General features: G+C 46.4%; 47 protein-coding genes and 1 tRNA gene (2 of these 48 running past the window's edge). 19 read left to right on the forward strand and 29 right to left on the reverse strand.

The window, feature by feature from the left end; translation table 11 throughout:
* Window positions 1–86 carry the end of a hypothetical protein gene (locus tag JT717_RS09315; RefSeq protein ID WP_205509948.1) on the forward strand. The gene continues 463 nt to the left of window position 1, outside the view, so 86 of the gene's 549 nt are visible here — the last part of the coding sequence; the start codon falls outside the window, past its left edge; the stop codon is at window positions 84–86.
* A gap of 85 nt (window positions 87–171) precedes the next feature.
* Window positions 172–1,593: a hypothetical protein gene (locus JT717_RS09320; protein WP_205509949.1), complete on the forward strand. Its 1,422-nt coding sequence runs from the start codon at window positions 172–174 to the stop codon at window positions 1,591–1,593.
* Window positions 1,594–1,618: 25 nt separating this feature from the next.
* Here JT717_RS09320 and JT717_RS09325 read toward each other — a convergent pair whose 3' ends face one another.
* The 3 genes from JT717_RS09325 to JT717_RS09335 are packed head-to-tail and all read right to left on the reverse strand — an operon-like array spanning window position 1,619 to window position 3,344.
* Window positions 1,619–2,374, reverse strand: coding sequence for a transporter (locus tag JT717_RS09325; protein ID WP_205509950.1), 756 nt, complete (start codon window positions 2,372–2,374; stop codon window positions 1,619–1,621).
* A 29-nt stretch (window positions 2,375–2,403) separates the two neighbouring features.
* On the reverse strand, window positions 2,404–2,844 hold the full coding sequence (locus JT717_RS09330; RefSeq protein ID WP_205509951.1) for a DUF421 domain-containing protein: 441 nt from the start codon (window positions 2,842–2,844) through the stop codon (window positions 2,404–2,406).
* Window positions 2,844–3,344 (reverse strand): hypothetical protein, encoded by a 501-nt coding sequence (locus tag JT717_RS09335; RefSeq protein WP_205509952.1) that lies wholly within the window; start codon window positions 3,342–3,344, stop codon window positions 2,844–2,846. The genes JT717_RS09330 and JT717_RS09335 overlap by 1 nt, the downstream gene beginning before the upstream one ends.
* Before the next feature lie 97 nt (window positions 3,345–3,441).
* Here JT717_RS09335 and JT717_RS09340 point away from each other — a divergent pair, with 97 nt between their 5' ends.
* The 4 genes from JT717_RS09340 (at window position 3,442) to JT717_RS09355 (ending at window position 7,137) form a co-directional block, all read left to right on the forward strand.
* Entirely contained in the window at window positions 3,442–4,398 is a 957-nt protein-coding gene (locus JT717_RS09340; RefSeq protein WP_205509953.1) for a manganese catalase family protein, read from the forward strand.
* A 157-nt stretch (window positions 4,399–4,555) separates the two neighbouring features.
* Window positions 4,556–5,764, forward strand: coding sequence for a PQQ-dependent sugar dehydrogenase (locus JT717_RS09345; protein WP_205509954.1), 1,209 nt, complete (start codon window positions 4,556–4,558; stop codon window positions 5,762–5,764).
* A gap of 3 nt (window positions 5,765–5,767) precedes the next feature.
* Window positions 5,768–6,748, forward strand: a complete 981-nt coding sequence (locus JT717_RS09350; RefSeq protein WP_205509955.1) for a hypothetical protein — start codon at window positions 5,768–5,770, stop codon at window positions 6,746–6,748.
* A gap of 182 nt (window positions 6,749–6,930) precedes the next feature.
* On the forward strand, window positions 6,931–7,137 hold the full coding sequence (locus tag JT717_RS09355) for a hypothetical protein (protein ID WP_205509956.1): 207 nt from the start codon (window positions 6,931–6,933) through the stop codon (window positions 7,135–7,137).
* Between the two features lie 13 nt (window positions 7,138–7,150).
* On the opposite strand, the gene JT717_RS09360 is transcribed toward JT717_RS09355, so the two are convergent.
* Genes JT717_RS09360 through JT717_RS09375 form a run of 4 tightly spaced genes read right to left on the reverse strand, consistent with a single transcriptional unit; the run spans window position 7,151 to window position 11,932 of the window.
* Complete coding sequence (locus tag JT717_RS09360; RefSeq protein WP_240347922.1) at window positions 7,151–8,359, reverse strand: family 1 glycosylhydrolase; 1,209 nt, start codon at window positions 8,357–8,359, stop codon at window positions 7,151–7,153.
* 7 nt (window positions 8,360–8,366) lie between these two features.
* Window positions 8,367–9,698 (reverse strand): family 1 glycosylhydrolase, encoded by a 1,332-nt coding sequence (locus JT717_RS09365; protein ID WP_240347923.1) that lies wholly within the window; start codon window positions 9,696–9,698, stop codon window positions 8,367–8,369.
* Entirely contained in the window at window positions 9,652–10,794 is a 1,143-nt protein-coding gene (gene glf / locus JT717_RS09370) for a UDP-galactopyranose mutase (protein WP_205509957.1), read from the reverse strand. The genes JT717_RS09365 and glf overlap by 47 nt, the downstream gene beginning before the upstream one ends.
* A complete protein-coding gene (locus JT717_RS09375; RefSeq protein ID WP_240347924.1) occupies window positions 10,787–11,932 on the reverse strand; it encodes a glycosyltransferase family 1 protein in 1,146 nt (381 codons plus the stop codon). The genes glf and JT717_RS09375 overlap by 8 nt, the downstream gene beginning before the upstream one ends.
* Window positions 11,933–12,697: 765 nt before the next feature.
* Between JT717_RS09375 and JT717_RS09380 the strand changes: the two genes are divergently transcribed.
* Window positions 12,698–14,845 (forward strand): glycoside hydrolase family 31 protein, encoded by a 2,148-nt coding sequence (locus JT717_RS09380; RefSeq protein WP_205509958.1) that lies wholly within the window; start codon window positions 12,698–12,700, stop codon window positions 14,843–14,845.
* 275 nt (window positions 14,846–15,120) lie between these two features.
* Window positions 15,121–15,546 carry a response regulator gene (locus JT717_RS09385; RefSeq protein ID WP_205509959.1) on the forward strand — a complete coding sequence of 142 codons (426 nt, stop codon included), beginning with the start codon at window positions 15,121–15,123 and terminating at the stop codon, window positions 15,544–15,546.
* Window positions 15,547–15,661: 115 nt separating this feature from the next.
* Here JT717_RS09385 and JT717_RS09390 read toward each other — a convergent pair whose 3' ends face one another.
* The gene (locus JT717_RS09390; RefSeq protein WP_205509960.1) at window positions 15,662–15,856 is read right to left on the reverse strand and encodes a hypothetical protein; all 195 of its coding nucleotides are present in this window, start codon (window positions 15,854–15,856) and stop codon (window positions 15,662–15,664) included.
* A 167-nt stretch (window positions 15,857–16,023) separates the two neighbouring features.
* On the opposite strand from JT717_RS09390, the gene JT717_RS09395 reads away from it, so the two are divergent.
* Window positions 16,024–16,224, forward strand: a complete 201-nt coding sequence (locus tag JT717_RS09395) for a hypothetical protein (RefSeq protein ID WP_205509961.1) — start codon at window positions 16,024–16,026, stop codon at window positions 16,222–16,224.
* Between the two features lie 170 nt (window positions 16,225–16,394).
* Here the strand turns inward: JT717_RS09395 and JT717_RS09400 are convergent, their stop codons facing one another.
* A complete protein-coding gene (locus tag JT717_RS09400; protein WP_205509962.1) occupies window positions 16,395–17,534 on the reverse strand; it encodes a chromate transporter in 1,140 nt (379 codons plus the stop codon).
* A gap of 345 nt (window positions 17,535–17,879) precedes the next feature.
* Here JT717_RS09400 and JT717_RS09405 point away from each other — a divergent pair, with 345 nt between their 5' ends.
* Both JT717_RS09405 and JT717_RS09410 read left to right on the forward strand, forming a co-directional pair.
* Entirely contained in the window at window positions 17,880–18,254 is a 375-nt protein-coding gene (locus JT717_RS09405) for a hypothetical protein (RefSeq protein ID WP_205509963.1), read from the forward strand.
* Window positions 18,255–18,376: 122 nt separating this feature from the next.
* On the forward strand, window positions 18,377–18,775 hold the full coding sequence (locus JT717_RS09410; RefSeq protein WP_205509964.1) for a response regulator: 399 nt from the start codon (window positions 18,377–18,379) through the stop codon (window positions 18,773–18,775).
* Here the strand turns inward: JT717_RS09410 and JT717_RS09415 are convergent.
* The 19 genes from JT717_RS09415 to JT717_RS09505 all read right to left on the reverse strand — a co-directional run bounded on the left by JT717_RS09415 (window position 18,759) and on the right by JT717_RS09505 (window position 45,461).
* Window positions 18,759–19,349 (reverse strand): hypothetical protein, encoded by a 591-nt coding sequence (locus tag JT717_RS09415; protein ID WP_205509965.1) that lies wholly within the window; start codon window positions 19,347–19,349, stop codon window positions 18,759–18,761. The genes JT717_RS09410 and JT717_RS09415 overlap by 17 nt on opposite strands.
* A 28-nt stretch (window positions 19,350–19,377) precedes the next feature.
* Window positions 19,378–20,745 (reverse strand): hypothetical protein, encoded by a 1,368-nt coding sequence (locus tag JT717_RS09420; protein ID WP_205509966.1) that lies wholly within the window; start codon window positions 20,743–20,745, stop codon window positions 19,378–19,380.
* Between the two features lie 246 nt (window positions 20,746–20,991).
* A tRNA-Leu gene (locus tag JT717_RS09425) sits at window positions 20,992–21,075 on the reverse strand.
* A gap of 326 nt (window positions 21,076–21,401) precedes the next feature.
* On the reverse strand, window positions 21,402–21,758 hold the full coding sequence (locus JT717_RS09430) for a DUF6717 family protein (protein WP_205509967.1): 357 nt from the start codon (window positions 21,756–21,758) through the stop codon (window positions 21,402–21,404).
* A gap of 170 nt (window positions 21,759–21,928) precedes the next feature.
* Entirely contained in the window at window positions 21,929–22,129 is a 201-nt protein-coding gene (locus tag JT717_RS09435) for a hypothetical protein (RefSeq protein WP_205509968.1), read from the reverse strand.
* Window positions 22,130–22,168: 39 nt separating this feature from the next.
* Window positions 22,169–22,927: an SDR family oxidoreductase gene (locus JT717_RS09440; protein ID WP_205509969.1), complete on the reverse strand. Its 759-nt coding sequence runs from the start codon at window positions 22,925–22,927 to the stop codon at window positions 22,169–22,171.
* 147 nt (window positions 22,928–23,074) lie between these two features.
* On the reverse strand, window positions 23,075–23,299 hold the full coding sequence (locus JT717_RS28380) for a helix-turn-helix domain-containing protein (protein ID WP_240347925.1): 225 nt from the start codon (window positions 23,297–23,299) through the stop codon (window positions 23,075–23,077).
* Entirely contained in the window at window positions 23,223–25,187 is a 1,965-nt protein-coding gene (locus tag JT717_RS09450) for a sigma-54-dependent Fis family transcriptional regulator (RefSeq protein WP_205509971.1), read from the reverse strand. Before JT717_RS09450 ends, JT717_RS28380 begins: the two co-directional genes overlap by 77 nt.
* Window positions 25,188–25,436: 249 nt before the next feature.
* Entirely contained in the window at window positions 25,437–26,897 is a 1,461-nt protein-coding gene (locus JT717_RS09455; RefSeq protein WP_205509972.1) for a TlpA disulfide reductase family protein, read from the reverse strand.
* Between the two features lie 140 nt (window positions 26,898–27,037).
* Window positions 27,038–28,414 carry a RagB/SusD family nutrient uptake outer membrane protein gene (locus JT717_RS09460; RefSeq protein WP_205509973.1) on the reverse strand — a complete coding sequence of 459 codons (1,377 nt, stop codon included), beginning with the start codon at window positions 28,412–28,414 and terminating at the stop codon, window positions 27,038–27,040.
* Between the two features lie 11 nt (window positions 28,415–28,425).
* Window positions 28,426–31,995, reverse strand: coding sequence for a SusC/RagA family TonB-linked outer membrane protein (locus JT717_RS09465; RefSeq protein WP_240347926.1), 3,570 nt, complete (start codon window positions 31,993–31,995; stop codon window positions 28,426–28,428).
* Window positions 31,996–32,171: 176 nt separating this feature from the next.
* Window positions 32,172–33,374: a FecR family protein gene (locus JT717_RS09470; protein ID WP_205509974.1), complete on the reverse strand. Its 1,203-nt coding sequence runs from the start codon at window positions 33,372–33,374 to the stop codon at window positions 32,172–32,174.
* Window positions 33,375–33,446: 72 nt separating this feature from the next.
* Complete coding sequence (locus JT717_RS09475; protein WP_205509975.1) at window positions 33,447–34,025, reverse strand: RNA polymerase sigma-70 factor; 579 nt, start codon at window positions 34,023–34,025, stop codon at window positions 33,447–33,449.
* Window positions 34,026–34,384: 359 nt separating this feature from the next.
* Window positions 34,385–36,997 carry an MGH1-like glycoside hydrolase domain-containing protein gene (locus JT717_RS09480; protein ID WP_205509976.1) on the reverse strand — a complete coding sequence of 871 codons (2,613 nt, stop codon included), beginning with the start codon at window positions 36,995–36,997 and terminating at the stop codon, window positions 34,385–34,387.
* A gap of 54 nt (window positions 36,998–37,051) precedes the next feature.
* Window positions 37,052–40,096: a TonB-dependent receptor gene (locus JT717_RS09485; protein ID WP_240347927.1), complete on the reverse strand. Its 3,045-nt coding sequence runs from the start codon at window positions 40,094–40,096 to the stop codon at window positions 37,052–37,054.
* Window positions 40,097–40,161: 65 nt separating this feature from the next.
* Window positions 40,162–41,163, reverse strand: a complete 1,002-nt coding sequence (locus JT717_RS09490; protein ID WP_205509977.1) for a FecR family protein — start codon at window positions 41,161–41,163, stop codon at window positions 40,162–40,164.
* Window positions 41,164–41,279: 116 nt separating this feature from the next.
* Entirely contained in the window at window positions 41,280–41,831 is a 552-nt protein-coding gene (locus JT717_RS09495; protein WP_240347928.1) for a GNAT family N-acetyltransferase, read from the reverse strand.
* 157 nt (window positions 41,832–41,988) lie between these two features.
* Complete coding sequence (locus JT717_RS09500; protein WP_205509978.1) at window positions 41,989–44,694, reverse strand: TonB-dependent receptor; 2,706 nt, start codon at window positions 44,692–44,694, stop codon at window positions 41,989–41,991.
* 152 nt (window positions 44,695–44,846) lie between these two features.
* Window positions 44,847–45,461 (reverse strand): RNA polymerase sigma factor, encoded by a 615-nt coding sequence (locus tag JT717_RS09505; protein ID WP_205509979.1) that lies wholly within the window; start codon window positions 45,459–45,461, stop codon window positions 44,847–44,849.
* Between the two features lie 435 nt (window positions 45,462–45,896).
* Here JT717_RS09505 and JT717_RS09510 point away from each other — a divergent pair, with 435 nt between their 5' ends.
* The 7 genes from JT717_RS09510 (at window position 45,897) to JT717_RS09540 (ending at window position 56,529) form a co-directional block, all read left to right on the forward strand.
* Window positions 45,897–46,169: a MoaD/ThiS family protein gene (locus JT717_RS09510; RefSeq protein WP_205509980.1), complete on the forward strand. Its 273-nt coding sequence runs from the start codon at window positions 45,897–45,899 to the stop codon at window positions 46,167–46,169.
* Window positions 46,170–46,256: 87 nt separating this feature from the next.
* On the forward strand, window positions 46,257–47,339 hold the full coding sequence (locus tag JT717_RS09515) for a WD40/YVTN/BNR-like repeat-containing protein (RefSeq protein ID WP_205509981.1): 1,083 nt from the start codon (window positions 46,257–46,259) through the stop codon (window positions 47,337–47,339).
* 434 nt (window positions 47,340–47,773) lie between these two features.
* The gene (locus JT717_RS09520) at window positions 47,774–48,967 is read left to right on the forward strand and encodes a FecR family protein (RefSeq protein WP_205509982.1); all 1,194 of its coding nucleotides are present in this window, start codon (window positions 47,774–47,776) and stop codon (window positions 48,965–48,967) included.
* Window positions 48,968–49,437: 470 nt separating this feature from the next.
* Entirely contained in the window at window positions 49,438–52,860 is a 3,423-nt protein-coding gene (locus tag JT717_RS09525) for a SusC/RagA family TonB-linked outer membrane protein (RefSeq protein WP_205509983.1), read from the forward strand.
* A gap of 113 nt (window positions 52,861–52,973) precedes the next feature.
* Window positions 52,974–54,581, forward strand: a complete 1,608-nt coding sequence (locus JT717_RS09530) for a SusD/RagB family nutrient-binding outer membrane lipoprotein (protein WP_205509984.1) — start codon at window positions 52,974–52,976, stop codon at window positions 54,579–54,581.
* Window positions 54,582–55,131: 550 nt separating this feature from the next.
* Window positions 55,132–55,707, forward strand: coding sequence for an RNA polymerase sigma factor (locus tag JT717_RS09535; protein ID WP_205509985.1), 576 nt, complete (start codon window positions 55,132–55,134; stop codon window positions 55,705–55,707).
* Between the two features lie 168 nt (window positions 55,708–55,875).
* Window positions 55,876–56,529: an HD domain-containing protein gene (locus JT717_RS09540; RefSeq protein ID WP_205509986.1), complete on the forward strand. Its 654-nt coding sequence runs from the start codon at window positions 55,876–55,878 to the stop codon at window positions 56,527–56,529.
* A gap of 251 nt (window positions 56,530–56,780) precedes the next feature.
* Here JT717_RS09540 and surE read toward each other — a convergent pair whose 3' ends face one another.
* Window positions 56,781–57,518 carry a 5'/3'-nucleotidase SurE gene (surE, locus tag JT717_RS09545; protein ID WP_205509987.1) on the reverse strand — a complete coding sequence of 246 codons (738 nt, stop codon included), beginning with the start codon at window positions 57,516–57,518 and terminating at the stop codon, window positions 56,781–56,783.
* A 96-nt stretch (window positions 57,519–57,614) separates the two neighbouring features.
* Here surE and JT717_RS09550 point away from each other — a divergent pair, with 96 nt between their 5' ends.
* A protein-coding gene (locus tag JT717_RS09550; protein WP_205509988.1) for a diacylglycerol/lipid kinase family protein crosses the window boundary here: on the forward strand, window positions 57,615–57,671 show its beginning. Its footprint extends 840 nt past the window's final position; the window shows 57 of its 897 coding nt (coding positions 1–57); it begins with the start codon at window positions 57,615–57,617; its stop codon lies beyond the right edge, outside the window.

A 57,671-nucleotide genomic window follows, 5' to 3' on the forward strand; every position in this document is an offset into this window, starting at 1 on the left:
GCCGCACGAACTACAATTATTACTCACCCCTCTATGCTCCGTTTTATTCTCCGGGACCCGAAAATAATAAACGCTTTTACCGGTAACCAGCTTCCAAACCGCACCATTTATTTAATACTTTACTGGCCAGAATGGAATAATTGTTGAGGCTGATGACCCAAAATCTTACCGATGACGAGGTCTTCAACAATATCCTTTTTCACTCTCCTGCTGCTTTTAATGCAGTTAGCAGGCTTCGCCCAGAGAACCGGTAAGCTGAACGGCGTATTTGCCGGCATTGAAGTATCCCAGCCTACGGTGATGGGCCAGGGTATGCAGAGAACCGACCGCGTGATCTACTTCAGGCCCGATGGCACCTTCAACGATAAACTCCAAAAAGCCGACTGGAAAACTGCTGTGGCGGGTAAATATAGCGTGGCAGGCAATCAGGTAAGTTTACAATTCAACGGTGGTGCCAAAGAAACCATGACCCTTGAGGCGGATGGCGACCTCAGGGCAAATGGAGATATAGGCAGTTATGGCATGCTGAAAATGGGAACGGCTGACCGCGTACCGCCGGGTGTATATACCTTCCGTAATGTGAGCAGTAGTGGTGGCGGCGCTTCCGGCCAGGTGTTTGTTGGCAGTGGGGCTACGGTTGGAATATACTTCGACGGCAAAGGTCATTTTACCCGCAACGCCAAAAGCGCCACCATGGTAACGGGCGGCCATGTAGGCGGTGGTGTTTCCAATAAAGATAAAAACACCGGTAATTATAGTATTCGCGATGGTTTTCTGACCCTCACCTACACAGATGGCAAAACGGAAACACATAGTTTCTTTTGCCGTCCCGGCGAAAAGCCCCTGATGGCCGCTATCAATGGAAGGATCTTTTTCATGGAAGAATCGAAGGAAGGCCCTTCAACCAATGACCCGAATATAACTGAACGCACTACCACCAGCACTACCTCAAAAAAGAATGAAGCAGCAGGAACTGCTCCTGCCAGCCCCAGACCTGCCACCGATGCCCATACGCTTTTACACAAAGCCAATGAAGTACAGGGCGGCGAGGCGCTCAACGAGCTGCGCAGCATCAGGGCCCATGCTACTGTTGGCAAGTATACCGTAACGTCGCTGGCAGACCTGGAACAAAAAAGATTGCGGATCGAAATGCGAATGGGTGAAACCCTGATAGCCATTGAGCAGTTCAACGGCAAGGGAGCATGGAAATGGGAGAATGGCAAAAAGAAAGCCTTGCCTGCGGCCAGGCTGGAGGAAATGAAAAGCGCATTTGAATCGGGCATACTTGCCCTGCGCCGTTCGGTGATCAGCCGAATGACCAACCTGGAAATAAAGCATGGTGGCAATGGCAAGTCGATGCTTACCGCTCAACTGGATGGAAAGAAACTTGTATTTTATTTCAATAGCCAGGGCGTACTTATCGGAGACCTGAATACAACTGTTCTCACTGAATACAGCAACCATAAAAAGGTGAATGGCATCCTCTTCCCTTTTACCGAAAAGCAAGAATCAGGCTTCAATAAATTGATGATCCAATATACAGCTTATGATATCAATCCGGTCATCAGCGAATCGGATTGGGCAGAGCGATAGATCTTCTGTCAGCACCGGAAAGCGTTTATTTGGGAATAGCGATGGAAAACCCGATGGTCACAAACCAGTTTTGTTCGTCATGTAAGATGGAAGAAGCCCCGGCCAGGTCAATTTGTATGTTCTCTTTGATCTTATACTGAATGCCTGCATCGATATTATGAAAGGGGGCTTTCTGCGATTGGAACTGGGAAAAATAACCGGCAAATACTTCTGCTTTTTCTACCAGTTTATAATGAACAGAGCCGTTCACCAGCCAGGTCATATCCGGGCCAAAAGCTTCCTGTTGAAAACCGGCATTGTATTCGATCTTCCAGTCTTTACCAACTTCATGTAAAAAAGCAGCCAGCACCGATGCCGATCTTCGCCATCCCTCTTTTGTATACTGGGAAGTATAGGGCAGCTGCAGGTAACCAATAAGGGTGATATCGGGCAGCCATTGATGGTTTTCCAGCAGGGAGGCCTTAATGCGAAGCGCCAGCGGATAGGTGCTCTGAACGGTTTCCTCGATATACCTGTCCCGCTCCCTACCCTGCTCAGCTAACAGGCCTGCCTCAAACTTTTTGCTGATCCCGTAACGGATGCCCGTCCGGCTGATGAGCGCAGTTCGCCCTGTATCGAATTTATTATACAGTAAACCAGTCTCAATTTGCAGCTGCCCTTTATCCACCAGGTGTGTTTCTTCCGTTTGGTCGGGCCGGTCGGTATTCATTTCTTTTTCCTGGCTATATGCGTTTAAAAGACATCCACTCCATACCAATACCAAAATGACAATTCTCATCATGCGTTATTAATAAATATTTCAGGGCTGGACTATTTAGGAATTATAGAAATGGTGCCGTCCAGCTCCAATACAGCATATTTTATCTGGTCTAAACGTTCAAGGCCATGCAGGTTGCGGGCTGCTTCCAAAACGTCTTCTTCGCTTACCCTCGATTTCACGGCCCGGTTCTGCAATAGTTTACCATCGGCCACTACCACCAGCGGAGAGCCTTCGGTAACCTGTTCAAAGCTGCGCGATCTTTGCTTTATAACGGAAACGAGCAGGTCAACGCCTATCAATGTAGTAATAAGAATAAGCGAAGTCGTGATGGAATAATCTTCTCCCACCAGCGCCTGCTGGGTCACTTCACTAATGATAAGAAGCAGTACTAACTCAAACGGGGTGGTTTGCGCCAATGTGCGCTTCCCGCTAAGCCTGAAGACAAGCATCAGGAACAAGTATATGATCAAACCTCTGATTACAGGATTCATTATGGATAAATTTTGTGTGCGATTGTAAAAGGGGTAGCATTCACCTTGATGGTGGCGGATATATTGCCAAACTTTTTGGCCATGAGGTTACAGTGGATATCGGCGGCGCCGCCGGCAGGAAAATAATAGGTAGTTACACCATCTACGGTCCTGTTCCTGTCTGGTAAAGGCGTAATAGATAATACATCGATGTACTCCAGGTATTGTTGCGGTATTTCAAGAGCGATGCTGTCTTTTACGTCTTTCACATGAAAGGTCATTTCTGATTCTCCTTCATATCGCATAAATCGTTCATATTCGACACTGTTGCCGTTTATGACTTGTGTCTTGTAGCTTAACGGCCCTGTACCGAATACACCGATAGCAGCCAGGATGAGGCCCAGGTACAGGATGGTCCAGCCCACTTTCTGAATGACCCAACCCCTTTTATGCTGATCGAGGTTTTCTTCAAGCTGCAGGTCGTGCTGCAGCCTTTCCACCGATTTATTTTTTCCAGCCATATACGGATGTTTCAACATTTGCTTCAATTTGCTTGCCAGCATCCCCTACAACCCCGATGGCATAACATTTACTACTTCTAGCCATAAACAAAAAGCTATGTTTTACCATGTACAATCACTGATCAACCCAATTGTGTTAGACGAACCCGATCCCTCTGCTGCCAATGCGTTGCAGGAAGGTTTGGGCGGACAATTTGGAGAAATGCGCACCATGATGCAATACCTGTTTCAAAGCTTTAACTTTCGTGGTGATGCAGCACCTTATCGCGATCTTATCCAGAGCGTAGGCATTGAAGAGATCAGCCATGTTGAATTGATCTCTAAGACCATATCCCAGTTGCTGGATGGCGCCCCCGGCTATAAGGGCAATAAGTTCGAAACCCCGGGCAAAGGTGGAAAACCCGTTATGGATATGGCCAAGGAGCAAAAAAATGCGCATCACTTTATTGTAGGCGCCCAGGGCTCGCTGCCGGTGGATGCAGCTGGTAATCCCTGGAATGGCTCCTGGGTGCACGACCACGGCAACCTGGTACTAAACTTAATGGATAACCTGGTACTGGAAGCGACGGGTCGTTTACAAAAATGCCGCATATACGAAATGTCGAGCAACAAAACATTACGGGCAACCGTATCCTTCCTCATCGTAAGGGATGAAGCGCACCAGGCTGCTTTTGCGAAAGCGCTGGAAACACTGGGGGTTGACTGGAATAAAGCTCTGCCAATTCCAAAATTCGATGCTACCAAATTTCCGGAAGTAAAACGCCTGCTCGACGCCGGCATCCATCGTGAACAATATACATTCCGCCTCGATGGTTCAGAAATGGAGAAGATCTTCAGCGGCAGTGCGCCGATGAATGATGGTACCGATCTGGTAACGCTGAAGGAACCAAAGGAAGCTTTCCCCATTCCATTAGCGCCGGAACGGCCTGAAGAATTTGCACCAGGCCTTGATCCCGAATTACAGGAACTGGCTGATGCATTATCTGAATTCAAAAAGAACCTGGCAAACCCGAAGAAAGTATCTGTAGTGAAAAAGAAAAGCAGGAAAGTATAGATATAAATAAGTCAGCATCTGAAAGCATAACAAATGATTTCAGATGCTGACCTTCAATGTATCCTGTATTTAAGTAATACTATTATGGTGATATTGTTTCTCAGTTGCTGTAACAACAGCGGGTACAGTAATTGCACCTTTTGATCAAACATTGCTCATGGCCCGGTTGCCCATTGTATTACTCTTATCCTTTCTGCTTTATGTTACTTCACTCAATGCCCAGCGGGGCGCACCTCCCCGGCATGTGAAACGCACCAATCTCGTTGCCAAATGGGCACAGCATCTTGATTTTTTACCGCCCATGGTAAAGCTGCTTAAAGTACCCGAAGGCTGGCAAGTGACTGTTGCTGCTGCGGGTTTAGGCAAAGTGAGAATGATGCAGCCCTTGCCCAATGGAATGTTATATGTAACCCGCCGCGATGGCCTCGATGTGCTGTTGCTGCAGGACGTGAATGGTGATAATAGGTTCGACTCCATTAAAACGGTCGAATACCCATTCAGGGCCGTTCATGGCATTGCAGAAAAAAACGGCTACCTGTATCTATGTAATAGTTACGAGCTCCGGCGCTATCGAATTTTACCCGACGGTATGCTGGCAGAAAAAGAAACGCTGATCACCGGTTTGCCCAGCGGTGGGCAGCATCCTAACAGGACCATCGCATTCGGACCAAATGGCAAGTTATACATTACCGTGGGAACCCTCTGCAATGACTGCAAAGAGACGGATCCGGAAGTAGCTTCCATTCTGGAAGTAGATACTGCTTCGTGGAAGCGGAACATTTATGCAACAGGCTTACGCAATACCATTGGAATCGATTTTCACCCGGAAACCAAAGAACTATGGGGCATCGATAATGGCGGTGATGGTAAAGGAAATAAGTGGCCGCCGGAAGAAGTGAACCATATCAAAAGAGGAGGCAATTACGGGTTTCCCTTTGTATATGGCAAGCGGGAAATAGACCGTACGAAAGATGATCCGCCCGGAGATGTGAAATCGTCCTTTGCATTAAACACAGAACCATCTGTGCTCAACCTCACCGCTCATATGGCGCCCATTGATTTCAAATTTTTCAAAGGCCAGGCCAATATTCCCGCCGACTATACCGGTGACGCATTGGCCGCTTTTCATGGTTCCTGGAACAGAAGAAAGCTGGTAGGTTATAAGGTGATGCGCATTCATTTTGAGAATGGCGTTGCGGTAAAAGCAACAAATTTCCTGACCGGCTTTTTGAAACCGGCCTTTCCCCTCTTTGGACGAAAAGCATATATGGGCCGTCCCGCCGGGCTTGCCATAACCAACGAAGGCGTCATATATGTTTCTGACGACGCAAATGGAGTGATCTATGCAATCAAAAGAAAATCGTAAACAATGAAATCATTTGTATATACTGTTACACTGGTGGCAGCCCTTTATAGTTGTGCCCCTGTAGGTCCTACCCAACGCATAAACTTTATTGCACCCGATGTTTACCCGGAAGGTATAAGCTATGACAGTTCGGCCAATGTGTATTATGTTTCTTCCGCCCGCACCGGCGCGATCGGCCGGGTGACGCCGGAAGGCAACTATACGGTGTTGCATGCTGATACAGGATTGAGATCGACCTACGGCATGAAGATCCATCCCGATGGCAGGCGTTTATATGTTTGCGCCAGCGACGCCAATTACAGCCGCTATACGTCGCCAGACACCCGGTATAAAATGATGCGGTTGATCAGCCTGGATCTGGCCAATGGTAAAAAACTGTCCGACCTTGACCTTTCAAAACTGTACGACGGAAATCATTTTGCCAACGACCTCACTTTTGATGATAAAGGCAATGCATATATCACAGACAGTTATTCCAACGCTATCATTAAAGTGGATGCCGCTCACAAAGCCTCGGTCTTTTGTAAAAGCCCGGTGTTTAAAACAGGAGGCATCGGGTTAAATGGCATCGTGTATCATCCTGACGGCTTTTTGCTGGTCAGCAGTACCGGGAAAGGCGTTATTTTCAAAGTGGATCTTTCTAACCCACAGGATGTTCAGCAGGTAAGATCAAATATGTATTTCATTGGCGCCGACGGTATGTTGCTGAATGACCGCAACACAGTTACACTGCTGGTGAATGGCGGCAATGAAAAATTATTTAAATTAACAACGGAAGATAATTGGGCCTCGGCGACTACAGCTGCCACTACCCTGATGATCGATCGTTTTACTTACCCGTCTACCGCCACCTTCAATGGCGATGACATTTGGGTAATGAACGCAAAATTTCATGACCTCAACGACAGCACCGCCATGCCTTCAAAAATATTTTCCATTCAGAAAGCGGTCTTCAAACCCATACCTAAAAAGTTTCGCGAGTAAAGCATTCACCACTGGCAATGGAGCGGCAACATCAATGGTCTTAGAAAACGGAATGCTGGAAAGGCTTTGAGTAAAAATTACCACAATAGCAGCGGTTTTCCGGAAGGAACCTGTCTTTTCAAAGCCTATGCCCCTGTTATTCGACGCCCCTTAGCTGGCCTGGTTTTTACATAAATAATAACATGATCTACATTAAACTACCAGAACGCCTGAAGAAGGCAGCGCCGCAGGAAAAGAGAAATTTCATTACCAGTGATGAAATTTGGGCTTTTACAGAGGAGCCCAGAACAGAAACGCCGGTAAATGATCAGCGCCAGGTTACTGTTCATGAGCTTTTCAATCTTTTTACGGCTGAAATCATTAAAAAGAACACCAGGTTTACCAGATAGCTGGATTGATCTTTTACCAGTGGTGAAAGATCAATCCAAAGCTTTCTTCAGAAATAATGTCCTTCCATTGTTCTATTAATCTTTTGTAAGCTTCTCCTACGGGCATGATCTTCCTGTCAAGATCATACAATCCCAATTCATTAACGATACCGGCATCATTGCGAAGGGCAGAATCCCAGTCGACCTGGTGCAGCAGACTGTACCAGGTAAATCCGATCACAGGTACGCCATCATGTTTTAATCGGTGAACATTCGCCCACTGTTTTATTAACCATTCGCGGCAGGCAGGCATTTTTATATTGGTCTCGGTATGCATGATCGGCAATTTATACCGGCGGTAATACTGTTGGGTAATTACATAATAACCGAATATTTCACCGGCAGCCTGCGTAGATCCGTCCGGATGTACCAGGTGTTCATTCGTAACATAATAGTCGTTCCCCATCACACAACGCGCTTTCACCTGGTTTTCAATGAACCAGTTGTATTCTTTTTTCGTCATGCCGTTCTGCAGCAGGAATTCATACATCGAAACGTTCAAAGGATAACCATAAGTAAGGTCGAGCGATAAAAACCTTTTCTGGTTCAGAAAACGCGCCAGGGGAGCCGCTGCAGGGTCATTTGCATGAAAATATTCGGAAGATTCACTTTGAATAAAAGTTGCGTTAGGCTGGATCTGTAAAATAGCATGCATTGCCAGCACATTGGCTTTGCACAAATTCTTTAAGGCCGTAACAAAGGCATAATCCGATTGCAGGCATTCGTTCCACCAGCCATATTGCCCCGAAAACATGGCAGCAATAAAGATCTCATTGATGGGCGTATACAACTGCAGGTCGGGGAACCGCACGGCAAATGCCCGCGCATATTCTGCAAAGAAAAAAGGGAACTCCGGGTTTTGAAAATTGCCCAGCCAGTCGGGCACTCCAAAATGGCAGAGATCCACGATCGGCGTAATGCCGAGGATCTTCAACTTGTTAAAGGTAGCATCTGTAAATGCCCAGTCAAATTGACCGGGCGCAGTGTGGGTACTGAAGTAAGGTGGTCCGTACCGTAAAAATTCAATGCCCAACTCTTTCAACAAACCAAAATCTGTTTCCCAGTGTGCGTAGTGACCTGTCTTAGCCATTTCATCAACCCTTTTGGTACTGCCATTTGGCAGGCGGATCGTGGGATAGCTGTTCTCGATGCCGGTTGCAAACATGAATTTATAAGCTGACATATCTTTTCTATTGAATTAGTTCATCAAAGGGATCTGTTGATCTTATTAACCGGCTATTTTTATGCCACCAGCCTTTTTGTAGAAGCAGGGGATGATTGCAATATCCCTGTTTGGCCAGCGAAGTGATAAGGTTTGCCGTTAAGGTAGGCCTTAAAGTGAGGTGACTTACATCGAAGACGCCGCATTCATACACCATTTCGTTCTTTGTTAAAAGGCTGCACCAATCATATGCCCCCAGCAGGGACCACGCTGTTACGGCTCTTAGATCCACGCCCTCCTGCTTTACCAGGCAGCAGGCATCCCAGATCTCCTTGAACCACCGCCCCTGCTCTGCTTCATCACAATGTAAATGCGCCTCTGTTACGGCCATCGGCAGGTGGTACCGCTCCCAGGCTTCCTGCAATAATTTTCTGATGCCCGCAGGTCTCTTAACCCTTACTGCTTCCACGTCTGCATAGATGTGGGTACCGTTTCCACCATGTGTATGCCCCGGATAAGCTTCCAGGTCTTCATCGAGATACCGTTCGGATGTGACATAATAATTAAACCCCATGATCTCAGGAACACAGGTATGTTCTGTAAAAAAGGATAATTGGGATTCTTTGATCCCGAGGTATCGAAAATAATCCCATAACGGGTGCTCCCTTGTAACCCTTCCACATAACAGGTCATACGTTAACCACCGGCGCTCGTTTTCGAAATCGGCCTGATAGCGTAACAATGGAGTGCTATGTATTTTGGTGAGATCTTCGGTTTGCACGAGTTTGGCGGCCGGGTTAATACGCCTGATGGCCTGCATGGCCAGCACGGTTGCCTTCACCTGGTTCAACAACATGACCACAAAGCTGTAAGCATCTTTGTGATGAGGATACCAGTACCCATATAATCCACTGAACCTGGCCGTGGTAAGCGGCTCATTCACGGGCGTATAATACTCCAGCCAGGGAAAACGGCGGGCAACCTGCCCGGCGTATCCCGCTAATCCATCAGCAAAACTGTCACTGCACAAATTCGTATAGGCGGGACCGCTGCCATGGTGCACGAGCCCGGCAATAGGCGTCATATTGTTCTTACAGATCTTTTGCAATTGCTGCTCGGTCCATGTAAAATCAATAAGTTGGTCTTTCACCGGTTGATGCTTTTCCCATAAAACTGGATATCGCAATGCGCGGATACCCAGATCTGCTATCCGTTCAATATCACCGGCCCTGGTATAATGTCCGCAATGATCCAGCTGATCTCTAAAAGTATTTCCTATCCGGTTAAAAGTGCATTCAATACCGCCCCATATCTCAGGAATTGTACGTAGGTAATTTTTGTCCATTAATAGCTCGTTCATTTTTTGTAGTGGAAGTTATTTTCTTGTAAAGCGTCAATGATTGCGCTATTACCTGATCCATGTTATAGTACTTATAGGTAGCCAGCCTTCCTGTGAAATAAACATTTGGCAGGGCATTAGCCAGCAATTGATATTTTTTGTACAATTCAGCATTTTCCGGACGCGGAACGGGATAATAGGGATCTCCCTCCGCCTGGGGATATTCAAAGACAACGGTTGTTTTCGGGTGTCTTTGACCGGTAAGGTATTTGAATTCGGTCACCCGGGTATACGGGTGCTCGTTAGGATAGTTTACAGTACCTGTAGGCTGATACCGGTCTGCTTCGATGGTCTCAAATTTGAAATCGATAGAGCGGTAAGGCAGCTTGCCATAACAATAATCAAAGAAATAATCCACAGGCCCTGTATAGATCATTTTCTTATACGGGATCACCCCTTCAATATCTTTGTAGTCAGTTCCCAGCATCACTTTGATATTAGGATGCGACAACATTTTCTCGAATAAGCGGGTATATCCGTGCAGGGGCATTGCCTGATATGTATCGGTAAAATACCGGTTATCACAATTGTTGCGGGTAGGGATGCGGGCCGCAACCGATGCATCGAGCTCGGAGGGATCGAGCCCCCACTGTTTCCTGGTATACTCCTTAAAGAATTTTTCGTAGAGCTCCCTGCCTACTTTATTGATAACAACATCTTCAGAAGTTACAATGCGGTCTTTTTTTTCTGCTTTGGATGCCAGGAAACCATCCACCTCGGCGGAAGACAAGTGCAATCCATACAATTGATTTATTGTATTGAGGTTTATGGGAATGGGTACCAGCATGCCATCAACGCTTGCAAGCACCCGGTGCTCATAAGGTCTCCAGGCAGTGAACTGGCTCAGGTAATCGTATACGTCTCTCGAGTTGGTGTGAAATATATGCGGGCCATACTTATGTACCAGTATGCCATCGTCGTTATAATAATCATAGGTATTTCCCCCAATATGACGTCTGCTTTCTACTACCAGTACGGTCTTGTTACTACAGGAAGCTAACCGTTCTGCCATTACCGCCCCTGCGAATCCTGCTCCTACTATTAAATAATCAAACATAATTGTGCGCTTTTTTTAATTTCAATCCTTGTTTACTTTCTATAGCGCTACTTATCAGTTCTTCCATTTGATGCCAGGTTTTTTCCCAGGAAATGCCCGACAGAAATGCATCCACTTTTACAAGCCATTCATCATAGCCGGTTTTTGTTAAGATCGCTTCCGCGGCTGCAATAAAGATGGCAGGCGTAGCGGCTATATAGACCAATCCATTTTCTTCATATGGCGTTATTACATCTTTTATCGGTGTGGAGATGACCTGTTTTCCTCCCGCCAGGTATTCGGGTGTTTTGGTAGGGCTGATGAACCTGGTCGATTCATTTAAAGCAAATGGCATCATGGCTATATCCCAACCTGCGAGATAATAGGGCAGCTCTTTGTACTGCTTACTTCCCAGGTAATGAATATTGTTTTCGCGGGGAAGATCAGCGGGATCAATTTTGACTACCGGACCTACCAAAACAAAATGCCAGTCGGGTCGCAAAACAGCCAGCTCTTTCAGCATAATAGTATCCAGCCGTTCATCCAGTACACCGTAATAGCCTATACGCGGATGTGGGATCGATGCCTGATCCGCAGGTTCCTGTAATTCGGAACGCGCTATATTAAAATGCGTTTTATCGATACTGCTGGGGAATGGGTATATATTATTATGCAGATGCTTTTTTGCTTCGTAAAGCGATAACCCACCGGTAAAGACCAAGTCTGCTTTTTGCAATAATTTTTGTTCCTGTTGAACAAGCTGCGGTGGCGCGAATTTAAAAGCAGAAAGCTCATCCATACAATCATAGATCACAAGCTCTGCATCGAGGTGTTCACTCCAGCCTAAAGCAAGAGGTGAGTAATACCACAACAAATATTTTTTTATCTGCATCGAGACCAGCAACCGATCTAACAACATTTTCTGCGCGGCCATAATGTCAGCTTCATCCATGCCGCTCTTTAAATGGGGCACTGCGATCCAAACGTTATTTGTATCATGCGTGGCAATCTCCATATGGTTGTTCGTTGCATCGAATACCGGTTCTTCTATAAAGATCACGCGGCGGTTTCTTGCAAAGCGGCTCAACAAATGCTGCGGTCGCTGAAATACGAAATTCCATCTGAGATGACAAAAACAGATAATATCAATACTAATCATAGCGTTATGTACATGTTATAACATGCCTTTTAAGTAGCCAGACGGCTAATTAGCTAATAGAATATGTATACAGTTTTCTTACTGGAGATCTGGTGGACTAAAAGCTTGACAGGGTTGAATTAAATTAATTGTAAGAAGACCCAAATAAGATATAAATAAGTGTAAAAAAACCATACCACCAGTACATTCAAGGTTATGTTGCGCCAGCGCTTTTACCTAATTCCTTCCACATCATATAGCTATTTATTGCTTTCCATCAATAATTAAATGTTTACAAAAGACTTATATTTTTTTTCAAAGACGATTTCTGGATATTGGGTAATATTTGCCCCGAGATTGGCGTCAGAAGTTTTTTACAAGCGAAAAACAAAAAAGAGGGAGGAAACCGCTTTGCATTATAAACTGTAAAAGATCGAGATGCCGCTATCGCTTAATAAACTTCTTTATTATGCATGTTGCATCGTTGCTCACTTTGATAAAGTGTACACCACCGGGCATATCGCTTTGTGTAAGCACATCTTGTTTAGCTCATATCGCAAAAGATTCCATACGCGGCCAGCTAATCAGCGATTGTTATGGGCAGCATCATGCTTCTATTGAGGGAACAGTTCCTTCAAAGCAGCGTACGCTTTTATGAGCGCTTTATTTGAACATTACGGTCCATGCATACCTGTAAGCATCAGCAGTGTTTTTTTCGTGCATTTTAGCCTTAAATACAGCGGGAAATGGCATATGATTGGCATGGGAACCACAATAATGCCTGTTATGAAAAATCCTGTATTACTCCTGCTCCTGTCGATTGTTTTGCCTGTTAGCATGGCAGTAAGCCAAACCATTGAAAACGTAGCACCCGGCGTGTGGAAGATCGTATTTGGCGTGCCGGAGAAATATCTTCCTACTGATTTCAAAGAAACTCCTTTAAACACAACGAAAACACTGGCGGCTGTTGACAAGCCCCCGTTCAATTTGAAAGATATTCAATTTCGTAAAGCCGCAGGCGGTGTCATAGCAGCTTTACCGGTCGACACATCGGAACAATTTTATGGTTTCGGTTTACAAACCAACAGTTTTCAGCAAAGGGGCAAACGCCGGGAAATACGCATCAGCAGCTGGGTGTCGGGCAATCTTGGTTTTGGCCATGCATCCATGCCTTTCTATATTTCGTCGAAAGGTTATGGCGTATTGGTGAACACGGCACGGAATACCGTTTTTTATATGGCATCCAAAGGAAAACTCGATACAACAAGCGCCCGACCTATAGCAGGCGACAGTCAGCACATTGCCCTTACAACCGTTGATCTGTACGGGAAACAACATAGTTTGTCGAATGAAGTGAGTATTACGGTGAATGGCACCGAAGGCATGGAGTTATATATTTTTGGCGGGCCCGGTATGCTGGCTGTTATGCAACGGTATAACTTTTTCTCAGGCGGCGGGGCCCTTCCGCCCTTATGGGGACTTGGCTTCAAGTACCGCGCGAAGGCGACCTTTAATGAAAAACAAGTGTTGGAAACAGCCAACTACTTTCGGGATAATAAGATCCCATGCGACATGCTGGGCCTTGAGCCGGGTTGGCAAACCCATTCTTATTCCTGTTCTTTTGTTTGGAATAAGAATAATTTTCCCGACCCCGATGCATTTATATCGAAGATCAATGAAAAGGGGTTTAAACTAAATCTATGGGAGCATGCTTATACCCATCCCAGTTCTCCCCTGTTCGACAGCATCGCAAAATATTCATGTGACTATACGGTATGGACAGGCGCCGTACCGGATTTTATTACAGCGGGTGCACAAAGAATATTCGGCAATTACCACGAAACCCAGTTTGTAAAAAAAGGTATCTCAGCATTCAAACTCGACGAATCGGACGCTGCGGATTATCTCGTGGCCGATATGGAATGGAGCTTTCCTGATATCGCCCGCTTTCCATCGGGTATCGATGGAATACAAATGCGGCAATTATTCGGCTCTCTGTATAATAAAACAATGATCGATCTGTACCATAAAAACAATAAACGCACCTGGTTCGATGTACGATCTTCGTATTTGTTTGCAGCGCCCTATCCTGCCGTATTGTATTCCGATATGTACAGTCATGCCGATTTTGTACGAATGACGGTGAACTCCGGCTTTGCCGGTGTGAACTGGTCGCCGGAACTACGCGAAACATCCAATGAAGCGGATCTTATCAGGCGCTTGCAAACAATTACATTGTCGGCCCAAATGGTGGTGAATGGCTGGTATCTCGATCTGCCGCCCTGGCTGCAATATGATGTCAAAAAAAATGAGAAGCGGGAATTGCTGCCCAACCACAAACAACTGGAAGAAAGGGCGCGCAAACTGATCAACCTGCGCATGAGCCTTTTGCCTTACTTATATGCTGCATTCGCGCGGTATTATTTTGAAGGCATCCCACCAGTGCGCGCACTCATACTGGATTATCCGAACGATGCCAATGTAGCTGCGATCGATGACCAATATATGCTGGGTGAAAGCATTTTGTGCGCGCCTTTCATCGACAGCGCATCTACCCGCAGGGTTTATTTGCCAAAAGGGATATGGTATGACTTCAACACCAACAAGAAGTATGAGGGTGGCCGATCATACACGATCAGCATGTCGCTTGACGAGCTGCCGGTGTTTATAAAAGACAATACTATTTTACCGCTGGCAAACCCTGAACAGTTTATTACATCCCAAACGGTTTTGAACCTCACCTGTAATATCTATGGCACACCCACCCAGGCCTTGCAACTGTTTGAAGACGATCATTTCAACAATGATTATAAGCAAGGCGTATATAACTGGGTGCAGCTTTCGTGGAACGGCCGGAAAGGAACAGTTACCCGGAAAGGCAATTACAAAGGCAGGTTATATACCATTAAAAAATGGCAGGTCGTGGGAAGCTGACGCAGCATTAAATGCGGCTTTTTCGTAATATAATTTTTTCCGTTACAGCTTGTTATTAATCAATACTTAATCACATTAGAATAAGTCCTGTACTTAGTCAATGCTGCATTTTGGAATAATTATTGTCCCTACAAGTGAACATGAGCACTGCATACAGGCGCATGAGCTGCCGGTGTTGTATCATCAATGGGTGCCCGTGGCAGTTAGTAACGGTTAAAACAACGAATCACAACAGTTCATAAAAGAGGCGTAAAGGCAAGCCGTTTAAAACCGATATGCTGGAACCAAAAATCATTATGCTGATTGATGATGACCAGGATGACCGCTTTTTGGTTAGCACTGTCATTAATAGTATTGATCCGGCGATGATCATTCGGGAAGCAAAAGACGGACGAAAAGCAATTGAGTTCTTGAACCAGGCAAAAATTTTTGGCGACCTGCCAGCTTTGATCATCCTGGATTTTAATATGCCAACGATGAATGGTTTGGAGACCTATAAAGAAATTAAGAAAGATTTGGAATTATCGGCTATTCCGATCGTTATATTATCTACCCATTTAAATAACAGCGATGCTGATTTCTGGAAAAATGAAAGTATCGCAACTTTTACCAAGCCTGCAAACTTCACTGAATTCGAAAATTGCATTAAAAGCATTTTGGCATATTGTGCCACTCCTCTTGCTGATAAGGCTTTAAAGTAGTTGTCATGAACGCCGGTTATCATTTCAGGAACCCTCGCCCTGGAAATTGAAGCCCTTCACATCATTGCAGGATATCATCGAAGTATTTACCGCTCAGCTTATGATTGCTGTAAGGTCACTGTTGGGCTTTTTTCTGTTTGCGGTTTTCCTTGGCGATCATCGCTGCAAACACTTTACTTGCCTTCTTTAACCTGGCATCAAATTTCTTTCCCGATAAATGAAATCCATCGAGGCTATTGGCAAGCCTGTGCTGAACTATTTGAGAGATCTGCTTTTTTGAAAGATCAGCAGTATTGACTTGCTGTGACATATAATTTATATCCATGGTTATTGATTTTCAAACTGATACTTTTTATAAATAGTGATGCTATACATATATCAAATAATATTCCAGTTTAGCACATTCAATTCGAATACAATAGATGATCAGCCACGCGGGTTGGCACATGATTTTATATTTTAATGTAAAACGTAGTTATGAAAAGAGTATATCTGACAGCAATGACAGCTTTAATAAGCTCATTGCTCCTTGCCCAGGAAAAAGCTGCAGACGTTGATATAAATGTCAATAAGGATAGTGGTGGTTCGTTTTGGGGTTCGCCCGTTTTATGGATTGTTGGAGCCGCCGTTTTCATAATCATTCTGGTAGCGGTTTCACGTAGTGGCAGCCGTCAATAAAGATGATGAGCATCAATTGCCATTTAAGGAAGGAAGAAAAAGGATTGGTTCTTCATAAAGCATTTGGTTGAGAACGGCCACTTCGTAAACGCCGTTTTCAACCAATGCTTTTATTAAAAATTTTTCATTACACTCTTAGCACAAGGTGTAATGCGGCACATTCCGAAGATTTATAATAATGTTTTGAGTAATAGTCCAACCAATGCTGCCACTACTATAATAAGTGGTTCCTGCACTTTTTTGAATGTAATAAGTATGAGGATAGTAGTTACGGCAATAATAACAGCAGTAAGATCCGTTAGCTGGCGTTTGCCCAGCACCAGCACTGCACCGCCGATAGCGCCAATAGCGGCCGCCGTAACCCCATCGACAAACGCTTTGATAGCGGGATGTTTCCCAAATTTCTTGAAATAAGGCGCCGGAATAACAGTAAACAGATAACAGGGCAGAAAAGTGGACAGGGCTGCAATGCAGGCGCCGGGGAAACCAGCCACCAGGTAACCGATAAACCCGACGGTGATCACAACAGGGCCAGGTGTTATCATGGCTACCGCTACGGCATCCAGGAACTGCTGATCATTCAGCCACTGGTATTCTTTCACTACGCCGCCATACAAAAAAGGAACAATCGCCAAACCACTGCCAAATACAAATGCACCGGCTTTGAAAAAGAACCAGCCTATTTGCGTCAGTTTTTCATTGAGGGTAAAGGCAGTTGCAATTTGAAGCAATATCGGAGAAAGGAAGCCTGCTTTCCCCGAGACAAAGCGTGGCGGGGCCCTGTTTAGCCATACGATCACTCCACCCGCCAGGATCAGCCAAAGGATCTCCTGTTCTGTAATGAAGGTAACCACAGCCAGCACAATGGCAATGCCCCATAACAGCCAATCCCTGCCAAGGCTTTTTTTCGACAGTTTGTAACTGCTAATGGCAATGATGCCGATAACGGCAGCACCAATGCCGTAGAAAACAGCCTGCATCCAGGGCAATCCGCCCGCCTGCACATACGCATAACTTATTCCCAGCACCATGACAAAGGAAGGAAGCACAAAGGCAAGTCCAGCCAGCGTTGCACCCAGGATCCTATAATGCACATAGCCCAGGTAAATGGCCAGCTGCGCGGCCAGGGGCCCGGGAGCGAGCTGCGCAAGCGCCAGTCCTTCCTTATAATCTTCATCCGTGATCCATTTGCGTTTTTCAACCAGGTCGCGGTGCATATAGCCCACCAGGGCTACCGGGCCTCCGAAGCCAATGCTTCCCAATTTCAAAAAATACAGCACGAGGTCTTTTAACTTATAGGAAATTTCCATGGTTGTCTTATTTATTCCGGCTATGCACTTCCTGCGTTACCAGCAGGCATTGTAAAAGAAATTAAACCACAATGCTATCATTTAATTGTTAGCCAGAATAGAACAAAAATTACTGCCTTGTATAAATATTACTTTTCTGACGATTCTGCTGAGGCGGCTGATTTCTATTACTTAAAATAATTTGTTTAAATGAAATATGTTTGCTACCTTAAAAATGCATTTCTTTTAACTCCAAACCACAAACTGTGCCCCAGGACAGATCAAGGTACCGCTGAATAAGCACACTCTCCTCGTTTGAGAGGCGTTTTAATGTATACATATTTTTCATCCGACAATACCATCATTATGGAGCGGCTATTTCATGTGTATGATTACACAAACAATCTTTTATTTCTGGATGATTATGTTCTTGATGACAAAAATGATCTGATGAGAGTGACGGGAGAGCACTATACAAAGGTGGTAAAAACAGTATCGTCTCCAGCCATAATCATTGAACTTAATGGTACCTGCCAAATGCGGTATTATTTCCGGGCAATTTGCTGGGATAAGACTTTGTTGATTGGTGCAAAATTGATCAATGGCACCTGGATGATAAATGAGTATTTTGAAAATCCGTCAGGATATTTTGTGCTCACGCTAATGAAGAAAAACCTGCTCGAAGGCAGAATAACCCTTATTCAGCCAGATAAAAACGCGATAATGACCTCTGAATTATGATGCATTTCACATGGAATATCTTTTGCATTTGTCAGGCGAAGTTTTTTATTGAATGGATGAGCGGGACCCTATGTCTATAGGGCCCCCTTTTTTGTGAATTACCATGCACATAATTCCACGGGATGAAAAAGGAAATTAAACATATCTGTTTGGCAGAAGATGACCCTGACGACCATTATTTATTTCTGGATGTTCTCACTGAAATAGACAAAAACATTAAACTTTCCTGGTTCCAGACCTGCGAGGATCTGTTGAAATTCCTGAGATCAACCAGCGATCTGCCATGCTTGATAGTAATGGATATGAATATGCCTAAAATGAGCGGACAAACCTGTTTGACATCCATAAAAAAGGAGGCAAAACTGCAGCATATTCCGGTTATCATATTTTCCACAGCAACAGAATCTTCGATCATCGATATGGCCCAAAAAGCAGGCGCTTATAAATATATTGTTAAACCATTCTCGCTAAATGAATTCCGGGATATTGTGCGGGAAATTCTGGCTACCACATTACCATAAGAGCAGGTACCGGGTATGAGATTTGCTTTTTACGTTGTGAAACGAGGTCGTGCAGTATGGATAAACGCTTAAAGGAATACCTGGAGGAGCTGGAGCGCAGATACATTGATGAAGTGAGGAACTTTCTGGAAGCCTTGCAGAAAGACGCTTCCCCAAAAGAACTCATCACCATCAGGAAAAACGCGAAGCAGATCTTTAATGAAATAAAAAAGAGGTCGCAGGACACACAATCCGGCACATAGGCATGGTCGCCGATCCCAAACGTAGTTCTTGAATCGGGATAAAAATAAAACAGCTTCCGTACCACCTGTCCGTTATTATAACCCATCTCTATAGAATACCCGTTTAATTTATAGGTTCCTGCCGCATTGGAATTCGAATAAGCGGAAGTATTGACGTTGAAATCGGTATTTGAACCTCCACCCGTCTTCTTCATTAAAAACTGCCCGTTTTCATTAAAAGTGATATTGCTCGAATACACGATCATTGTATTCCCTCCCATGGCTGTATTACCGCCGCCGCCAATGGGCTTCTCATACTTTTTTTTAACGGGTTTAACAAATATGGTAACCATTCTACATGAAACGTCGAAAACGAACCGCCTATGGCGCCTTCCAACTATCTGCACTGAGAACCGGATTAAACTCAATGGCGGTTGTGGTTACCACTAGCTTATTCTTTCCATCTGAAGACTCTGTAACCGATGGATAAGTGATACCATGTGATGTATTGAAATTTTTATATACCGACATATTGGGCGCCTCTGTTACCGAATACGCATTGCCCTTCAACGAATAATCGCTGCCGATCAAATACACCAGCTTTCGATCCCCTTTGTAGAAACTGATCATATAATCGCTGCCTGATCTGTCGACAGTTCCCTTCATAAAATAATTATTCAATTTCTTATGTAAGCCCAGAATGCCCTGGTAGACACTTAACTGAAGCTCTTCCCTGTCGCGTTGCAGCAGCGGAGACCTTTTGCCTTTTATCCATTGCCAGCCGGAATCACCTTCCAGTTGTTTGACCATCAGCAATTGACCACCCTGCCTGATCTCTAACCGGATCTTATTGTTCAGGACATCAGTAATGGAAACCGCCTCCATATTCCCTGTAATGGTAGCCGTTTCCTTAAGGGTTGTAATTTTATCGATATGTTCGCCTCCATAGCGTGACCGTAACCTGCTCATTAACTCGGCAGCAGATGGCAGGCCATCATGTTTTCTTTCGGCCGAAGCTGTTTCGGCTACAATCGTTTCGGCTACAGCTGTTTCCGCCGCGGCTGCCTCTGCCCTGAAATAAAACTCGCCGTCGACCAGGATCAGATCTTCTTCATTTGGCGGACTATAAAAGAAACTATGCCTGCTAACACGGCCATCCTTGAAGGTGAAAATGATCTCTCCGTCACCCAACTTGTATTTACCACTTGTTTTTGTTTCGTTTTCATATTTTCCGGCCGCATCATCAGCCCCTACCCCTACGATTCCCGACTTATTGAAAGCAAAATTCCCTTTTCCATCAAAATACAAAGAGCTCGAGGAAAAAGCCCCTACTGTTGGCAGACCGGTACCCATGCCGCCCCGGCTGCTGCCTGATCTCTTTTCATAGGTGGCCGCGGTCAAACTACTTATCTTCTTTACTTTATGTAAGGTATGTTTAATGCCCGCCATACTTAGCAAATTACCGTTAGGGGCTAATTGATAAGTAAGAGGCTCCTGGCCGTTTTTGAATGACAGTTTTACAACATTGTTCTTGATGACGTAAGAACCAGTAACAGCGGTTCTCCAATTTGTGGTGTTCAACTGATCATTAAAACTGCCGTCCTTTCTGAAATAGATGACAATATTATTGACCTGCATACCATCGAAAGGCGTATTATACAATTGCGCCCCCACATAAACGTCATGAAGGGTTTGGGCAGGTGCCATACATGCGGCAGTGATACAATACAGTGTAAGTAACCATTTCATACTTACAAGCTTATAAATTCCCTGCCAAAAACCGGCAATGAGATTAAGTTTTTAAAAAATTTCTTATTGAATTATTAGCGGAAGAAGGACACATGTACAATGAATGGATTAAACTAAACGCGCTATAAAATAAAAAGATCAAGTATAGCAATGTTAGCTATTACATTTGAATATCGTATCGTCAATATCGAAAATTAGTTCAAACTAAAAAGGCTTCAAGTCCAATGACTTAAAGCCTTTTTTTTGTGCCCGGAACAGGAATCGAACCTGCACTCCCTTGCGAGAACCAGATTTTGAGTCTGACGCGTCTACCAGTTCCGCCATCCGGGCTTTTTGCCCTTTTTCGAACTCTAGCTTACTTAAAATCAGTGAATTATCACCTAAAAGAGCTTTTCAAAACGGGAGGCAATATTACGCAATTGAATATTCCTGTCCAAAATACAGGCAGTATTTTTTCCATAATTCGGGAAAAGTAATTGATCGGGGTGCATTTTTCAGTTTGATAGGCGGCCCTCAGTGGAACCGATGCCGATCATCCCTACAACCTGATGCAATTTTACAGCTTCGATCTTATCACTTACAACAGCTCTTTTTCGGCAGTAATACTTTCCTGACGATCCTCCATAACTTTTGCCACATAGCTCGGGATTGGGTTATCATTGATTTTCCTGGCGCACAAAGATACGTTCGGGAAGGCTGCCAAATACAAATTCCGTCACCTGGCACAACCACATGGTTTTATTGATCTCCTGCCCATTATAGGTCCTCATCAAATAATATCCGCCGCCAATCACCGGGTCACATTGCTCCGTTAATACCAGTTCATCCGCGCCCTCGAACGGTTCTTCCGCCAGGGTCACTTCAACAGAAGCTGCTCCTGCAGCCATCATATCAAGCATGGTATCGGCGCCGGCCACCATTTGCAGATCGCCTGCACTCCCACCCTGCTCAATGTATTCCGGCAGATCAATAAACCAGCCACCATCCGTTTTAATAAACCGGTATCTTTTCAAAACAAACGTTTTTAACCGTGTTCTTCAAATATACAAAAGCAATTGCACCAGCCGCGACGGATGCAATTTGCCTGTTTTGCCATCATACATTCACTAATGCACGTTATTATTCTTTGTTGGAACCTGAGCCTATAAGCACGCAGCCGCCTATGACTACTATTCTCATATCCTTAGTTTTCGGGTGATTGCTTGTTGCTTTCAGGCGCGTTTTGCTCCTTTTTTATTTCCTGTACATCTTCCATATGAATAGCATCATCCAGGAACTCACTGCCCTCAGAAAGGTCGTGTATGGGCCCATGCGGATGAACATGCGGATGTTTGTCCGGATGACTCCTGGGATCCTTAGCGGCATGTAAAAAGAAAAGTTTCATGGCGTATGTTTTGGTTATTGTTAAGATGGCAATTCGCTGTTAAGCCTTTTGTGTTTGAGCGGCCAGCCATTTCTCATAACTCAGTGCTCCCAGTTTGGCCTGATTGCCGGCAGGCACCAATGCAGCCGGAGGGATGGTTCCGCCGTAATATTGGTTGAAGTTATTCTCCGCGACGGTGCGTGGGTCATTAGTATCTTTCAGGAAACGGGTAATAAAGGCCGATAAAGTCGAACGCTCAGGGCCGGCTATTTCTATGGTACTATTCGCAGGTGTCATCAGCGCAGCCTCGGCGACAAATGCCGCTACGTTATCTGAAGCGATAGGCTGGAATTGCACATCGGAAACATTCACTACATTTCCTTCCGTAGCCTGATTGGCAAGGCCTGCCAGGAACTCCAGGAACTGTGTGCTTCTGACGATGGTGTAGGGCACGCCAGACCGTTTGATCAGGTCTTCCTGCACTTTCTTAGCGCGCATATAAGCAACGTTCTGCATCTGGTCGACCCCAACAATCGAAAGCGCCACGTGATGTTTTACACCGGCATTGATCTCTGCGCCCAGCAGGTTCCGGCCTGAAGTCTCAAAAAATTCCATAACCGCCTTTTCCTCGAAAGATGGTGAATTCGAAAGATCAACCACTACGTCGGTATTCTTCATCGCTTCCGCCAAACCTTCTCCCGTGATCGTATTGATACCCGTGTTTGGCGAGGCGGCAATAACCTCATGGCCCTGTTGGCGCAGTTGGTTTACGACTTTTGTTCCAATGAGGCCAGTACCTCCGATGACTACGATTTTCATAATTTGATGGTTTTGTGTGTTGCTTCTGAAAGACCATTGGAATGCCAACAAATCAAATTATTGATAGTCAATACGAACAGGATAAACGTTTAAGCGGTTTTCACTGTATTTCGTTAAACCACTTACTCTTTCACTAAATGGAGGGAATCAGCCAAAATAGTCGGCCTTGCTAATGCCTAATTTTTTCATTTTGGAATGTAAGGTATTGCCGGGTATCGCCAGTATTTCGGCAGCACCGCCGGGACCGGAAATTTTTCCGGTGCATCGCTTCAATACTTCGATTATATAAGTACGTTCAAGTTCTTCCAGGGAACGGTTTTGCAGAAACCCCTGTTCGCGTTTTTCGCCTTCCGGATGCCGGGGTAAATACATCGCTCAGTGTGCCGTCGGTGGTGAGCAACACACTGCGTTCTATCAAATGCTCCAGTTCCCGTACATTGCCTGGCCAGCTGTAAGTTTTCAATTGCTGAATAACCGAGGGCTTGATCTTCCTGATCTTTCTGCCCGTATTTTTATTGTATTTGGCCACAAAGAACTGGATCAGGGGCTCAATATCTTCCGGACGTTCCCGCAATGGCGGCAAATGTATCGGAAATACGTTAAGGCGATAATACAGGTCGGCCCGGAAACGGCCAGCCTTTACTTCTTCCTCAAGGTTCCGGTTGGTGGCTGCAATTAACCGTACATCCACCTTAATGGTTTGTTTGCCGCCCAGGCGCTCCAGCTCCCGCTCCTGGATCACCCTTAGTAATTTCGACTGTGCTTCCAGTGGCAATTCGCCAATTTCATCGAGGAAGATCGTACTTTGATTGGCCAGCTCAAATTTTCCGATACGCCGGTCGAAAGCGCCCGTGAACGCCCCGCGTTCATGGCCGAATAATTCACTTTCGATAAGGCTGGCTGGCAGAGCGGCACAATTGACCTTCACCATCAGCTTGTCTTTGCGCGGCGACGCATTGTGAATGGCCCTGGCGATAAGTTCCTTGCCGCTGCCTGTTTCGCCCAGTACCAGCACCGTTGAACCGGAGTCTGCCACCAACGAGATCAACCGGTATACCTGTTGCATCTTTTCACCATTGCCAACGATCTCGGCAAAATTATAAATGGTGCTGATCTGCTCTTTCAGATAATCATTTTCTACTTCCAGTTGTCTTTTATAAGCCAGCAGTTTTTCATTTGCCTGCAAATTGGCGATTGCGATGGAGATCTGTGCACTAATGCCTTTCAGCATGAGTTTAGTCAACCGGTCTGCGAGCAGCCAGATCGTACCAATATTACGATCACCTACCCGCAACGGTAAACTATACATATTTTTCAACCCGGTGGTGCTCCATAATTTTGCATATTCATTGCCGCCTTTTAACTCTTCTTCGACGTTGAACACCAGGCCATCCGTACTGGCCAGCACCTGCGCCGTATACGTTTCGTGAATGGTGATCTTATCGTTTGCCATCTCATCAAAATTCGATCGAACCTTTGCAAACAATGATTTGTCGAACAGGAATGGACTCAGGTGTATGCCATCGTCGTCGATGACCCTGATCATGGCCAGCTTTGTATGCAGCAGATTATCGAGCCCTTTAAAGATAGCAGCCTGCAGGTCGGCTTTTGTTTTCACCTGGGCTATCTCAACGCTGAAGTCGAGGAGAAAGGATTTTTCTTTTTCTTTTTCGAGAAGATCTTCATTCTTGATAATGTTTGTTACTGCGCTGGACAACTGGGGAGCGATGCGGCTCATGATGCTTCTGAACTCATGGGTAAAACTGCCGATCCTGTCCGAATAGATATGTATAAACCCAAGCGTTTTTTCTGCATTCTGCAGCTTTGTCATCAATATTTCCCTGATGCCACCTTCGTAATTCACTTTGAGGAAAACCGGGCTTCCCGGCTGGTCCTTCACTTGGTCGAGAATAAACGATACCGGCCCTGTAGCCGCCAAAGCAGTTCTCATGAAGGAATTATTTATGGAAAAACGGGACTTGAAGAGTTTCAGATAACCCGGATGCGTTTGTATAGGTGAAGTGCCGATATCATATAAAAATGCGCTGATGGTTTCGTTATGATGATCAATTAGCGTAATGATCGCGTGGGTAAAGTTGAAAAGACCTTTCAGGCGTTTTGAAAAAAGTGCAATCAGATCGCTTTTGTCGCGAACCCGGGTGAGATCATTTCCCAGCTCCAGTAAAATTTTCCTTTCCTGTTCAAGCGCTGCCGTGGAAGGAGCAGGCATTCCAGACGAAGGAGAGATTGCCTTTTTCATAAGGCAATTTATGCAAAAAAATAGTGCGCTTTTTGCCGTTCGTTGAAATCGGGTAAGGGCGCTGCAAAAGTATTAAAGGCCGCCGCTGCAGCCTTTAATACCGGGAGAACTGCCTGATCACACTGCTCACTTCCACAAAAGCTGACGCTCGTCACCTCCTATTATGGCTGCGCCGTCATCGCCCACTGAAATGCAGCGGAAGCTTTTACACATGAGCCACATTCATTCCTGCACGCAAACACAATCACTTTATGATTTTTCGATCATATCTATCATAGCACTCAACTCTTCAACGGCCGCTTCATCGGTGCCCGAGAAACCGGTAACCTTGAAACGGATATTGCCATTTTTATCCAAAATGAATTTGGTTGGTATGCCGGAGATACCAAAATCCTCCACTACTTTATTGGAACCACTTCCATCTTTGAGATCCATCAACACGCGGAAAGAAAACTTGTTATCATCTATATACTTCTTTGCAGCAGCAGTGGCATCCCCTGATCCTTTCTCCCAGGTATGAATAAAGAGGAATTGCACATCGGGTTTATCTTTATATTTATTCACAGCCATTTGCATAGCAGGGAAAGATCGCTTACAGGGCCCGCACCAGGTTGCCCAGAAATCGAGCACTACAATTTTTCCTTTCAGGCTTTCTGAACTCACTGTATTGCCATTCACATCTTTCAATACCCATGCCGGTGATGGCTTGTTCATGATGGTATTCTTTAAATTCGCTATGACCTTCCTGGTGACTTCTGCCTGTACTTCTTTCATATACTCTGCATATGACTTACCGCCTGCGTTCAATTTTTCATAGAGGCGTTTATGCATTTCTTTAAATTCGTTATCAGCTTCACCGCCCTTTACGATTTCATCGGCTTTCTCATAGGCTTCTTTATCTTTACCCATGGCTTGCAAAATTTCGACATAAGTTCTATTTACATACGAAACCGGTTTCGGATCCTCAGCATAGGCTTTTTGGATATACACCAACGCACTATCTGTGTTGTTCTTTTTCAACAGGCAACGGGCCACCGACGTGCAATATCCTCTATAACCGGAAGCGGCAAAACGGGCGCCTTCTTCGTTTGTGCGGGTGGTTTTGAAGGCCAGTGACATGGCGGCGGCTTTTTTGTATAAAGCCAGCGATTCATTTATGAAACCGTTCTTTTCCAGGCGTTGCGCCACACTCGCCCAGGCTTCGCCCTTCCAGGCGGGCGTTTGGCCCTGGTCAGAATAAAACAGTGCCTTCTTTAGATTCTTTTCATCTGCAAAGGCAACGGCTACGCTATTGGCGGCATAGTCGTACACGATCTTACTGCCTTCAAACTTTTTAACGGGATACTTCTTTAACCATTTCTGATACGCGGCTTCTTTTTCAGCCGCGGTAGCTGCATCGTAGATGGTTTGCACTTCTTCTCCACGCCAGTACATACCACCGGGGAAACGGGTTTTAATAATCGCCTGAATGGAATCGCTGGTAGCTTTCTTTTTCATCACACTGAATAATTGCATAGATAAGATCCAGTCGCTTTCTTTTTTGCTGTTTAACAGGCTGTAGAGTTTACCGGTCACCAATTCCCTGTCGGCCGCCACTTTTGAAGTAGCTAACCGGTAATAGTATTGACTGGTGGTATCTTTTGATTGTGCCTGGGTCTTTACCACGAACAAGGTTAATATTATTAGATACAGTAATCTTCTCTTTTTCATGTTTATGTTTATTATTATTGCTTAATAGTTACCGGTTATATGTTACAGGTTACAGGCTGCAAGGGTTCAGGGGGCAAAACCCTTAGTATTCATTAGCACATCAGCTAATTAGCACATCAGCACATCAGCACATCAGCACATCATTTATCATATCCCTCATTCTGCGAAAGATTGGTATTGATGAGCCTTTGCGCATCTGGTATGGGATATAATACGGCGGTATTTTTCCAGGTATTCTTTTTCTGCCCGCCAATAACGGCAGCCGCGCGGTTGGTACGTTTCAGATCCAACCAGCGATGGCCCCATTCGCCAAACAGCTCTACCTTTCTCTCCTGTTCTATGGCCAGCAACAGCTCGTCTTTTGACAAAGAGGCAGCCAGTTTGGGCAGTCCGGCTCGGGTGCGAACCGTATCTATATCCTGTCGCGCCGCGGATAGATTATCCTGCTGCGCACGAGCCTCCCCCCTGATCAGGAACAGCTCGGCAAAACGCAAAGCGACCATGTATTCATTACCGGTGGTGCCCGATCTTGTTTTATATTTTGTTACCTGGTGATAAGTGACGCCGCTTGCCGCAGTGTCGGATGTCCAGTTGGTTTTGCGCAGATCACCTGCTTCGAAGGACTTGTACAGGGTATCGTACAAACTATAAGCAGGCAGCACATTGGCAGCTGAATTGTAATTGGCGCCATAGGTACTGATGCCGGTGGTATTGGTTATTTGCCAGATGATCTCGTTGCTGGTATTTATAAAAACACCGGCAGGCGGCACCAGGCTATACATTTTTGAATCGATGACTTTTGCGGCTTCTGTTTCTGCCAACGCCCATTCTTTATTATACAAATAAGCTCTTGCCAGCAGGCTGGTAGCCGCCCATTTATTAATGCGCGCCCGGAAGGAACCTACATAATTTTCGGGCAATAAGGACTGCGCTTCTTTCAGGTCGGCAATGATCTGCGCCCATACCTCCTGCGCAGGGCTCCGGGCCAGAAAAGCGTTCTCGAGGTCGTTATTGCTCAGCGGCATGGGCACATCCCCAAAGAGATTTACCAGCTCGAACAAGACAAATGCCCGCAGGAACCTGGTTTCGCCCAGTAACTGGTTCTTTACTGATGGCGTTAATGCACCGGAGGCCGTTAAGCCGTCAATGGCGTAATTGACGTTCCGCAGCAACTGGTAATTTTGGTACCAGAAATTGGCATTCATGCTGCTGTTGATAGAGATCGTGTTCGCCTCATACGCATCATATTCTGCGCTGGGCGTATTATACTGTACATCATCGGCCGACATGCCGGGGTACATGGTCCAGCCCAGCAGCGGCTGATTGATAACATTACCGGTGTACAAACCCATGACTGCGCTGGAAGCGGAAATATCACTGGTAAAAACAGCCGATGCTTCTACCTGTGTGGGCGGCCCGCCAATATCAGTGAATTTTTTACACGATGATAAGAATGCAGATAAGGCGAAAGCAGTTATTCCGAAATATATTTGAAATGGTCTGGTTTTACGATACATAGTCAGCAGTCTTAAAATGAACAATTAATTCCAAAAACGATCGTACGCAGGGGCGGCATTACGGCGCCGATGGTACCCGTGCCAATGCCGGGAGGCCCGCCCTGCACGGTGGTCTCGGGGTCGAGCAGGTACTTGTTTTTGGTGAACAGGAATAAGTTCTGTCCCTGTACCGACAGGGTACAATCAGCCATTTTCAGGCGTTTGATGAAAGCCTGCGGCACCATGTATGCAATACTGGCCGAACGCAGTTTCGCAAAAGAGGCATCGCCCCAGGTTAGATCAGAGGAAGCGTAATTGAAATCATTGCCCGATGTTCTATACGCGGGATACATGGCTTCGTCGCCCGGTTTCATCCAACGATTGAGCACAGAAATGTTCTGGTTCAACAAGCCGCCTACCGGTACCGGTGAAGGGAAGAGATTGGTTTTTCCCATGCGGTGGTTGAACTGGAATGTAAAATCGAGCTGGAAATCCTTATATGTGATGGTGTTTGACAAACCCCCATAATAAGGCGTGCCTACCGGCATTACATAGCGGTCACCTGCAAATGTGATAGAACCATTCCCATCTTTATCTTCATACTGAGCTATACCGGTAGCAGGATCTATTCCAATAAAATGATATAATTGGGATACATTCACTGGTTTGCCTATGATGTAGGAAGAAGCGTAAAAAGACTGTTCAAGGCCCGGCCATTTAACCAGCTTATTGTTATAAAAGGTAATGTTCAAAGCCGTTTTCCATTCCAGCGATTTTGATTTAATATTCGTTGTTCGCAGATCTATCTCCACACCATTGTTCGCAATGACCGCCGGTATATTCACTGTTCTGGAATTTAATCCCACCTGTGTTGGCAGGGCAATCGATGAGATCTGGTTGCCTGAGCGGGACCGGTAATAGTTTGCCGTAAGCATAATACGGTCTTTGAAAAAGCCCAGGTCAAGCGCTATTTCATATTTCTTGCGCGATTCCCATTTTATGTCGTCATTCGGTAATACAGGCGATGGGTTCAAAGTACCATTGCCAAGCAAAGGCGTACCGGCATTATACAGGTTCAGGTAGAGGTAATTTGAGATCTGATCATTGCCTGAAGTACCCATACTTGCCCGTAATTTTCCGAATGACAGGAAGGAGAGCCGATCCTGCACAAAAGCCGCTTCTGTAAATACCCATGCAGCGCCAACAGAGCCGAAATTGCTGAAGCGGTTAGCGGGTGCAAAACGGGAAGAACCGTCTCTCCGGAAGTTCAGGTTCACAATGTATTTGCCCTTCCAGTCATAGTTCAGGCGGCCGAAACCGGCGGCATATTTATACCGTTGAACATTGTTATATGTGGCCTGCAGCAGTCCGGCAGCCGTCATACTGCCTAACAGGGCCTCATTGCTGAAATTCCTTGCTGTAATAGAAAATCCATCGGCCGTATTACTTTGAAAACTGGCGCCTGCCAATGCAGTCAGTTTGCCGGCGCCGAGCTTTCTCGTGTAATCAACGGTAGGTTCTATGATATAATTGCCGGCTACATTATTGGCAAAATAAGCGTAACTGCCCTGGGTGCTCGTTGGATTATCAGATGAGTAAGGATTGGCTCTTTTCTGATCGAGTTCGGTTCTGGTATAACCCAGACTGGCTTTGAGGTTCAGGCCAGGCAAGAGGCTATATCTGAGCGTTAGGTTGCTGATGAGGTTATTACCATTCCCGCGATACCTTTTTTTCAAATTACCCAGCGGATTGGTAAAACCGGAATACCAGTACAGGGACCCATCTGCATTATACAATGGCAAATTGGGCGGCAGGTTGTAGGCAGATGAAATATCGGCATCTATGAGGTTTGTTATATCGTTGGCATAGTTGGCCATCACGCCGATATTGAACCGGCCGTTCCTCGATGTATGATCGGCATTCAGGCGGAAAGAAAGGCGCTTTGACTCATTGTCGCCTGGAAAAACCGTGCTTTCCCGATGATAAGCGGCATTAAATAAAAAGCGGGTGCCGCCGGTACCACCTGATATCGTTGTTTGCGCATCTGTTGTACGGGCTGTACCGCCGATCAGGAACTTTTGCCAGTCGGTGCTTTTGGTGGTGTCCCATACCAGCAGATCAGGCGCATTGGCCGCATTGGGTGTCAGATTGCTGTTGGCAAAAGCTTCGCGGCGCATGGTCAGGTATTGCTGCAGGTTCAGCATGGGAATAAAACGGTTCACCTTACCAAAACCCTGGTAAAAATTTGCCTGTACGGTAGTCTTGCCGGTTTTTCCTCTTTTGGTGGTGATGAGCACAACGCCATTGGCGCCGCGTGAACCGTAGATAGAAGTAGCATCGGCATCTTTTAAAATGTCGATGCGTTCAATATCATTCGGATTGATCATACTGAACGGGCTTACGCCCCCGTTGGCCCCTGATATACCAAACGCATTCAGGTTATCGGTAGGCGGAAAACCACCATTGAAATTCGTGAATGGAACGCCATCGATAATGTATAAAGGAATTTCGCCCTGGTTTAAAGAACCCTGCCCCCGGATCTGGATCTGGATGCCACTACCGGGCAAACCATTGTTCTGCGCAATAACAGCACCGGATACGCGACCGGGCAGGGCGGCGAGCGGATTGGCCACCGGCTGTTTGCTGATATCTTCAGCGGTGACTGAACTTACCGAACCGGTGCTTTTTCTCAAGGTGGTAGTGCCATAGGCGATTACCACTGTTTCATCGAGCATCGATCGTTTGGGTTTCAACATAACACCCAGGTAGCTGTTATGCTCGCTGCCATTCGCAAAACCTACATAGTTGTTATACGCACTGATAATGCCCCCGGTAATTTTTATTTCTCTTGATTCATATCCTACAAAAGACACTACCAGCCAGTCACCTTCATTTACATTGATGGTGAAAACCCCTTTATTATCGGTGGTGGCGGTCACCTGCGTGTTTTTAACCATAATGGTTGCAGCACTCAGCGGGGAGCCGTCTTCCGCTACTACCCGGCCCCTGATGGGATCGCCGTATTTATTTCTGTTGGAAGATTGAACGACAGGCGGAGCGGGCGGCGCCGGTCTTGGCCGTACAACGATGTATTTGTTTTCTTCGATGGTGTAGGTAATGCGCAGGTTCCGGAAACAAAGATCGAGTGCTTCTGTGAGCGGGGCATTGGATACCTGCAGGTTAACAGGCGCTTCTTTTTCGATCATCGATTTGCCATAGATAAACACAAAGCCGCTTTGTTTTTCAATTTCCCTGAACACCTGCGTGAGGGGCGCATTTTTTACCCTTAGCGTGATAGTTTGCGACAATCCCCGTGCATGTACCTGCATAAACGCAAGGGTCAAGAAAATAAACGTCAGTTTCATTACGCACAATAATTTTTTCCCTGTAGCCTGATGAAATGAACCGGTGCCTTTACCGGCTGCCATCATCGTAAGATCTGTTCTGGTTTTCTTCCGGCGCACTCTGGTGGCCGAGCAGCTTCTCATAACACCGCCTTCACTCAGTTTCCGGCGGGTTTCGGTTCCACCTTCGCAATGGCTACGGCGAACCAAAGGTTCACCTTCGCGAAAGCTCAGGCGACCTAAAGCAGTTTTTTGCATACTTTTGTTTTGGTTTGGGTGAATAAATATCCACTCCCAGCCGATCGCTATCGGGGGAAGGTTATAGTCGTCGCTGACTATCCATGTTATGATGTTACTCAAACCAATTCCGGTTCGCTGCCGGAACAGAGCCAGAGATGTTCGCTGCATCCTGGCTTTTGTTTAAGCAACATTTTTTATGGCAATACCGTTACTTTCTTTCCTTCAATTTTAAAATGCACCAGGGTGGTAAGCTCCAACAGCCTTAGTACTTTTGATACGGGTACATTACGCGGAATAGCACCATTAAAACCTTCCTGCACCGGCTTTCCGGCATAGTGGATCTCCACATCATACCAGCGGCTGATCTGTTTCATTATGTCTTCGATTCGCTGATCCCGGAAGATGAACATCCCGTTTGTCCACGCTACGATCTCTTCTGTATCCACTCCTTTTATGACCCTGGACGTATTATCGTTCATACTTGCCTGCTCGCCTGCGGCAAGCACCACTGATCGCTTGTCGCTGGTCAGTTTCACTTTTCCTTCTAACAATGTGGTAGTAACCGATTCTTCATCACTATAGGCGTTCACATTGAAATGCGTCCCCAGCACTTCTATAAAGCCAGCGCCGGCACTGGCGGGCAAATGCACATAGAAAGGTTTACCCTGATTTTTCGTGATCTCGAAATAAGCCTCCCCGCTTATCTCAACACTTCTCTTATTATCTGCAAATGCAGTTGGATACTTAATAGATGAAGCTGCATTCAACCATACTTTACTGCCATCAGGCAGTATCAATTTATATTGCCCGCCCCTGGGTGTTGCCAGCATATTATAGGTCAATGGATCGCCTTTCTTTAAGCCATCCTGCGTATAGATCAGTTGTCCGTTATCCGACTTTACTATTTGTGCATTGCCCTGTTTTGCCAGCATGCCATTGGCTGCACTGTCGAGCCCGATCTGTTCACCGTTGGCCAGGGTAAGAATGGCTTTATTGCCACCTGGCAAAACATCGTTCTTGGGGCTGTTGGCAGTCGTCCCTGCTTCCGGAGCGCCGGTTCTTTTATTGAGCAGTACATAACCCGCCACCCCCACCGCCAGGATTACAAGTGCAGCAGCTGCCCATTGCCAGCGGCCTTTCATTACAGTAACCGCGGCTGGTTTCATTTCGATGTTTGTTTTATCGGCCGCCAGCACTTTTTGCAGGGAAGCCTGCAGTTGTCCGGCTTCCACTGCCGAAGCATTGACCGATTCGGCTTCGATCATTTCCCGCATGATGGCTACCAACTCTGTTTCATCGTGTTGGTCAAGCAATTGCAATAGCGCCGCCTGCTGTTCAGGGCTCAGCTCGTCATTCATATATTGCCCGATCAAATGCCTGACATTCTCATTTTGCATATAATTGATTTGGCATCATTCCCTGTTTAGATGCAGCAACGGGAACAACGTACTACTCAAATGAAATAATTGTTAAAAAAACATTACCAGAAAATATACAAGGCTGATCGTATGGCCGGCCGCCCCAAGGTGATTACGAATATCCTTCAAAGCGGTCACCAATGCATTTTTTACTGTTGTGACTGATAATGAAAGGGCTTCGGCGATGGCGGCGGGCTTCAATCCCTGTTCGCGGCTCATGCGGTAAATGCGCTGACGTTGAGGCGGCATATTATTGACCGCCTGCGACACCAGCCTGCTGATCTCTGCCAGCTGGGTAAACTCGAAAGGCGTATTGGCTTCCTGTCTGGTCTCTTCCCGGGTTTGTAAACGGGCTAATTTCCTGCGATGATTCAGTTCAGTTCTAATGGCTTGTAAACATTGGCGGGAGGCGATGGTGAAGATCCAGGCGCGCAGGTTCTCCACCTCGGGCAGCTGATCGCGGTTCAGCCATACGCGCATAAAAGTTTCCTGCAGCATTTCTTCCGTCTTGTCTGCAGAACGGGTGAATTTCAAAATAAAAGGACGTAATAAAGGATAATACCGGTTAAAAAGACTGGCGAAAGCCGCTTCGTCACCGTCAGCTATCCGTTTACACAACTCTTTCTCCATTAGATTGACCAAGTGCAGTTAACAATTATTATCTCCTGATAAACAGATATTAACCTGTAACTGGCAGTAACAATATTCATTCGTGGATAAAGGTGCTGGAAGGCTTATGGTGACGCAAATTTACTAATAATGAAGTTACATTAAAAGAATAATGGTCTGGATGACATTCAAAGTTCGCAGTTCACAGTTCGCAGTTGGCGGTTCAGGCGGGCGATTAATTTTCGTAGTTAGCCTCCATACCGACAAACCATGAACTGAGAACGATAAACATTGTCTTTACATTATCACAACTTGTCCCGACTTAGACGGGATTATCGAATTATCGCATTAGCACATCAGCAAATCAGCTAATTAGCTAATTATGCTTTCTGGTTCTTCATAATGATCAAATTTGCAACGAGGCCGGTCCAGCCGGTTTGGTGGGAAGCTCCCAGGCCTCTTCCATTATCGCCGTGAAAATATTCATGGAATAAAATATAATCGCGGAAATGCGGATCGTTCTGCAATTTTTCGTTTGATCCGAACACCGCCCGCCTGCCGTTCCGGTTCCGTTTAAAAATATTCACCAGCCGGCACGCGATCTCAGTGCCTACCTGTTGCAAGGTGATAAAGTTGCCAGATGCGGTTGGATATTCTATTTTGAAATCGTCGCTATAATAAAAATGATACTTGCGCAGGCTTTCAATGATCAGGAAGTTCATGGGCATCCATACCGGTCCGCGCCAGTTGGAGTTGCCGCCATACATATCGCAATCGCTGTCGCCAGGCACATAGGGTACGCTCATCTCTGTGCCGTTGATCTTTATGCAGTAAGGATGTCTGGCATACTCCTTCGATAAAGAACGCACCCCATAATCGCTCAGGAAAGTGGTCTCATCGAGCATATGGCTCAACAATCTTTTCATGCGGTGACCGCCCAGCAGGCCGAGCAGGTGTTTGTTTTCTTTTCCTTCTTCGTACCAGCGCGATACCAGCAAGGCGAGATCGGGCCTGTGCCGCAGGAACCAGTCCATCCGTTCGGCAAACAATGGATTATTGTCCAGGGTTTCCCTGGTGATCACTTCAACGGCGAAGAGTGGTATCAGGCCCACCATGCTTTTTACTTTCAGCTTGATGATCTCGTCATTTTTCAGGCGCATCTGATCGTAAAAGAATTCATCTTCTTCATCCCACAGGCCGGTACTGTTCTTACCCATACTGGCCATAGCGCCGGCGATATACAGGAAGTGCTCGAAAAACTTGGTAGCCATTCCCGTGTATGCTTTATTGTAAGTAGACAGCTCCAGGGAGATATGCAGCATATTCAGGGCATACATGGCCATCCAGCTCGTGGCGTCTGCCTGTTCGGCCACTACGCCTTCGGGAAGCGGCGCGCTGCGGTCAAATACGCCAATATTGTCGAGGCCCAGGAAACCGCCTTCGAATATATTATTACCTTCTTCGTCTTTCCGGTTTACCCACCAGGTGAAATTGATGAGCAGTTTGTGAAAGATCGCTTCCAGCCACTCATAGTCTTTCACCCCTTTCGCTTTTGCATCCATGCGGAAGATCCTGAACACAGCGCCGGCATGAATGGGTGGATTGGCATCACCCAAAGACCATTCATAGGCGGGTAACATGCCTGATGGATGCATGTACCATTCTTCCGTAAGCAACTGCAATTGTTGCTTGGCGAAATCAGGATCGACCAGGCCAATGGTGACACAATGGAAACCCAGATCCCAGGCAGCATACCAGGGAAATTCCCATTTGTCGGGTACAGATATGATGTGCTCATTGTTGAGCTGCTTCCAGTCGTTATTACGGCCCTGCCAGCGCTGGGGCGGTGGCGGCGGTGTAGCCGGATCTCCATCGAGCCACTGCTGCACCTTATAGGAATAGAATTGTTTGTTCCACAACATACCGGCAATGGCCTGGCGGTGGATCCGCTTTTCATCTTCATCGGTGACGATCTGCTGAAGATCTGCATAAAATGTATCGGCCTCCGCCACGCGCTGTTCGAAGATCGCATCGAAGTGCTCAAAGGCATCGATCGAATGTTTGTCGCACAAGCGCAATCGAATGGTGTGCGAACCGCCGGCGGGGATCACCAGCTCATAGTCGATAGCGGCCTTGGTACCGGTCATGGCGGGGTTCACCGTTTTCTTCTCATGGATCAAATGATCGACAATGCCATCTTTCGGATAGGGCTGATCATCGTCATAATGGTACAGGCGGCGGCTATTCGTTTCGTTCTCGCAGAATAACATCCGGCCTTCGCCTTCAAAATAAAGGGTGGATACCGCTAACTTTTCATGCGTGATGGCAATAGCATGTGCACCACTTTTACGTAAAGAAGGTTTGTAATGGTGCCGTCCCCAGCGCCAGGTATTGCGGAACCATAGGGTTGGCAATACATGCAAACTGGCTGCTTCCTTACTGCGGTTATGAATGGTTATTTTTATGAGAATATCATCTGTGCCGGCTTTGGCGTATTCTGTAAATACATCAAAGTACCTGTCTTCATCAAAAATACCGGTATCGATGAGCTCGAACTCGGGTTCATGGCGGCTGCGGCGGGCATTCTCCTGGATCAGCCATTCATACGGAAATTCCTGCTGCGGATACTTATACAGCATTTTCATGTATGAATGCGTAGGTGTGGCATCGAGATAATAATACAGTTCTTTCACATCTTCGCCATGATTTCCCTGCTGATTGTTCAATCCAAACAAACGTTCTTTTACAATGGGATCTCTTTTGTTCCAAAGGGCCAGGGCAAAACACAACAATTGTTTATCGTCGCTGATGCCGGCAATGCCTTCTTCGCCCCAGCGCCAGGCCTTGCTGCGCGCCATATCATGCGTGGTATAATTCCAGGCGTCGCCATTGGCGCTATAGTCTTCCCGTACTGTTCCCCATTGCCTGTCTGACACATAAGAACCCCATCTTTTCCAGGTGGGCTGCTGTAATCGTAGTTGTTCTGCGTTCATTTGTTTACATTGCTGGGCAACAAATGTACAGGAGAAATATTAGAAGTGTATTAACTATAACTTACAATTGAAGGTCAGCAGAAAAGTGGTGCCCGACTGACTGAAATGTGAACCATCGTAGGTAGCGATGCTGTAGCGGCCATTAAAGGTTACGGCATTGAGATTCTTTCTAAGCGCCGCCGGATCGCTTAAAACGGCGCGGCCTTGCTCATTCAATGCCCTGAATACATACCCGGGCAGCGTATTGAAAATATTATTCACGGTGAACGAAGTTCCCAGCCAGGGTTTGAACTGCCATGAGATGTGTGCATCTGTAACTATCTTCGGTTTAAAGACCATTTTCAGGTTCGGGTCAAGCCCCTCGCTACGGAAGGTAGCGGGACCAAACAAAGTATTATTAATATTGACATTACATTTCCCTACACTGAGATCCATTCCCAGAATGGCTTTGTATTTCGGCCGGCTGGTGAGCAAGAGGGCTTCCTGCATATAATCGAAAATGCCCTTGCCCGCATCATCAATTAATTTGGGATTCGCCACTACGCCCAATAATTTATTGGCAATGGTATAGTTGCCGGCCAGGTTAACCGTTAAGCGGCCGCTGTTCAACACACGCATATTTTTTAGTGTAGCTACCAGGTCGAGCCCCTGGGTATTGGTACTGATGCCATTGGTAAAAAAACTAACGCCAATGATCCCATTGGCGCTAAGTACTGAGTCGAGTGTGGTATTTCTATTGGCTGTATGTGCAATATCGGCACTCAGAATGATACGGTCCTTAATATTGATATTGTAATAATCGAGGGTTAGACTGAAATGGCGGGATGGTCGCAATCCTACACCTGCCGTAAAATTCAGCGAGCGTTCGGGTTTCAATGCCGGCACACCCAGCACCTGGGCCTGCCAGCTCCTGTTACTTACAACGCCTTTCGATTGCACGCCCATGCCCGGCGTAAAGATCTGCTGCACGATCTGCAGGTTTACCTGGTGTAAACCCGGGGCCCGGAAACCTGTTGATACCGAAGAGCGGAGCGTAAGCAGATCACCGGCCATTTTTTTACGGCCGCTGAACTTCCATACGAAGGCGCCACCAAAATCATTGTAGTATTCCTGGCGGGCACTGGCATTCAGCAACATGGTTTTCGTAAGATCATAACTTAGATCGAGGTACCCGCCGAAATTGAATCGGTTCGACGTGCTGGCATTAATGTTATCAATACCTGAAAATGAAATAGGCCCCATACCCGTATACGAGGCCCTGTCCCCTGCGATGATGGTAAATATTTCCTTTCTGAACTCCACGCCAAAAGCGATCGCGAGCTGTTCATTCATTTTGTGCGTACAATCGATATTTCCTACATAATGATGAAAAGCATAACCGCCGGGCCTGAAGGTGGTGGGACTATGTGCACCCATCGACGGATTCCAGGTATTGTCTACTGAATAGAGTTGCCGGTTACCGCCAACGGTAGCGCTTACATCGGTTGTCCATGATGCTTTGTCGCGTTTAAAACCCAGGGTGGCATTGTAGTCGTTCAGATCGCCGGCGAAGGTTGGGCCAAAGCCCAGATAGGTGGAAGCCGTGTCATGTAACAGGTTATACGGATCTTTTTTCCAGTAGGAAGTACGGTAGTTGGCATAACTCTGAATGTTCTTGTATACATACGCTGCATTCGCATAAATAGACCCGTTATCATTCACGGGGATGCCCACATTTACCAGGAACCTGGCAGCGGTGATCGCCGGTGTACCATTCACATTCCGGGCATCGGGAAACTCCGCCAGATAGGCTTTTACTTTCTCCAGCCCTTCCGCTGTTCCATCGCCCAGGTCGATATTATCCTGTTCTGCATCTACTTTCCCTGGCCGGTTGGTGCGGTTCTCCTTTTGAAAACTGATGGTATAATTCGCATATCCTTTATCGCCAAAATTAACGCCGCTGTTGATACTGTTCCCGATCGAGAATCCGTCGCCCTTGCCGGTGATACCCGTATTGGTGTTGAAACTGGTATATTCAAAGCGGTCTTTGAGAATGATATTCATGACCCCCGCAATGGCATCCGAACCATACAGGGCCGAGGCGCCATCCCGCAAGATCTCTACCCGTTTAATTGCGTCAATGGGAATGGCAGAAAGATCAGTCTCTGTTTCGCCGCGCCCGGGGGATGTTTGAATATATACAATGGAGCCCGGGTTCTTTCTTTTTCCATTGATCAGGATCAGGGTGCGGCAAGGCCCCATATTCCTGATCTCATACGGATCAGATAAAGAGGTGGCATCGTGCACAGGCATATTCACCGTATTGAAAGAAGGTGCGCGAAATTGTAAAGCTTTGTCGAGCGTGAGCTGCCCTGTAGTGAGCAGGTCGGCGCCATTGATATTGTCAACCGGCAGCGAAGTATTGGTGAAAGTTCGCTGCGCCGCACGGCTGCCTACGGCCACCACTACCCCACTCAGATCGGTAGCCGCATTGTTCAGGGTCACATTCTTTACAGCTTCGGCACGCTGCATTCTGATAGAAGTTACAAAACTACTATACCCCACACTACTGTAATATATTTTATGCGTACCATCGTGCAGGTACAGCTGATAATTGCCCTGCGCATCGGTCACTGTTCCTTTAGGCAGGCCGATGACTATGATAGAAACACCTGGCAGCGGTTCGTTCTTTTCATTGCGCACCGTACCCCTCAGGAGGAATTGTTCCTTCCCTGCTCCTTTTTCTTTTTTACCGGTTGTTGAATAGTATTCAGGTCTTTCTGCGATAAGGATCTGGGTGGGTGAAAGCTTCTTAAAGGTGAGCCCGAAGGGTGTAAGCAGGGAACGCAATGCATCGTCCGGACTGCCGCTGTTGACCGTATCGGGTATAGCGCTTTTATGCAACACGAGTTGTTCGCGATATAAAATACTTACGCGAAATTTTCTTTCCAGGGCTGCAATGGCATCTTTTAAGGGAAGACTGTTCTCTGTTTGAATAGGGAGAAGCGGCGATCTGTCGTCTTTGTCGTTGCGGACAATTCGTTGCCCCTGCACGGCATTTCCCATGCACAGGAGCAAAATACATGCAATAAGCCAATGAGTGTACAGGCTTTTTCTCATAAATCACGTGCAGTTTCCATCCAATGATGGGTACAGACCGGGTGTCCAGGTCTAAGCTTTGGCCTTTATTGAATAACAACCTGATTGCCCTGTTTAGCAACCTTTGCATTGAACAGTTCGCTCAACACCTGCCACATTACCTGTTCGTTCTGTAATTCCAGCGTACCTGAAACTGTTTGTGTGTTCAGTGCATCATTGCGTAAAATGAAATCGTACCCAAAATATGCTTTCAGGGTTTCACATACTTCCTTTATCGTAGCGTTCTCAAACCGGTATTTGTGTTCCATCCATGAAGTGAACATAACCGGATCTGCAGTCCGGGTGCTTATAGTGCCCTGTGCTTTGTTATAAAAGCAATAATCGTTGGGCTGCATGATCTTTTCTGCATCACTGCCAGTTATGCTAAACCTGACTTTACCCGCCCGCAACATCACCGCAGTTGCTTCGTGGGTGCTGCGTACATTGAACTCCGTTCCCAACACTTCTATCTCGGTATTGCCCGCATACACTTTAAAAGCCTGGGCTTTACCGTTTATATCAACATGACGAACTTTAAAAAAGGCCTCGCCTGTTATCAATACTTCCCTGGTGTTGTTTAAACGGTTCTTATTATACCGCACCGACGAGTTGGCATTCAGCACCACTTCTGTACTATCTGGCAACCACACGGTTTTAATAGCTGCATATGGTGTGGAAAAATAAGTATACGAGGGCTTCCGGTTAAAGAACACCCATCCCAATAATATTAAACCGGCTATTGCCGCCGCCGCTTTCAGCCAGGAAAGTTGTATGGTTCTTCTTTTCGCCGGAACCGTTTGCCCCATGGCGATCGTATGATCGATCCGTTGTTTCAGGCCCCCATAAAAATCACCCGCTACCGCTTCCTTTTTAAAATCAAGGGTACGGATTATCTCAATGGCTTTTTGTGCTGCTTCCTTTGTGGCAGGGCCCGAATTCATCCATGTCGTCCACGCCTGGTTGCCTGCCCCTTCCGGATCCAAGACCCAATTGATAAACGATTCATCTTTCAGGAAGTCCTCTGTTTGATATGTTGAATACTTATCCATCTGTTCTATATTCTGGTTAGCGGGTTATTCAGTTATTAGTTATTCAGTTATTGAGTTCCTGAGTTACCGGGTTAAACGAGCCACTTATGAATTTAATAACTTATGAACTGAGTAACTTACCAATTCCACAGAACAACAGCCCATGCCTCCCCATCAGGCGCCACATATTCATGTACGGTTTCAAACCCGATCCGTTTATGGGCATTGATAGAACGCAGGTTCCTGGTGGCAATTTCAGTGATGGCAAAGTCATATTTATGTTTAAAATGATCTTTGTAGGCAGCATAACAGCCGTCGAATACACCTTTCCCCCGGTAATCAGCTGCTACACAAACCTGCCCCACGACCATATAGCGGTAATCAGCAATTTTCCTGTGCCGATAGTTCAGCTGTTCAAACAATTCGAACATCGGCAGCAGCAGCGGAATATCGTACCGCGAACGGGCTGTCATGGCCAGGATATAAGCAACTACCTGATCATTGTCCTTTGCGATCACATGCGATTCTATCTCATTCATTTTTTGCAGGTCCTCATAACGATGCGACACGGTTACAAATCCCTGTGAGGCGATCTGGTCGGCTGACAGACCGGCAACCAGGTTCTGTTGCTGCAAGGCCAGGATCTGCTCAAGGTCGCTGCCGGTTTTTGACGTTGTATATATGATCATAAATACAAGCTTAACGCTGAACGCTTAACTTAACGCTTGTTCCCCTAGCGTTCCCGCTTATCTGCCGTACCTTGGAAAAGCGTTGGAGACAGAAAGCAGGTTGGCCAATGCAAAGCGGTGCGTTCGTCGTTAAGCGTTAAGCGTTTTACATTTAAATCTACAACTTAAAGTTCAGCGTTGCCAAAAAGGTTGTACCTAACTGGCTAAAATGGGACCCATCATAGGTTACCATTGTATACCGCCCGTTAAATGTAATGGCATTGAAATTCCTTCTAAGCTGGGCCGGATCATTTAATATAGCCTCACCTGTACTGTTTAATGCCTTAAACCTGTATTCCGGCGTTATATTGAATATGTTATTTACTGCTATTGACGCATTTACCCGGTTACTGAACGTATACCCGATATTCAGGTCAGTCAATACCTTCGTTTGAAATTCCAGTTTCAGGTTCCTGTCTAACCCGTCATTGCGGAAAGTAGTTGGCCCGAACAGGGTGTTGTTGAGAAAGAAATTCCATTTACTAAGGGTAAGATCACCGCCCAGCACCGCTTTATATTTCGGCCGGCTGCTTAACAACAATGCTTCCTGAATATAATCAAAAGTGCTCTGGCCGGCATCACCGATCAACTTGGGATTGGTAATATCGCCATCCAGTTCATTCGACAAGGTGTAGTTACCGGCCAGGTTGATCGTAAGCTTGCCGGCCCTGCTTACCGGAATGTTTTTATAACTGGCCACCACATCGATGCCTTCTGTTTTTGTTCTGATGCCATTGGTAAAAAAGCTAACGCCAACGATGCCGTTATTCCTCAACACCTCATCCAGTTCGGTATTCCCCGCTGCCGTATTGGTGATATTTGAACTAAGGATAATGCGGTCTTTAATGTCAATTTGATAGTAATCTACTGTAAGGCTGAAGTTCTTTGTTGGGTTGAAACCAAAACCAGCTGTGAAGTTGACCGATTTTTCCGGTTTCAACGCCGGCACGCCAAGCAAGTGTGCCTGCGGGCTCTTATTACTTACAATTCCTTTTGTTTGAATGCCCGAACCGGGTACAAAACTCTGTTGTGCAATCTGCAGGTTGATCTGGTGCAAACTCGGTGCGCGGAAACCGGTTGAGATCGAAGAACGCACGGTTAGCTTATCACCGGCCAGTTTGGCCCGGCCGCTGAGCTTCCAGACAAAAGCACTTCCAAAATCACTGTAATATTCCTCGCGAATGGTACCGTTTACCAGCAATGCTTTAGAGATATCGTAGCTTACATCAAAATAACCGCCAATATTGAACCGGTTCACTTTGATGGCGTTGATTTCGCTAACCCCCGGAAACGAATTGGCGCCCTCTCCTGAATAAGAAGCCGTATCACCGGCAAAGATCTGGTAGTTCTCACTGCGGAATTCGCTGCCAAAACCGATGCTCAATTTATCAGTTACTTCTTTGGTAATATCTATATTTCCTACCACATGATTGAACGCATAACCACCCGGTTTGAACCGGATCGGGCTTTTTGTTCCCAGCGAAGCATTGATGGTATTCTCCACCGTATACAGTTGTTTGTTTCCGCCTGTAGTAAAACTGATGTCATGCACCCAACCGCTTTTAGCCGTTTTAAATCCAACGGTGGCGTTATAGTCGTTCAGGTCGCCTTCAAAGGTAGGGCCATAACCCAGGTATTCAGTACCTGCCGCATGCAACAGACCAAAATCCTGGCGCCAGTAAGGTGCGCGGTAGTTGGCATAACTTTGCACTTTCTTATAAACATAGGCGGCATTGGCATAAAAGTCGGTGTTTTCACTAACAGGGATACCCGCATTTACCAAAAATTTAGTGGCGGTGCTGGTAGGTGTTCCGCTTATATTTTTCGCATCGGGAAAGCGGCTGAGAAATGCCTGCACTTCCTGCAAACTGTTACCGCCGGCAAGGTCATTGTTATCGGCTTCGGCATCTACCTTACCAGAGCGGTTCGTCTTGTTCTCCCGCTGGAAATTAATGGTATAGTTGATAAACCCTTTACTGCCGAAATTGGCGCCGCCATTGAGACTGGTGAGTATGGAAAATCCATCGCCTTTATGGGTAATACCGCTGGCTATTTTAAAATTGGTGTATTCGAAACGGTCTTTCAGGATCACGTTCATGACGCCGGCAATGGCATCAGAACCATATTGGGCAGAAGCGCCGTCACGAAGGATCTCTACGCGTTTGATGGCTTCAGTAGGGATCGCTGCCAGGTCGGCGCCCGTTTCGCCACGGCCGGGTGAAGTTTGAATGTATACCAGTGCACTGGGATTCTTTCTTTTTCCATTGATCAGGATCAGGGTGCGGCTGGGGCCCATATTCCTGATCTCATAAGGATCGAGTAATGAAGTGGCATCATTCACCGGTGTATTTACAGTATTGAAAGACGGTACCCGTAATTGAAGCGCTTTATCAAACGACAATTGTCCGGCGCTTTGCAATTCGGAGGCGTTGATATTATCAACCGGCAAAGGCGTGTTAGTAAAGGTGCGTTGCGACGCACGGCTACCCACGGCCACCACCACTTCACTGAGGTCGGCTACGGCATATTGTAAAACAATATCGCGGGTAAGCGTTGTATTGTCGATCTTAACGGTCAAAGAATATGGGTTGAAGCCTACGCTGGTGACAAATAACTTGTAGGTTCCGGGGGCTAAAGAAAGGCGGTAACTTCCCGTTGTATCGGTAGAAGTTCCGCCTTTATTACCACTTACGACAATAGATGCATTAGGCAGCGGTTCACCGCTTTCGCTCTTTATCGTGCCTTTAATTCCCTGCGCGGTTACGACTGCGTTCATCAGTAGCAGCAATGCCACTCCTAAAATGGCATATGTTAATTTTCTCATGTGACTGATTTAATGATGGATGGTTTACAATGAATAGCAAGCTACTCGCATCAAAAACCTGCGCAGGTTTAGTATATGAGGATGAAACTTCGATTATTACCCCACAGAGATGAAAATATTTTTTTGCCTATAGGTTGAAAAAGGTATTGTAATTACCGGCAATACATCAACAGGATACCAATTGATAATACACCGGGTATACTTTCTTTTAAGGTAGCAATTGCCCTGCCCATGAGTTTGTAACAGGCTTTAACCGAGAGGTTCATATTCCGGGCGATGTCTTCAAAATTCAACCCTTCGTAGTACCGCAGGTAGATCACTTCTTTTTGTTTGGCCGTGAGCTTCTGCAGCACATTTTCAATTTGCTGCCGTAGCTGGCGCTGACTTTCATTTTGTTCGACCAGGGACTCGGGCGTCAACTCCAGTTCAAATCGATATCCCGGTCCGTCATCCGCATTCAACGATTGCAGCCGCTGTTGTTTTTGGAGCAGGTGCAGGATGGTAGTGCGCACCGATTTAAACAGGTAACTTTTAACGGAGCTATGTATTTGCAGCTTATGGCGGTTTGTCCATAACCACACAAATACATCGTGCAGGCAATCTTCCACGGCCGGCAGATCGGGAATGAATTTAAGTCCGTATTGGGTGAGCTGGCGGATATATTTATTATAGAGCAGGGTAAAAGCGGCGTAGTCATCTGATCGTATTTGAATGATCAGCGACCTGTCTTCCTGTGCAGTATGTGAATCAAAGGGTGTCCGGGTCATGAAACGTTCAGTTACCGGTATGTATCAGCCGCTTAACCGTTTAGCGTGTTACATTGCCGCCCTGTAATTTAATAACAAAATGCAGTCTGCTGACATTTGGATAATGTATATATATACACAGTAAGTAATCGGCCGCAAATCCGATAACAAGTTCTTTAATAAAGCGCTATGCGTTTTGATCGTATAAAATCCAGCTTCGGGCAACCGGTTTCCCGCTTGATCAGTTTTTACCTGCAGCCTGCTCGCCCCTTTTGAATTATTCAGTAGCTTAGAGAAGATGAACGCAGATCGCTTTATGCTTTACCCGACGCCTTTTGCCACCCGCCTTCCAAAGTTTCGCCAATGTGCTGTTGGAAGGCGAAGCGCATACGCGGCACCTCGCGTGGAGCATTCAGCGTTACCTATTTCTTACAGGCACCCAGGCAATTTTAACTCATGGCATTAGTAAAATTCACATACGCATTGAAACGATTTTTTCCGAAGCTCACCGATACAGAGGCGGGTGGAAAAACCCTGAAAGCGGTGCTGGATGAAATAGAAGCCAGTTATCCCGGCGTAACCCGCTATGTGCTGGATGACCAGGGCCGCCTGCGGCAGCATGTGAATATTTTTATCGATGGGGTAATGATCAAAGACCGCAATACCCTGAGCGACCCCTTTCAGGAAAACAGCGAGATCTATATTATGCAGGCGCTATCGGGCGGATAAATTAAAACGCAGATCGCCCATACGCAGGATCGCCAGGCAAGTGTGGCAGACCTTCTATCTTTCAATACTTTAAAAAATGATTGCTATATGAAATCTACCTTATTATTGGGAACCCGGAAAGGCTTTATTGCTTATACCTTCCGGAACAACAAATGGATCCTGGAGAACTGTTCATTTGAAGGCGTACCCATTTCCATCGCTTATGCCGATCCCCGTAACGGCACCTGGTGGGCCTGCCAGGATCATGGGCATTGGGGCGTAAAACTGCAACGGTCGAAAGACAGGGGCCAAAGCTGGGAAGAAGTGATCGCGCCGGCTTATCCGGAAGGGGAAGAAGTAAAAGACGGCGTACCGGCTACTACCCGCTACATGTGGTCGATGGCGCATGGCGGTAAAAATCATACATCCCGCTTATGGATCGGGACCGACCCGGGCGGTTTGTTCGTTAGTGAAGATGAAGGCAACAGCTTTCAGCTCGTTGAATCTTTATGGCAGCATCCTACCCGTAAAGAAGGCTGGTTTGGCGGTGGCCGCGACCTGCCGGGTATCCATTCCATCGTCGTTGATCCACGCAATGAAGATCATATCCATATAGGCATCAGCTGCGCTGGTGTTTTTGAAACTACAGATGGCGGAAAGAGCTGGGCCATCTGCAATAAAGGATTGCGGGCTGATTTTCTGCCCGATCCCAACCAGGAAACCGGTCATGACCCACATATCGTAGTGGCAGCACCATCCAACCCAGATGCCCTCTGGCAGCAGAACCATTGCGGCATTTTTCGCAGTACCGATGGGGCCCGCAACTGGCAGGATGTTAGTGAACCAGAAGGTCCCGCGCGTTTTGGTTTTGCTATCGCGGTGGCCGACGACAATCCCGACCAGGCCTGGGTAGCACCCGCCGATAGCGATGTAAACCGCACCGCCATCAAGGGCGCTCTTGTCATTTGCCGGACAGACGATGGTGGCAAAAGCTGGAAACAATTACGCAATGGGCTACCCCAGGAAAACTGTTTCGATATCGTGTATCGCCATGCCCTGGTAAGTAATGGTGATGCTGTCGTTTTCGGCACTACCACCGGCAACTTATTCTTTTCACCGGATAGAGGTGAGAACTGGCAGGTGATCAATAATTATTTACCGATGATCTATTCCATCCAATTTGCCGATTAATAAGTTAAGTTAACAAGTTGACTGATTAACCGGCCAACTTGTTAACTGGTCCAATTTTCAACTACTGACCATACCCTCCCCCGTTCTATCTTTCTGCTTCCTTCTCTGCCAGAGATCAATGCCTAGCCGCTATTGTAGTACTTCCTGCTACACCTTTTGTAGTAGCCCTAGCTCCTGCTCTTTGTTTCAAAATTCTTAATCTGCACTTCTTCATATTTCCTGCTGACCCGTGTTACTATCATACGCTTAACAAAACCAATGCGTGTATAATATCGGGAGATAACGCTAACGGCTTTGATAATTGCTCTTTTATACAATGAACGAATCTGCAAAACATATTAGCAGGTTACCGCTGAAGCAGTTAGCTTTTTTTCATAAAAAGGTTATCCACATCCGTAGGGTGTCGCTATGATCCGGGTACATGTATAAGTAGTATGGACAAGCAATCATTTTTCAGGATATTGGATAAGTACCAGGATGGCACTGCCAGTGCTGCGGAAAAAACATTGATAGAGGAATATTACCGGCGCCTGGAGAAGGCAGGAAATACCGACCTATCCGCCGAAGAAGAAACAGCTCTGAAAGAAGAGATGTATTCACAGATCGCAGCCAGGCTTTGGGATCGCGACAAGAAAATAGTACCTATCGCAAAAATGCGCTACCGCCTTGTTGCAGCAGCGGTAATACTGGTCCTGATCGGTGCAGGCAGTTATTTCCTGTTGATGAACGAACCTGCCCCATCAACCGCGTCAACCAGGCCCACGGAAGCCAAACCGCACGATCTTCCACCGGGACGGGATGCTGCGACCCTTACCCTGGCGGATGGAAGAACGATCGTACTGGATTCTGCCAACGGCACCATTACCAAACAGGGTGGCGCAACCGTAATCAATGTGAATGGTCAGGTGTCGTATGCCAATACCGGTGGCAAAGAAAATCCTGCTGCTGTAGTATATAATAAGGTGTCTACTGCCCGTGGCAACCAATACCAGTTAATACTCGCCGATGGAACGAAAGTATGGTTGAACTCAGCCAGCTCATTGCGCTTTCCCACTTCATTTGCAGGTGACCGGCGGGAAGTGGAACTGGATGGCGAAGGCTACTTCGAGGTAGCAAAAGATGCCCGGAAACCATTCCATGTGAAAACCCGCACGCAGGATATTGAAGTACTGGGTACTCACTTTAATGTGAATGCGTATAGCGATGAAGCAACTGTTAAAACAACACTGCTTGAAGGGTCGGTGAAAGTTGGTGAATGGTCAACGGTCGATGGTGAAATAAAAACCGGTAATAAAGTAATGCTGAAGCCGGGGGAGCAGGCGATACTAAGCGGGCATTCAACGCAGTCCGGCAGGCAGGCCTTCACTATAAACCACTCACCGGATATAGACCAGGTCATGGCCTGGAAGAATGGCTGGTTCGAATTTGATGATACGGATATTAAAACGATCATGCGCCAGATAAGCCGCTGGTATGATGTAGACATCAGGTATGAAACAAAAACAGCCGATGAAAAATACGGAGGCCGTATCAGTCGCAACCTGAACCTCTCGAACATTTTAAAAATGCTGGAAAATTATGGGGTGCATTTCAAACTCGAAGGAAAGACCTTAACGGTAATTCGATAATGTGACAATGTTAATTTGATAATGTGATAATTCGATAATGTGATAATTGAATACAGGAGATTGGAGTGCTTGGTATTGAACTAAAGCAAGACACAATTGGCAATAGGCAGACGGTTGTCAAGAGCATGCCCTGATTCATCGGGGGGTTGCGGGGTTTTAACAATTGAGAACAAGTGCATCATCAACAACAGTCAGCATCTATTAATGCAGCCATCACTACCGGAAGCTTATTTGCCAGTTGTTTTGCGAATGGTCAATGGTCAATGGTCAATGGTGAATATTGAAGACGTTCAATAACTATCGATCATCCAGGTAAGCAAGAAACAAAAACTATATAAATCCCCCCTGCTTTCAGAAGCCGGGGATAAAAAAAAATTGCCGCTTCGTGGCCAGACGAAACGGCGGTGTTCAGTAACAATAAACAAGTCTGTTGAGGAATCATTTATTCAATCACCAAACCAAACAAAGTTATGCAAATAACTGCTATGATCCGTTTGCGTAAATATACGAACGGGTTAATGTCCTGGTTAGCCGACCGGGAAACGCACAAACTGCTTAAGGTCATGAAATTAACCACATTGCTGCTATTCGTCACATGCCTGCATGCAGTTGCCCATACCAGTGGGCAAACTGTAACCCTCTCGCTTAAGAACGTACCGGTACAAAAGGTATTTAAAGCGGTATCCAGGCAAACAGGTGTGTCTATCGTATACTGTGAAGATCTATTCGAAGGCCTTCAAAAAGTATCTATAAATGTGAAGAATGCCCCGCTGAAAGACGTGTTGCAGCAATGCCTTACCGGCGCCCCTTTTGAATACAGTGTGCAGGGCAATACGGTGGTGATCAGGAAACGTTCGGTCATTGAAACACCTGCTTATATCAATACGCCGCCGCCACCGCCCATACCCATTACCGGTAAAATAGTAAATGATAAAGGCGAACCCATCGCAGGCGCCAATGTACAGGTAAAGGGAACCCGCCGGGGAACCAGCACCAACGCCAATGGGGAATTTACCATCGATGCCGACAAAGGCGACATTCTCATTATCACCAATATCGGTTATGCGAGCCAGCAGATCACGGTCAGCAATGACAAGCCAATACAGATCACCTTATCGGTAAACTCCCAGCAACTGGGAGAACTGGTGGTAACGGCGCTGGGCATCCAACGTCGCCAGAAAAGCCTTACCTATAGCACTACAAAGATCAATAACGCCGAACTCACCACGGTTAAGAACATGAACCCGATGAACAGCCTGAATGGCAAGGTTCCGGGTCTGCAGATCAACCCCAGTGCTTCGGGCCTGGGCGGCTCTGTGCGGGTGATCCTGCGTGGACAAAAGTCAACCCGGGAGAACCAGCCCCTGTATGTTATAGATGGTGTTCCGCTGACCAATTTCTCGAGTTCGCAACCCATAAACGTATGGGGTGAAAGCGGTGGCATTAATGCACCGGGCCGCGATGCGGGCGATGTGCTCAGCTCGCTGAACCCGGAAGATATTGAAAGCATGACGGTCTTAAAAGGCGCTTCTGCCGCCGCTTTATATGGCAGCCAGGCCGGTAACGGGGTCATTATGATCACTACGAAAAAAGGCCGTGCAGGTTCTGCCAAAGTAGATTTCTCTTCCAGTTTCACGGTGGAAAAACCCATGTATCACCCCGAGCTGCAGTACAGCTACAATCAAACCGGCGCCGACAATATTTATAGCTGGGGCCCTGCCGGTTCAAACCCCGACCATGTAAAACCTTTCTTTAAAACCGGTAAAACTTTTATCAATACGCTGGCATTTACCGCAGGAAACGACAAGGCGCAAACCTATTTTTCGTATTCCAATACCAATAACAATGGTATTATGCCTACCAGCGAATTCAAACAGCATACGTTCAACTTTCGCCAAACCTCCAAATTCTTCAACGATAAGCTGAATGTGGATGCGAACATTATTTTCAGCACCCAGAAAACACATAACCGGCCATCGACCGGTTTGTATTATAACCCGCTTACAGGATTGTATCTTTTTCCCAGGGGCCTGAACTTCGATCAGTATAAACAGTTTGAATACTGGTCACCTACCCGTATCACCAATTTGCAGAACTGGTGGAATATCAACCACGACAAAAACCTGGTAGGATCCGACAATCAGCAAAACCCCTACTGGATCCTGAACCGCGATATCAACGTTGGCAAAAAAGATAACCTCTTTGCATCCATTACGTTGAAATATCCCATTACGAAATGGCTGAACATCCAGGCGCGCGGCAGTGTAAACCGCAATTACGACAATTACGAATTAAAAGCATACGCTTCCACGCAGATAACCCTGGCTGATTTCAATGGCCGCTATACCTACGACAAATTAACCCGTACCCTGTTATATGGCGATGTGATCGTTTCGGGCAATGTCGATATCACCGATAAGATCGGTTTCAGCTTTAATGCGGGCAGCAGCATCAACGATCAGCAACAGGATCGCGCTTTCTTCGATTCAAAGGGCAGCGACCTGCGTTTTGCCAACATCTTTACGCTGGGCAACCTCAACCTCAATCCGGCCCTGATCGCACAACCTAGCGGTTTGCGCCGCCAGGTTCAATCCATCTTCGCCACCGGTACTTTCGATATCGATGAAAAGGTATTTATCGACCTGACTGCGCGCAACGACTGGTCCTCTACCCTGGCCTTCACGCCCAAAGAAAATAGCGGCTACCCGTATTTTTCGGCCGGTATCAATACCATCGTAAGCGACCTGGTTAAATTGCCTGCGCTTATCAATTATGGTAAGGTTCGTTTTTCTTATGCAAAAGTGGGTAATGATGTAGAAGCATTCTCTACCCTGCCCACGAACACTATTATGTCGGGTAATTATGGGTCTATCCAAACAGGTCCATACCTTGGCTCTTACCTGAAACCGGAAGATGCGCGCTCCTTTGAAGTGGGAACTGAGTGGAAATTCCTGAACAACCGGTTAAGCCTTGACTTCACCTGGTATAAGACCAATACGCGCAATCAATACTTTGATTTTGCCGCACCGCTGGGCAGTGGCCTTTCGAGGTTCTTCGTAAATGCGGGCAATATCGAGAATAAGGGTATTGAAATAGCGCTGGGTTATGATGTGCTTCGCAATAGCACCACCAAATGGAACACCAGCCTGAACATGACGCGCAACCGCAATAAAGTAATTGAGTTGTTACCGGAACTGGGCGGTCAGTACGAGATCACGCAGGCGGGCGTGAACAACTACTCGCTGCGCATCCGAGAAGGCGGTTCCTATGGCGACATTTACGGACAAACCTTCCAGCGGGATACCGATGGTTCCATACTGGTTGATGACAATGGCAAACCACAAACCGGCGGTTTCAAGTTCCTGGGCAATCCCAATCCTGATTTCCTGGCCGGTTGGAACAATACCGTAGAGCTTAAAGACTTCATTATAACAGCGCTCATCGATGGCCGCTTCGGTGGTAAAGTAATGAGCATCACGCAGGCGGTTCTCGACGAATACGGAGTATCGAAAGTAACGGCAGACGCCCGTAATAGCGGTGGGGTTATGATCAACGCCACAAAACTAAGTGGCGGCAAGTGGAACGGCGCTATTCCGGCAGAAACATTCTATTCTACGGTTGGCGGCCGTGCAGGTATCACTGAATATTACATGTACGATGCCACCAACATCAGGTTGCGCGAACTATCAGTAGGTTACAAATTGCCCTCAAAGCTTAAGGTGATAAAAGACATGCGTCTGTCGCTGGTAGCGCGCAACCTCTTCTTCTTCAAAAAAGAAGCGCCGTATGACCCTGAACTGAGCATGAGCACCGGCAATGGGTTGCAGGGCATTGATGTGTTTGCCATGCCGGCTACCCGTAGTATGGGTCTGAGTTTCAGATGTTCGTTTTGATTACGGCATGAACAATGTGGTGATCAGGAAATGAACGGGTTTATGGTTTATAGTTTCTGAGGGAACAACAAACCATACACCTCAAACAACAAACGCCTTCAAAAAAAATGACAATGAACAAATATTCAAAATACATTTTTCATATAACCACAGCCACCACCTTACTGCTAGGCAGTTGCACCAAAAACTTCAGGGATTACAATACCAATCAATATGGTGCTACCAATGAAATGCTGTTACCAGATTATGGGCTGGTAGTGGCGCAATTGCAGGAAGCGCAGAAAACCATTTACTGTTACCAGCCGGCCTGGGTAACGCAACTGCAGCAAAACCTGATGGCCGATATTTTCAGCGGGTACATGATGTCGCCTACCCCCTTCCGTGGCAATAGCAACAATATGACCTATGACCTGGTAGATGGCTGGAACGTTTGGGCGCTGAACCCGGCTTATTCAAGCGCCTCGGGCAGCATTATGAGTCCTATCTCGAATGTTGAAGTAACTACGAAAACTTCCGCACCTGATCTGTATGCCATGGCCAAGATCATCAAGGTAGAAGCCATGCACCGGGTAAGCGATATTTTCGGTCCCATCATGTATTCGAAATATAAAGTGCGTTCGGATGATGGCGGCTATGATTACGACAGCCAGCAGGAAGCGTACAACAACTTTTTTAAAGACCTGGCCGAAGCGATCACCATTCTCACGCCTAAACGCACGGAGAAATCGACACCTACTTTCAAAAATGCCGACCTGGTGTATGGTGGCAGCTATGAGAAATGGTTACAGTTTGCCAATACCCTGCGCCTACGCCTGGCCTTACGGATCGTTAAAGCCGACGCAGTGAAAGCAAAAGCGGAAGGCGAAGCGGCATTGACCCATGCTGCCGGTATTTTACGCAATCCCGGTGACGATTTCAGCATCAATATCGGTGCTACGATTCATCCGTTAAATACCATCAATGAAGCATGGGCCGATATCCGCATGGGCGCTCCCATGGAATCGATCCTGAAAGGATACAATGACCCGCGCCTGGAAAAATATTTTGTTCCAGCTACAGATGCTGCGGTGGCCGGGCAATACAAAGGCATTCGACAGGGCATTAATATCGATGCTAAAAGCCGTTACCAGGGCTATTCTGCGCTGGCAACCCTTCCCAGCAAGATCCAGTTAATGACGGTTGCGGAAGCATTGTTCCTGAAAGCGGAAGCCGCGCTTCGCGGATGGTCAGGCGCCGGTACTGCCCAGGATAGTTATGAGACTGGAATAAAAACATCTTTCGCCCAACATTCCATTACAGATGTGAACACCTATCTGAATGATGATGTAAGCAAACCAGCTGTATACACAGATCCCAAAGCCATCACACCCGGACAGAACGATGTCACAAGCGGTCAGCCCTGGTTAAGCACCATTACCATTAAATGGGAAGATGCCGATGGTTTTGAGCGGAAGCTCGAAAGGATCATTACCCAGAAATGGATAAGCATGTTTCCCGAAGGACAGGAAGCCTGGAGCGAATTCCGCAGGACCGGTTACCCGAAACTGTTCCCTGTAGTGATCAATACGAGCGGCGGCAAGGTGAGCACCACTCAGTTCATTCGCCGGGTGAACTTGCCACCCGATGAATATTTATCGAACCCCAAGGGCGCTCAAAGAGCAGCAGCTACGCTGAATGGCCCTGATAATGGCGGTACCAGGTTGTGGTGGGACAGGCAGTAAAAGCCACTGGTAAGTGGCGAGCAGCGAATGGCGGGTAGGGAATACAGAGAGAGTATGATAATTGATAATGGGTGCGAAGCATTGAAATAAAGCGCCTGCTGGCCATTTACTACTAACTATTGGCTATTTAGCTAAAACGCCAATTGCAGTGTCAATTGGTTTACGATAGCAGTACTCCGGCGGCGGGCATTTTGCAACCTGCCTGCCGTTTGGGGTCATGCGAGCAAAAAGGGCTTAAAGGGGAGTTCTCTTTTGCTCATCTGCAGATTTCTATTGAACATCCCGCTTCGGCGGGGAACTTCAGTGAGCCGGGTGCAACTGAATAAAAGGGTTTGAAGAAGGTCTCTCTTATTCGATGCTGATTTCTATCCCCGGCTTTCCTGAAGCAAAGAGTTTAAGGAGTGAAAGAGTTAGAAGAAGGTCTCTTTTGCTCCTTATCTCTTTTATGTCACACTTATTCAATTTATTTAATATCAACGAACTTTCTTGCAGTTTTCTGCCTTCAACATTACCGGGAAGGTTAAATTTGTTTTAACTTTCGGGTAACAACGTGCAAAGCTATCCTATTCATACCGATCATGAGTTACTGAGAAAACTTCACCAGGGAGATGAAATGGCTTTTGCCGAGATCTACAACCGCTATTGGAAATGTCTCTATACATCTGCACACAATATACTACAGGTTAAAGAAGTGGCACAGGATGCGGTACAGGAAGTGTTTGTATCATTATGGAAACGCCGGCAAGCCCTACAGGTAGATGTGTTGCAATCCTATTTACACCAGGCAGTACGCTTCCAGGTATTTAAGGCCATCAGGGCTGAAAAAACCGATCAGCAATTCTTCAACCGGCTGGCCCTGGTCTCAAAGGATATTTTGTTCGAAGACCCTGTGCTGTTCAAGGAACTGGAACATTTATACCAGCAATTGATCCAATCTTTACCGCCCGATGAAAAAGAGATCTTTCTCCTGCATCGCGACGGCGGACTTACCTACAAACAGATCGCTGAACAAAAGAACATTTCCGTAAAAACAGTGGAAAAGAAAATGAGCCACGCGCTACGGGAAATACGATTTGGGCTGGATGATGCAATGGCGGTCATGATAGCAGCCTATTTGATGCAATAAGATACTGATTTCTGATTTCTGATTTTGGGATTCCGGGATTTCCTGATTTCATTATATCAGTCATTTTGATAAATCTCAAAATCCTAAATCTCGAAATCAAAAATCTCGAAATCAAAAATCTCGAAATCAAAAATCTCGAAATCAGCGATCCCCGCTTATTTTTGCCCCATGAACAAAGAACTTATCATTGGGCAAACAGTTGAACACGTAAAACAAACATTGGCAGAAGCTGAAGGCGGGCACGACTGGTGGCATATTCACCGGGTATGGAAAACGGCGCAAATGATCGCCGCTTCTGAAGACGCAGATGAGCTTGTAGTGGCGTTGGGCGCCCTGCTCCACGATATCGCCGATTCAAAATTTCATAATGGCGATGAAAGTATTGGTCCGCGCAAAGCCCGGGAATGGCTGCAATCGCTCAACGTAGATGAGCCGGTCATTGAACATGTTGAGAACATCATCACACATATTTCTTTCAAAGGCGGCAATCACCATCAACCGTTCCGGTCGATAGAACTCGATATTGTACAGGATGCCGACCGGCTCGATGCTATGGGCGCCATTGGCATTGCGCGGGCTTTCAATTACGGTGGTTATAAGAACCGGGCATTGTATGATCCGGCCATTCCTGCTAATATGAGCATGAGCAAGGAAGAATACAAGAGCAGTAAGGCTCCCACCATCAATCACTTTTATGAAAAGCTGTTATTATTGAAAGACAGAATGAATACGGAGACGGGAAAAAGACTTGCCATTCAACGGCATGCGTTTATGGAGCATTACCTGCGACAGTTCTATGCTGAGTGGAATGCGGAAAGCTGACTTTACAGTTCGCAGTTAGCAGTGCGCAGTTCACAGTTCGCAGTTAGCAGTGCGCATTTAGCAGTGCGCAGTTAGCAGTGCGCAGTTAGCAGTTCGCAGTTTTTTTAAACTCGCGGCTGTATTTAACTTAATAACTTATGGACTTATTAACTCAGGAACTCAATAACTAAGTAAACAGTGAGTTAAAAAATGATTTTGAACCCAGGAAGTTGAACAACCACAAACCACAAACCATAAACCACAAACCATAATTAAGAAACCGGCTGCGCCTTCATTACTTCTTTCAATCTTTGTTCATCGGTAAGATCGAGGCGTAACGGCGTTATAGACACGTAATCATTTTCAACCGCCCAGCGGTCAGTGCCTTCTTCGGCCGGCTCCAGCGGCGTTACCGTAAACCAGTAATGTTTTCTGCCCATGGGATCAACACCTGGTACAATATGGCCATCGTACAACCGAACAGATTGACGGGTCCATTTCATACCCTTGGGTTGCGGCGGAAAATTAACATTGTATAAACCGAGGGAAGTATTCTCTAATAATAAAGCCAGGGTTTTTTCAACATAAGGCGCCAAAGCATCAAAATCCGGTTCTGTTTTACCAACCGGTGTGCTGAGGGCAATTCCCCGGATCCCTAACAGGACGGCTTGTTTAGCCGCCGCCAGCGTACCGGAATGCCACATGCCATTGCCCAGGTTAGGCCCCATATTAATGCCGGATAATACCACATCGGTATGCGCATATAAATGGCTGCCAAGGGCAACACAATCTGCCGGTGTACCGTTCACCCGCCAGGCCTCTATACCTTCAAATGAGATCGGTGATTTCTTTAATGACAACGGCCTTGAGTGCGTAACCGCATGTCCCATTGAACTTTGCTCCACATCGGGGGCAATTACAACCACTTTTCCAAATTTGGAAGCTATCCTGGCCAGCGCTGCTATGCCCGGACTATAAATACCATCGTCGTTGGTGATCAGTATTGTCATAGGTTATCAGTATTGATCTTATTGAAATGCATGAGATTATTATGCCAGCCTGCGTGGTATAATTTTATTAATAATTTAATTGCATACAACACATACATGAAAACCATACACCTCATACATAATCCCGGAGCCGGAGATGAAGCCCATTCAAAA

This window comes from Longitalea arenae (assembly GCF_016924755.1).
Lineage (GTDB): Bacteria > Bacteroidota > Bacteroidia > Chitinophagales > Chitinophagaceae > Niastella > Niastella arenae.

Bases quoted from the DNA above. Each gene is read 5' to 3' on its own strand.
- JT717_RS09320 (WP_205509949.1), top strand. From the start codon at position 172: ATGACGAGGTCTTCAACAATATCCTTTTTCACTCTCCTGCTGCTTTTA.
- JT717_RS09325 (WP_205509950.1), bottom strand. From the start codon at position 2,374: ATGATGAGAATTGTCATTTTGGTATTGGTATGGAGTGGATGTCTTTTA.
- JT717_RS09330 (WP_205509951.1), bottom strand. From the start codon at position 2,844: ATGAATCCTGTAATCAGAGGTTTGATCATATACTTGTTCCTGATGCTT.
- JT717_RS09335 (WP_205509952.1), bottom strand. From the start codon at position 3,344: ATGGCTGGAAAAAATAAATCGGTGGAAAGGCTGCAGCACGACCTGCAG.
- JT717_RS09340 (WP_205509953.1), top strand. From the start codon at position 3,442: ATGTTTTACCATGTACAATCACTGATCAACCCAATTGTGTTAGACGAA.
- JT717_RS09345 (WP_205509954.1), top strand. From the start codon at position 4,556: ATGGCCCGGTTGCCCATTGTATTACTCTTATCCTTTCTGCTTTATGTT.
- JT717_RS09350 (WP_205509955.1), top strand. From the start codon at position 5,768: ATGAAATCATTTGTATATACTGTTACACTGGTGGCAGCCCTTTATAGT.
- JT717_RS09355 (WP_205509956.1), top strand. From the start codon at position 6,931: ATGATCTACATTAAACTACCAGAACGCCTGAAGAAGGCAGCGCCGCAG.
- JT717_RS09360 (WP_240347922.1), bottom strand. From the start codon at position 8,359: ATGTCAGCTTATAAATTCATGTTTGCAACCGGCATCGAGAACAGCTAT.
- JT717_RS09365 (WP_240347923.1), bottom strand. From the start codon at position 9,698: ATGAACGAGCTATTAATGGACAAAAATTACCTACGTACAATTCCTGAG.
- glf (WP_205509957.1), bottom strand. From the start codon at position 10,794: ATGTTTGATTATTTAATAGTAGGAGCAGGATTCGCAGGGGCGGTAATG.
- JT717_RS09375 (WP_240347924.1), bottom strand. From the start codon at position 11,932: ATGATTAGTATTGATATTATCTGTTTTTGTCATCTCAGATGGAATTTC.
- JT717_RS09380 (WP_205509958.1), top strand. From the start codon at position 12,698: ATGAAAAATCCTGTATTACTCCTGCTCCTGTCGATTGTTTTGCCTGTT.
- JT717_RS09385 (WP_205509959.1), top strand. From the start codon at position 15,121: ATGCTGGAACCAAAAATCATTATGCTGATTGATGATGACCAGGATGAC.
- JT717_RS09390 (WP_205509960.1), bottom strand. From the start codon at position 15,856: ATGTCACAGCAAGTCAATACTGCTGATCTTTCAAAAAAGCAGATCTCT.
- JT717_RS09395 (WP_205509961.1), top strand. From the start codon at position 16,024: ATGAAAAGAGTATATCTGACAGCAATGACAGCTTTAATAAGCTCATTG.
- JT717_RS09400 (WP_205509962.1), bottom strand. From the start codon at position 17,534: ATGGAAATTTCCTATAAGTTAAAAGACCTCGTGCTGTATTTTTTGAAA.
- JT717_RS09405 (WP_205509963.1), top strand. From the start codon at position 17,880: ATGGAGCGGCTATTTCATGTGTATGATTACACAAACAATCTTTTATTT.
- JT717_RS09410 (WP_205509964.1), top strand. From the start codon at position 18,377: ATGAAAAAGGAAATTAAACATATCTGTTTGGCAGAAGATGACCCTGAC.
- JT717_RS09415 (WP_205509965.1), bottom strand. From the start codon at position 19,349: ATGGTTACCATATTTGTTAAACCCGTTAAAAAAAAGTATGAGAAGCCC.
- JT717_RS09420 (WP_205509966.1), bottom strand. From the start codon at position 20,745: ATGAAATGGTTACTTACACTGTATTGTATCACTGCCGCATGTATGGCA.
- JT717_RS09435 (WP_205509968.1), bottom strand. From the start codon at position 22,129: ATGAAACTTTTCTTTTTACATGCCGCTAAGGATCCCAGGAGTCATCCG.
- JT717_RS09440 (WP_205509969.1), bottom strand. From the start codon at position 22,927: ATGAAAATCGTAGTCATCGGAGGTACTGGCCTCATTGGAACAAAAGTC.
- JT717_RS28380 (WP_240347925.1), bottom strand. From the start codon at position 23,299: ATGTATTTACCCCGGCATCCGGAAGGCGAAAAACGCGAACAGGGGTTT.
- JT717_RS09450 (WP_205509971.1), bottom strand. From the start codon at position 25,187: ATGAAAAAGGCAATCTCTCCTTCGTCTGGAATGCCTGCTCCTTCCACG.
- JT717_RS09455 (WP_205509972.1), bottom strand. From the start codon at position 26,897: ATGAAAAAGAGAAGATTACTGTATCTAATAATATTAACCTTGTTCGTG.
- JT717_RS09460 (WP_205509973.1), bottom strand. From the start codon at position 28,414: ATGTATCGTAAAACCAGACCATTTCAAATATATTTCGGAATAACTGCT.
- JT717_RS09465 (WP_240347926.1), bottom strand. From the start codon at position 31,995: ATGCAAAAAACTGCTTTAGGTCGCCTGAGCTTTCGCGAAGGTGAACCT.
- JT717_RS09470 (WP_205509974.1), bottom strand. From the start codon at position 33,374: ATGCAAAATGAGAATGTCAGGCATTTGATCGGGCAATATATGAATGAC.
- JT717_RS09475 (WP_205509975.1), bottom strand. From the start codon at position 34,025: ATGGAGAAAGAGTTGTGTAAACGGATAGCTGACGGTGACGAAGCGGCT.
- JT717_RS09480 (WP_205509976.1), bottom strand. From the start codon at position 36,997: ATGAACGCAGAACAACTACGATTACAGCAGCCCACCTGGAAAAGATGG.
- JT717_RS09485 (WP_240347927.1), bottom strand. From the start codon at position 40,096: ATGAGAAAAAGCCTGTACACTCATTGGCTTATTGCATGTATTTTGCTC.
- JT717_RS09490 (WP_205509977.1), bottom strand. From the start codon at position 41,163: ATGGATAAGTATTCAACATATCAAACAGAGGACTTCCTGAAAGATGAA.
- JT717_RS09495 (WP_240347928.1), bottom strand. From the start codon at position 41,831: ATGATCATATATACAACGTCAAAAACCGGCAGCGACCTTGAGCAGATC.
- JT717_RS09500 (WP_205509978.1), bottom strand. From the start codon at position 44,694: ATGAGAAAATTAACATATGCCATTTTAGGAGTGGCATTGCTGCTACTG.
- JT717_RS09505 (WP_205509979.1), bottom strand. From the start codon at position 45,461: ATGACCCGGACACCCTTTGATTCACATACTGCACAGGAAGACAGGTCG.
- JT717_RS09510 (WP_205509980.1), top strand. From the start codon at position 45,897: ATGGCATTAGTAAAATTCACATACGCATTGAAACGATTTTTTCCGAAG.
- JT717_RS09515 (WP_205509981.1), top strand. From the start codon at position 46,257: ATGAAATCTACCTTATTATTGGGAACCCGGAAAGGCTTTATTGCTTAT.
- JT717_RS09520 (WP_205509982.1), top strand. From the start codon at position 47,774: ATGGACAAGCAATCATTTTTCAGGATATTGGATAAGTACCAGGATGGC.
- JT717_RS09525 (WP_205509983.1), top strand. From the start codon at position 49,438: ATGCAAATAACTGCTATGATCCGTTTGCGTAAATATACGAACGGGTTA.
- JT717_RS09530 (WP_205509984.1), top strand. From the start codon at position 52,974: ATGAACAAATATTCAAAATACATTTTTCATATAACCACAGCCACCACC.
- JT717_RS09540 (WP_205509986.1), top strand. From the start codon at position 55,876: ATGAACAAAGAACTTATCATTGGGCAAACAGTTGAACACGTAAAACAA.
- surE (WP_205509987.1), bottom strand. From the start codon at position 57,518: ATGACAATACTGATCACCAACGACGATGGTATTTATAGTCCGGGCATA.